Source organism: Chromatiaceae bacterium, from assembly GCA_024235395.1.
Taxonomy (GTDB): domain Bacteria; phylum Pseudomonadota; class Gammaproteobacteria; order Chromatiales; family Chromatiaceae; genus Thiosocius.
In genome coordinates, this window is the sequence record JACKMK010000001.1 from 1,151,070 (window position 1) to 1,208,740 (window position 57,671).

The 57,671-nt window shown below is 65.5% G+C and carries 53 protein-coding genes and 1 tRNA gene (2 of these 54 cut by a window edge); 11 read left to right on the plus strand and 43 right to left on the minus strand.

Annotated features, from left to right (window positions below; all coding sequences use genetic code 11):
- Both H6955_05390 and H6955_05395 read left to right on the plus strand, forming a co-directional pair.
- On the plus strand, positions 1 to 253 hold the end of the coding sequence (locus H6955_05390; GenBank protein ID MCP5312967.1) for a ShlB/FhaC/HecB family hemolysin secretion/activation protein. The gene continues 1,481 nt to the left of window position 1, outside the view; 253 of the gene's 1,734 nt are visible here — the last part of the coding sequence; the start codon falls outside the window, past its left edge; it ends in the stop codon at positions 251 to 253.
- A 270-nt stretch (positions 254 to 523) separates the two neighbouring features.
- Entirely contained in the window at positions 524 to 1,564 is a 1,041-nt protein-coding gene (locus H6955_05395) for a hypothetical protein (protein ID MCP5312968.1), read from the plus strand.
- Between the two features lie 257 nt (positions 1,565 to 1,821).
- Here H6955_05395 and H6955_05400 read toward each other — a convergent pair whose 3' ends face one another.
- Complete coding sequence (locus H6955_05400) at positions 1,822 to 2,454, minus strand: hypothetical protein (GenBank protein ID MCP5312969.1); 633 nt, start codon at positions 2,452 to 2,454, stop codon at positions 1,822 to 1,824.
- 387 nt (positions 2,455 to 2,841) lie between these two features.
- Between H6955_05400 and H6955_05405 the strand changes: the two genes are divergently transcribed.
- A complete protein-coding gene (locus H6955_05405; protein MCP5312970.1) occupies positions 2,842 to 3,438 on the plus strand; it encodes a hypothetical protein in 597 nt (198 codons plus the stop codon).
- 183 nt (positions 3,439 to 3,621) lie between these two features.
- Here the strand turns inward: H6955_05405 and H6955_05410 are convergent, their stop codons facing one another.
- The 14 genes from H6955_05410 to ruvB form a co-directional block, all read right to left on the minus strand.
- Complete coding sequence (locus H6955_05410; protein ID MCP5312971.1) at positions 3,622 to 4,332, minus strand: DUF3011 domain-containing protein; 711 nt, start codon at positions 4,330 to 4,332, stop codon at positions 3,622 to 3,624.
- 48 nt (positions 4,333 to 4,380) lie between these two features.
- A complete protein-coding gene (locus tag H6955_05415) occupies positions 4,381 to 5,289 on the minus strand; it encodes a transporter substrate-binding domain-containing protein (protein MCP5312972.1) in 909 nt (302 codons plus the stop codon).
- Between the two features lie 24 nt (positions 5,290 to 5,313).
- On the minus strand, positions 5,314 to 5,994 hold the full coding sequence (locus tag H6955_05420) for a DUF3011 domain-containing protein (GenBank protein MCP5312973.1): 681 nt from the start codon (positions 5,992 to 5,994) through the stop codon (positions 5,314 to 5,316).
- Between the two features lie 601 nt (positions 5,995 to 6,595).
- Positions 6,596 to 6,671: transfer RNA gene (locus H6955_05425), tRNA-Lys, on the minus strand.
- Positions 6,672 to 6,809: 138 nt separating this feature from the next.
- A complete protein-coding gene (queC, locus tag H6955_05430) occupies positions 6,810 to 7,493 on the minus strand; it encodes a 7-cyano-7-deazaguanine synthase QueC (GenBank protein ID MCP5312974.1) in 684 nt (227 codons plus the stop codon).
- On the minus strand, positions 7,490 to 8,131 hold the full coding sequence (gene queE, locus H6955_05435; GenBank protein MCP5312975.1) for a 7-carboxy-7-deazaguanine synthase QueE: 642 nt from the start codon (positions 8,129 to 8,131) through the stop codon (positions 7,490 to 7,492). Before queE ends, queC begins: the two co-directional genes overlap by 4 nt.
- A gap of 28 nt (positions 8,132 to 8,159) precedes the next feature.
- Complete coding sequence (gene ybgF / locus H6955_05440; GenBank protein MCP5312976.1) at positions 8,160 to 8,915, minus strand: tol-pal system protein YbgF; 756 nt, start codon at positions 8,913 to 8,915, stop codon at positions 8,160 to 8,162.
- 15 nt (positions 8,916 to 8,930) lie between these two features.
- The gene (pal, locus tag H6955_05445; GenBank protein MCP5312977.1) at positions 8,931 to 9,446 is read right to left on the minus strand and encodes a peptidoglycan-associated lipoprotein Pal; all 516 of its coding nucleotides are present in this window, start codon (positions 9,444 to 9,446) and stop codon (positions 8,931 to 8,933) included.
- Positions 9,447 to 10,769 (minus strand): Tol-Pal system beta propeller repeat protein TolB, encoded by a 1,323-nt coding sequence (gene tolB, locus H6955_05450; protein ID MCP5312978.1) that lies wholly within the window; start codon positions 10,767 to 10,769, stop codon positions 9,447 to 9,449.
- Positions 10,770 to 10,781: 12 nt separating this feature from the next.
- Complete coding sequence (gene tolA, locus H6955_05455; protein MCP5312979.1) at positions 10,782 to 11,804, minus strand: cell envelope integrity protein TolA; 1,023 nt, start codon at positions 11,802 to 11,804, stop codon at positions 10,782 to 10,784.
- Positions 11,801 to 12,241, minus strand: a complete 441-nt coding sequence (gene tolR / locus H6955_05460; GenBank protein ID MCP5312980.1) for a protein TolR — start codon at positions 12,239 to 12,241, stop codon at positions 11,801 to 11,803. The genes tolA and tolR overlap by 4 nt, the downstream gene beginning before the upstream one ends.
- 29 nt (positions 12,242 to 12,270) lie before the next feature.
- Positions 12,271 to 12,963 (minus strand): protein TolQ, encoded by a 693-nt coding sequence (gene tolQ, locus H6955_05465; protein MCP5312981.1) that lies wholly within the window; start codon positions 12,961 to 12,963, stop codon positions 12,271 to 12,273.
- Complete coding sequence (ybgC, locus tag H6955_05470; protein ID MCP5312982.1) at positions 12,950 to 13,360, minus strand: tol-pal system-associated acyl-CoA thioesterase; 411 nt, start codon at positions 13,358 to 13,360, stop codon at positions 12,950 to 12,952. Before ybgC ends, tolQ begins: the two co-directional genes overlap by 14 nt.
- A gap of 38 nt (positions 13,361 to 13,398) precedes the next feature.
- Positions 13,399 to 14,445: a Holliday junction branch migration DNA helicase RuvB gene (gene ruvB, locus H6955_05475; protein ID MCP5312983.1), complete on the minus strand. Its 1,047-nt coding sequence runs from the start codon at positions 14,443 to 14,445 to the stop codon at positions 13,399 to 13,401.
- Positions 14,446 to 14,678: 233 nt separating this feature from the next.
- On the opposite strand from ruvB, the gene H6955_05480 reads away from it, so the two are divergent.
- The gene (locus H6955_05480; GenBank protein ID MCP5312984.1) at positions 14,679 to 15,875 is read left to right on the plus strand and encodes a hypothetical protein; all 1,197 of its coding nucleotides are present in this window, start codon (positions 14,679 to 14,681) and stop codon (positions 15,873 to 15,875) included.
- Here H6955_05480 and ruvA read toward each other — a convergent pair.
- From ruvA to H6955_05495, 3 genes are all read right to left on the minus strand, one after another.
- Positions 15,841 to 16,440: a Holliday junction branch migration protein RuvA gene (gene ruvA, locus H6955_05485; protein ID MCP5312985.1), complete on the minus strand. Its 600-nt coding sequence runs from the start codon at positions 16,438 to 16,440 to the stop codon at positions 15,841 to 15,843. The two genes, H6955_05480 and ruvA, sit on opposite strands and share 35 nt — an antisense overlap.
- On the minus strand, positions 16,437 to 16,931 hold the full coding sequence (gene ruvC / locus H6955_05490) for a crossover junction endodeoxyribonuclease RuvC (protein MCP5312986.1): 495 nt from the start codon (positions 16,929 to 16,931) through the stop codon (positions 16,437 to 16,439). The genes ruvA and ruvC overlap by 4 nt, the downstream gene beginning before the upstream one ends.
- An 86-nt stretch (positions 16,932 to 17,017) precedes the next feature.
- Positions 17,018 to 17,767 carry a YebC/PmpR family DNA-binding transcriptional regulator gene (locus H6955_05495; protein MCP5312987.1) on the minus strand — a complete coding sequence of 250 codons (750 nt, stop codon included), beginning with the start codon at positions 17,765 to 17,767 and terminating at the stop codon, positions 17,018 to 17,020.
- A 140-nt stretch (positions 17,768 to 17,907) separates the two neighbouring features.
- Here H6955_05495 and H6955_05500 point away from each other — a divergent pair, with 140 nt between their 5' ends.
- Together H6955_05500 and H6955_05505 are read left to right on the plus strand one after the other, a co-directional pair.
- A complete protein-coding gene (locus tag H6955_05500; GenBank protein ID MCP5312988.1) occupies positions 17,908 to 19,356 on the plus strand; it encodes an HDOD domain-containing protein in 1,449 nt (482 codons plus the stop codon).
- Between the two features lie 75 nt (positions 19,357 to 19,431).
- Positions 19,432 to 20,115: a DUF971 domain-containing protein gene (locus H6955_05505; GenBank protein MCP5312989.1), complete on the plus strand. Its 684-nt coding sequence runs from the start codon at positions 19,432 to 19,434 to the stop codon at positions 20,113 to 20,115.
- Positions 20,116 to 20,636: 521 nt separating this feature from the next.
- On the opposite strand, the gene nudB is transcribed toward H6955_05505, so the two are convergent.
- The 7 genes from nudB to pomA all read right to left on the minus strand — a co-directional run bounded on the left by nudB (position 20,637) and on the right by pomA (position 26,047).
- Positions 20,637 to 21,092 (minus strand): dihydroneopterin triphosphate diphosphatase, encoded by a 456-nt coding sequence (gene nudB, locus H6955_05510; GenBank protein MCP5312990.1) that lies wholly within the window; start codon positions 21,090 to 21,092, stop codon positions 20,637 to 20,639.
- An 82-nt stretch (positions 21,093 to 21,174) separates the two neighbouring features.
- Positions 21,175 to 22,965: an aspartate--tRNA ligase gene (gene aspS / locus H6955_05515; GenBank protein MCP5312991.1), complete on the minus strand. Its 1,791-nt coding sequence runs from the start codon at positions 22,963 to 22,965 to the stop codon at positions 21,175 to 21,177.
- Positions 22,966 to 23,040: 75 nt separating this feature from the next.
- Positions 23,041 to 23,295 carry a zinc ribbon domain-containing protein gene (locus tag H6955_05520; protein ID MCP5312992.1) on the minus strand — a complete coding sequence of 85 codons (255 nt, stop codon included), beginning with the start codon at positions 23,293 to 23,295 and terminating at the stop codon, positions 23,041 to 23,043.
- A gap of 118 nt (positions 23,296 to 23,413) precedes the next feature.
- Positions 23,414 to 23,698 (minus strand): hypothetical protein, encoded by a 285-nt coding sequence (locus tag H6955_05525; protein MCP5312993.1) that lies wholly within the window; start codon positions 23,696 to 23,698, stop codon positions 23,414 to 23,416.
- Entirely contained in the window at positions 23,695 to 24,306 is a 612-nt protein-coding gene (locus H6955_05530) for a PilZ domain-containing protein (protein ID MCP5312994.1), read from the minus strand. The genes H6955_05525 and H6955_05530 overlap by 4 nt, the downstream gene beginning before the upstream one ends.
- Before the next feature lie 15 nt (positions 24,307 to 24,321).
- Positions 24,322 to 25,281 (minus strand): OmpA family protein, encoded by a 960-nt coding sequence (locus H6955_05535; GenBank protein ID MCP5312995.1) that lies wholly within the window; start codon positions 25,279 to 25,281, stop codon positions 24,322 to 24,324.
- A gap of 10 nt (positions 25,282 to 25,291) precedes the next feature.
- Positions 25,292 to 26,047 (minus strand): flagellar motor protein PomA, encoded by a 756-nt coding sequence (gene pomA, locus H6955_05540; GenBank protein MCP5312996.1) that lies wholly within the window; start codon positions 26,045 to 26,047, stop codon positions 25,292 to 25,294.
- 117 nt (positions 26,048 to 26,164) lie between these two features.
- Between pomA and H6955_05545 the strand changes: the two genes are divergently transcribed.
- Positions 26,165 to 27,010 (plus strand): SDR family oxidoreductase, encoded by an 846-nt coding sequence (locus H6955_05545; protein ID MCP5312997.1) that lies wholly within the window; start codon positions 26,165 to 26,167, stop codon positions 27,008 to 27,010.
- 5 nt (positions 27,011 to 27,015) lie between these two features.
- Here the strand turns inward: H6955_05545 and H6955_05550 are convergent, their stop codons facing one another.
- Positions 27,016 to 28,266 carry a diguanylate cyclase gene (locus tag H6955_05550; protein MCP5312998.1) on the minus strand — a complete coding sequence of 417 codons (1,251 nt, stop codon included), beginning with the start codon at positions 28,264 to 28,266 and terminating at the stop codon, positions 27,016 to 27,018.
- Positions 28,267 to 28,340: 74 nt separating this feature from the next.
- Positions 28,341 to 29,915: a glutamate--cysteine ligase gene (locus H6955_05555; protein ID MCP5312999.1), complete on the minus strand. Its 1,575-nt coding sequence runs from the start codon at positions 29,913 to 29,915 to the stop codon at positions 28,341 to 28,343.
- Between the two features lie 106 nt (positions 29,916 to 30,021).
- On the opposite strand from H6955_05555, the gene pbpG reads away from it, so the two are divergent.
- The gene (pbpG, locus tag H6955_05560) at positions 30,022 to 30,945 is read left to right on the plus strand and encodes a D-alanyl-D-alanine endopeptidase (protein MCP5313000.1); all 924 of its coding nucleotides are present in this window, start codon (positions 30,022 to 30,024) and stop codon (positions 30,943 to 30,945) included.
- A 72-nt stretch (positions 30,946 to 31,017) separates the two neighbouring features.
- On the opposite strand, the gene H6955_05565 is transcribed toward pbpG, so the two are convergent.
- The 10 genes from H6955_05565 to H6955_05610 form a co-directional block, all read right to left on the minus strand.
- Positions 31,018 to 33,105 (minus strand): carboxy terminal-processing peptidase, encoded by a 2,088-nt coding sequence (locus H6955_05565; protein ID MCP5313001.1) that lies wholly within the window; start codon positions 33,103 to 33,105, stop codon positions 31,018 to 31,020.
- A 99-nt stretch (positions 33,106 to 33,204) separates the two neighbouring features.
- Positions 33,205 to 34,092, minus strand: a complete 888-nt coding sequence (locus tag H6955_05570; protein ID MCP5313002.1) for a DUF4743 domain-containing protein — start codon at positions 34,090 to 34,092, stop codon at positions 33,205 to 33,207.
- A complete protein-coding gene (locus H6955_05575) occupies positions 34,089 to 35,654 on the minus strand; it encodes a M48 family metalloprotease (GenBank protein MCP5313003.1) in 1,566 nt (521 codons plus the stop codon). The genes H6955_05570 and H6955_05575 overlap by 4 nt, the downstream gene beginning before the upstream one ends.
- Positions 35,655 to 35,735: 81 nt before the next feature.
- Positions 35,736 to 36,533: a nucleoside triphosphate pyrophosphohydrolase gene (gene mazG, locus H6955_05580; GenBank protein ID MCP5313004.1), complete on the minus strand. Its 798-nt coding sequence runs from the start codon at positions 36,531 to 36,533 to the stop codon at positions 35,736 to 35,738.
- Positions 36,533 to 37,210, minus strand: a complete 678-nt coding sequence (locus H6955_05585) for an SOS response-associated peptidase (GenBank protein MCP5313005.1) — start codon at positions 37,208 to 37,210, stop codon at positions 36,533 to 36,535. The genes mazG and H6955_05585 overlap by 1 nt, the downstream gene beginning before the upstream one ends.
- A 1-nt stretch (position 37,211) precedes the next feature.
- Positions 37,212 to 38,570 (minus strand): dNTP triphosphohydrolase, encoded by a 1,359-nt coding sequence (gene dgt, locus H6955_05590; protein ID MCP5313006.1) that lies wholly within the window; start codon positions 38,568 to 38,570, stop codon positions 37,212 to 37,214.
- 130 nt (positions 38,571 to 38,700) lie between these two features.
- The gene (locus H6955_05595) at positions 38,701 to 39,219 is read right to left on the minus strand and encodes a hypothetical protein (protein ID MCP5313007.1); all 519 of its coding nucleotides are present in this window, start codon (positions 39,217 to 39,219) and stop codon (positions 38,701 to 38,703) included.
- Positions 39,220 to 39,337: 118 nt separating this feature from the next.
- The gene (locus H6955_05600) at positions 39,338 to 42,640 is read right to left on the minus strand and encodes an efflux RND transporter permease subunit (protein MCP5313008.1); all 3,303 of its coding nucleotides are present in this window, start codon (positions 42,638 to 42,640) and stop codon (positions 39,338 to 39,340) included.
- Positions 42,641 to 42,748: 108 nt separating this feature from the next.
- On the minus strand, positions 42,749 to 43,921 hold the full coding sequence (locus tag H6955_05605; protein MCP5313009.1) for an efflux RND transporter periplasmic adaptor subunit: 1,173 nt from the start codon (positions 43,919 to 43,921) through the stop codon (positions 42,749 to 42,751).
- Positions 43,922 to 44,250: 329 nt separating this feature from the next.
- Positions 44,251 to 45,153 (minus strand): hypothetical protein, encoded by a 903-nt coding sequence (locus H6955_05610; GenBank protein ID MCP5313010.1) that lies wholly within the window; start codon positions 45,151 to 45,153, stop codon positions 44,251 to 44,253.
- Between the two features lie 216 nt (positions 45,154 to 45,369).
- Here H6955_05610 and H6955_05615 point away from each other — a divergent pair, with 216 nt between their 5' ends.
- Entirely contained in the window at positions 45,370 to 45,846 is a 477-nt protein-coding gene (locus H6955_05615) for a DsrE family protein (protein ID MCP5313011.1), read from the plus strand.
- A gap of 44 nt (positions 45,847 to 45,890) precedes the next feature.
- Here H6955_05615 and H6955_05620 read toward each other — a convergent pair whose 3' ends face one another.
- From H6955_05620 to H6955_05640, 5 genes are all read right to left on the minus strand, one after another.
- A complete protein-coding gene (locus H6955_05620) occupies positions 45,891 to 46,397 on the minus strand; it encodes a TlpA family protein disulfide reductase (protein MCP5313012.1) in 507 nt (168 codons plus the stop codon).
- Between the two features lie 106 nt (positions 46,398 to 46,503).
- On the minus strand, positions 46,504 to 49,746 hold the full coding sequence (locus H6955_05625; GenBank protein ID MCP5313013.1) for an error-prone DNA polymerase: 3,243 nt from the start codon (positions 49,744 to 49,746) through the stop codon (positions 46,504 to 46,506).
- Positions 49,730 to 51,160 carry a DNA polymerase Y family protein gene (locus tag H6955_05630; GenBank protein MCP5313014.1) on the minus strand — a complete coding sequence of 477 codons (1,431 nt, stop codon included), beginning with the start codon at positions 51,158 to 51,160 and terminating at the stop codon, positions 49,730 to 49,732. Before H6955_05630 ends, H6955_05625 begins: the two co-directional genes overlap by 17 nt.
- Before the next feature lie 6 nt (positions 51,161 to 51,166).
- On the minus strand, positions 51,167 to 51,817 hold the full coding sequence (imuA, locus tag H6955_05635; protein ID MCP5313015.1) for a translesion DNA synthesis-associated protein ImuA: 651 nt from the start codon (positions 51,815 to 51,817) through the stop codon (positions 51,167 to 51,169).
- 197 nt (positions 51,818 to 52,014) lie between these two features.
- On the minus strand, positions 52,015 to 52,656 hold the full coding sequence (locus H6955_05640) for an intradiol ring-cleavage dioxygenase (protein ID MCP5313016.1): 642 nt from the start codon (positions 52,654 to 52,656) through the stop codon (positions 52,015 to 52,017).
- Positions 52,657 to 52,867: 211 nt separating this feature from the next.
- Here H6955_05640 and H6955_05645 point away from each other — a divergent pair, with 211 nt between their 5' ends.
- Positions 52,868 to 53,224, plus strand: coding sequence for a hypothetical protein (locus tag H6955_05645; protein MCP5313017.1), 357 nt, complete (start codon positions 52,868 to 52,870; stop codon positions 53,222 to 53,224).
- Between the two features lie 161 nt (positions 53,225 to 53,385).
- Here the strand turns inward: H6955_05645 and H6955_05650 are convergent, their stop codons facing one another.
- The gene (locus tag H6955_05650) at positions 53,386 to 56,352 is read right to left on the minus strand and encodes a PKD domain-containing protein (protein MCP5313018.1); all 2,967 of its coding nucleotides are present in this window, start codon (positions 56,350 to 56,352) and stop codon (positions 53,386 to 53,388) included.
- Positions 56,353 to 56,640: 288 nt separating this feature from the next.
- Here H6955_05650 and mgtE point away from each other — a divergent pair, with 288 nt between their 5' ends.
- Positions 56,641 to 57,671: the 5' portion of a magnesium transporter gene (gene mgtE / locus H6955_05655; protein ID MCP5313019.1), read on the plus strand. It continues 409 nt past the right edge of the window; only the first 1,031 of its 1,440 coding nucleotides appear in the window; its start codon is at positions 56,641 to 56,643; its stop codon lies beyond the right edge, outside the window.

The window sequence follows — 57,671 nt, forward strand, 5'->3', positions numbered from 1 at the left end:
GACCGGCCAGGTGCGGCTGAACGAAGACCCCTGGGAAGGCTGGCAGGGCGGCAACCCGATCATCGAGAACGAGATCCACCTCTCGTCCTGGGGATTGGCGGCCAGCCAGACCTGGGAAGAGGGTGTCGTGCTGCGGGCATCCATCGGACGCCAGATCGGGAGCAACGACGGCCGCAACCCGGTGACCGGCGACGACAGCGACGGTTCCGACAGTGACGTCCGCGCCTGGTTCCAGGCCATCTACTATTTCTAGGAGTCCATGATGCGCGCAATATCCAGCCTCGTGGCCGTCTGTTCGCTCTTTGCCGGTACCGCCTGGTCCGCGGCGAATTGCCTGCACTCTAATTCGTGGCAGTGCAGCGGAACAGTCTCATGGTCGGGACAGAGCTCGCAGACCGGTGGGGGTATCGCGACCACGGGTCAGTCGCCCGGGCCCGCTACGACAAAGCCGCCGCTCGGCGGCGGCGGCACGTCCGGTACACACCCCGTCATCATCGCGCCACCGCTGCCGCCGGAGCCGAAGGTGCCGCAGCCGATGCCGGTCGTCGAGCCGCCGAAGCTGCCGAACAAGACACCCTACCTGGTGCCGCCTCAGCCGGTGGTCAAGGTCCCGCAGCCGATGCCGGTCGTCGAGCCGCCGAAGCTGCCCAACAAGACACCCTACCTGGTGCCGCCTCAGCCGGTGGTCAAGGTGCCGCAGCCGATGCCGGTCGTCGCGCCGCCGAAGCTGCCGAACAAGACACCCTACCTGGTGCCACCTCAACCGGTGGTCCAGGTGCCGCAGCCGATGCCGGTCGTCGAGCCGCCCAAGCTGCCCAACAAGACCCCCTACCTGGTGCCACCTCAACCGGTGGTCCAGGTGCCGCAGCCGATGCCGGTCGTCGCGCCGCCGAAGCTGCCCAACAAGACCCCCTACCTGGTGCCGCCTCAGCCGGTGGTCCAGGTGCCGCAGCCGATGCCGGTCGTCGCGCCGCCGAAGCTGCCGAACAAGACACCCTACCTGGTGCCGCCTCAACCGGTGGTCCAGGTGCCGCAGCCGATGCCGGTCGTCGCACCACCGAAGCTGCCGAACCAGACTCCACCGCTCAAGCCCCTGGTCCTCACACGGCCACCGGTGGCGCACCCACACCCCGACCTGGTGCACAACCCGGGCGGATCATCGTCGGTGCCGAAAGGACCGGCCAAAGTCCCGCAAGGACCGATCGGCGGTACGGGTGTCGTAACGTTGCCGCACCTGCCCGGGACCGGTCGGCAGCCAGGACCACAGGTCGTCGCCACGACCGGTGTACCGACCCCGGTGATTACCGGGCCCAAGGGTCCAGAGGGTGCGACGCATCACCTGTACCCTGTGCTCGATCCGGGCCACGCGGTGCCGCCCGGCCTGCACGGCCACTACTGGACACGCGAGGTCATCGAGCCCGGCATCCAGAACGAGCGCGTCACGCTGTATCGCAGCAACGATGTGCGCGAGGCGCAGTACAAGGACGTGATCCCGATGGACAAGGCGGGTTTCCACCTGTCGGTCATCGGCACCCGCAGACCGAACTACTTCGAGGCGCCTTGATGCGCAGGGTCTGACATCGACGCCGTCGCGCGGGAATCCACCACCGCCGCGGCGCCGATGCCGGCATTGCCGATCTCGCGCTTCGGCGTCGCACCGGGCCGGGTCGTACATCTGTCGCGGGGCGGGGTTGACGGGTAGCCGGCACGCGATGGCTCGTGCCAACGGCAACGATGAACAACCGTCACCACGTCAACGGTAGCGATTGCCTGGATCCCCCGGCCTGATGAGGCCGAAGCTCGCAGCTGAGCGACCTGTCGTCATCCCCCCTCGATCGCGGCGAGCGGGACCTCGTAGATCTCCTTGTCGTCGATCGTCACGGTCCAGGTATCGCCTTCCAGTTTCGCCTCCGCCTTGCGGTTGGTGGCGTTGACATAGCCGGTCATGAAATTGATCGTGAACTGTTCGCCGGCCGGGTTCTGTACCACGATCGAGGCCTGCCGGTCCTCCATGCGCAGGATGCCGGCCGGGCACTGGCCGAAACCGGCATCCGCGACACCGCGACAGCGCAGCAGGGTCGTGGCATCGTAATCCCTGGTACTGAACGGCGCGGTCGGGTTATCGCCCGTGTCCGGCTCCAGGCCCGCCGTGCTCCAGTACACGAACACGCTCTCGTCCGGAAACCGGAAGATCAACCCCTGATCGCCAAGGCCGCTCTGGCGATACACGGTGCGGCCCTGCTGGTCACGGAAATTACCGACCGCATCCCCCGTGGGGCTCAGGTCGTGGGTCACGCCATCCTCACGGGTGATGGTCACATAACCCTGGCGCTGCGCGAAGGTGCAAGGGATCATCTTGTCCGTATGATCCGATCCCTTCGGATAGACATCGCAACGGGCCTGCGTCGAGTCGGCTGCCGCCGAACCCATCCATACCACGGCGACAACGACCATCCAGCATCCAACCGTCTTCATGCCCGTTTACCTCCGCAGGTGATGCACTCTTTTTATTTTCGCACGTTCGCGAGCGCCTTGGCCTGCACAGACCCTGAACCTCGCATACGTCAACCGACACGCGGCGACCATCGATACCGTTGCGTTCTCAAGTCAAAGGCTTTCCGGTTCGTGCGCGGCCAACCGCCAGACCGTGCACAAGTTCCGCATACCGTGTTGTCGTGATATTTGCCGACCAGGAAAGCACCGGCAAAACCCGGATCGATGCGACCAAATTGCGCCTGCTGACACCGATCAACGATGCCCCGGTTTGCAGGGTTCGCCAGGTCTCGACAGCCGTATGCTGGAAATGACGGAGCATCGTCGATTCGCAAAGGGAGGTGTGTCATGAGATCGACGCGAAGACACATGATCGTGAACCTGCCGGCCGCCGTACTGGCAGCATTGAGCGCGATGGCCAGCGTTCCCGCCTCTGCCATCGAGTCCGAGATCCAGGACGTGGTCATAACCCTGCAGCAAGATCCTTTCGAAAATCTGGAAGCGTCGTGCGTGGCGATCCAGATCGGGATGTCACAGCTGGCGATGGGCTCGAACGTGACGCTCTTTCCGACCTTGGCGGGCGTGGGCGTGGTCAACAACGAAGTGTTGGAGACCCTGTACCCCGACGACGACGCGGGACGCCCGGGTAAGACCCAGGGACATGCGTACGGCCATCGAAACACCAAATGGGCGGAACCCGAACACTGTGTCGTCGGCAAGCCGGATGGGAGCATCGTCATGATGCCATTGCGGGACCTGCTGGACGGTTTCGTGAATGCGGGCGGTCAGATCCTGGTTTGCCCGCTGTGCTGGTATTCCCGTTATCCGGAGACCATGGAGCATCCAGAGCTACTGTCCGAACTGCTCTACGAGCCGGCCGTGATGGGTGGTCCATCCACCATTCCGTTCCTGTTCAATGACGCGAACAAGGTCATCGACTATTGATGGTGAACGACGAAGGGGTACCGCATCCAGCGTGGCGCCCCTTCGGTTCCACGGTCAGATATCCGAGGATGGAGAGTCCCCGACGTGATCGTGAAACCGGCGGGGCGCCGGCGCGCTGCCGTGAGGGAAGCGTCGTTGTCCACGGACGGCGCGTGGATGCCGCCGGGATCCCGAACGCCCACACTAGCGCCTATGCAGTTTCTCGAAATAGGTCACGCGCCCGTTGTCTTCCACATTGCACACGTAATTGCCGTCGTCGTAGTCCAGGATGATCTCCCAGGCACCCGCCTTCAGCGGCGTGGAACTGACCACTTTCCCATAGCGGTCGTCAACGGCATTGCAGGCCCGCACTGCAGAGGAAGGAGGCCCACTCCGCTCATGCGCACCACCACCCTGCAGCTCGAACTTTGCGCGGCAACCGCCATCCACCCAGATCGAATGCTTGGACAGACCCCAGTTCTCACCCTCGACGCACTTGGTCTTGCTCAGTTGCTTGACGACCCGCACGTCACCGCGGGTGTCCATGGCACATTCCTTACGCCGCTCATTCTCGGATTCGCAGGTCACGCCTGTCGGGAGATCTCTGTATGCATCGTCACCTCCGCCCACGTAGCCTGACGACTTGTGGCCGCCGTCGGAATGTTGACCGCTCGATTCGAACTCTGCACGACAACCGTCACTCACCCAGACGGAGTGCTTGAAAAGCCCCCAGTTCTTGCCCTCGACACACTTGGTCTTGCTCAGCTGCTTGACGATTCGCACCTCGCCCCGTGTATCCATCTCGCATTCCTTTTGTCGCTCGTTCTCCGATTCACAGGTCACCTTGTCTGCCAACACAGACGAAGGCGCCAGCAATGCCAGTACAAATACGCCAGAAAAGTACTTCGCCATCATCTCGTAGTCCCCCGCTCGTGCTTGTTTGAATCCCTGATTGCAGTCGGTTTACTCGAGCCAGCTTGTCGTCGTGGACCAGTGATGTATCCGCTCGGCCAGCCAACCTTCGGCCTTGTGGAAGGCCAGCCAGGTGTTGAGGTAATTCAGGAAGTCGGGGTCTCCCTTGCGCACGCCCATCGCGGTGAAGGTGGCCGACAGCGGCTGTGCCAACGGCAACGTCAAGGTGTCGGGCGCCAGTCGAACCACGAGCTGCGGTGCAAAGGTCGGCACCAGGGCGGCATGCGCCCTGCCCTCCAGCACCGGGGTCATCTGCAGGTCGTCACCCTCGACCCGGACCAGCGTCGCCTGCGGGAAATGCGTCTTCACGAGTCGCTCCTGCACCGAACCGGCATACGCGGCGATCCTGACGTCCGGCCGGTTGAAATCCTGCTCGGTGGTCATGCCGGCCGCGAGCTTGCTGTTTGCGACCAGATGGACGCCTTCGGTCGCCGTGGCCTCCGAGTAATTCACCAACAGCGCCCTTCCCGGCGTGGCCCACAGGCCCGCGACGATCACGTCGAAGCGGCGGTCGAGCAGGTCGGGAATGATCTGTGACCACGAGGTCGGCACGAACTCCAGGTCCACCCCGAGATCGTCGGCCAACTGGCGCGCCAGATCGACGCTGTAGCCGATCAGCTCCCCGTTCGCGTCGTGCATCACCATCGGATCCGACAGGGCGACGCCCACCAGCAGGGTGCCGCGCTTGCGGATCGTCGCCAGGGTATCGACGCTCGGGCCACGGTAAACGGGCTCGATGTCCACCATCGGCGGCCGCGCGGGAATGGCCTCCGGATCGAAGAATCCGCTGTCCGGCGGCATCGCCGGCGCGGACTCCTCGGCCGCGCTGACCGTCAAAGATGAAAGGATCGCAGCGCACAGCGCAGCAAAGATTAGGTTGCATACACGTTTGATGATCATGTGTCTCTCCGAGGCCGCTGCCGGTCAATAACCCGCGCCGGAGCGACGGAACATCACACGGTGCCTGGAATCGGATTCGTCGGTTGCGAGAAACCCGTTGCCGGAGCGCTCGATCGTGAAGCGGTGCCGCCCTGTTTCAAGACGACGGCCGTCCAGGTTCCCCGAGAACCTGATCCGGTCTGCGTATCCCGTCACCGACCCGCCCGGATGAATCGTCAGCTCGAGGTCTTTGCGCTCGACATCGTCGTAGCCTTCGAACTTGCCGATTGCCCAGGACGCGACATCGTCCTGGCTGTGATCGGAACCGGACGCGAGCGCCGCAATGATCGCGACACCGGCGATGGCCGCGCCAGCCGCGAGTGCCTTTTTGCCGTCATCATCGTCGTGCCGGTCCCGGTCGCGGCGATGGCTGTCGTGACGGTCGTCGTACCGGTAGTCATCTCCGCCAACCACAAACTCGGCATCGCAACCACGGTCGACCCAGACGCCGTGACGGTCGAAACCCCAGTTGTCGCCCTTGCGGCAACGCGTCTTCGAATGCTGTTCGACCAGGCGTACATGGTTGTGCGTCTTGGCCCTGCAGTACTGGTAGTGAAAATCCCGGCTCTTGCATCGGATCGTCTGATCAGCGACTGCCGCGCCACACGGCAACAACGCGGCCGCGATCAGAAAGATCCAAGTGCGTCTATGGTCAATCAATTGCATATTGCCTCCGAGCTATGCGTGCACCTGACTGCTCAGCCCTACAAGATTGAATGCGCCCTCGAACCGGCCATCCAGAACGGGACACCGCCGAGGCGCGGCACAATTCCCGCAACGTATCCGATCACCCAAACGCCGAAGTCGTTATCGCTGGACGCTGCGACCTGAACCTTGATCAGGACCTCTGCGCACATCAAGGTCCCGCTGCGCTCGACCGCCTTCCGCAAATGCTCACTGCGGATGGAACGCGCGAGTGGACCTGGCCGAATGCCTTGCGCACCTGCTATTGGTCGCCTTTGATGCCGGCCCACCTCCAGTCCACGACCCATCTTCGTAAACAGTTAGCGTAGCAGCAATGCACCGGCATTCCTCGATGCTGCTCGATGTACCCGGGTCGGTGATGCCAAGCACGCTCGTTTGCCGCCAACGGACGTGACGCGACTACCCGGGCTCTGTTGAATCCAGGCCCGTGCTGACCTCGGCAGGCATCGCCTTCGAGTACACGGGGACCCGCTTTGGAAGGTTACCGCGATACCGAAACGCCGAGAGCCCGATCGTCTGACAACAAAAAAGGCTCACGATCGCTCGTAAGCCTTTGATTGGGTGGTGGGTCGTGCAGGATTCGAACCTGCGACCAATTGATTAAAAGTCAACTGCTCTACCGACTGAGCTAACGACCCATAAACTGGTTTTAGCTGGCGAGTCGCCAGGAAAGAGGGCGCATTATACAGGACGTGCGGACCCGCTCAAGCCCGCCGCGTCGCTGGCAACGCAGATGCGGAGTGACGCCGCGCCCGAGCCCATCGGCAGGACCTGTATCAGGCCCGGTATCGGGTCGGATCGGGCACCCCGGCATCGTGGAATCCCGCCGCGCGCAGCCGGCACGAGTCGCACACGCCGCAGGCCACGCCGTCGGCGTCCGCCTGGTAGCACGACACGGTCAGCGCGTAGTCGACCCCGAGTCCGCTGCCGGTACGGATGATCTCGGCCTTGCTCATCTCGATCAGTGGTGCATGCACCTTGAACACGCTGCCCTCGACACCGGCCTTGGTCGCGAGGTTCGCGAGGCGTTCGAACGCCTCGATGAACGCCGGGCGACAGTCCGGATAACCCGAGTAGTCGACCGCGTTCACGCCGACGAACAGGTCGGTGGAACCGAGCACCTCTGCCCAGCCCAGCGCGAGCGCCAGAAACACCGTGTTGCGCGCCGGGACATAGGTGACCGGGATGCCGCTGCCCGGCTGTTCGGGCACCGCGATCGCGCGGTCGGTGAGCGCCGATCCGCCGATCGCATCGAGCGACAGCGGCAGTACCTTGTGTTCAACCGCATCCAGCGCCGCGGCGACGCGCGTGGCGGCGTTCAGCTCGGCATGGTGGCGCTGGCCATAGTCGAGGCTCAGCGCATGACAGGCGAAGCCCTGTTCGCGCGCGATCGCCAGCACGGTCGCGGAATCGAGTCCGCCGGACAGCAGCACGACGGCCCTGCGCGTCGGCGTCGTCATCGGCCCGGCTCGTTGCCCCACAGCAACTTGTGCAGCTGCAGCTGGAAGCGCACATCGAGGCGGTCGCGCAGTATCCATTCGGCAAGATCGGTCGGCGCGATGACGCCGAACACCGGCGAGAACAGCACGCTGCAGCGTGCCGGCAGGTCCCAGCGTTCGAGCTGCTCGCGGCTCCAGGCATAGTCGTCGGCATCGGCGATCACGAACTTCACCTGGTCGGTCGGCTTGAGCAGCTCGATATTCGCATAGCGGTTGCGCGCGCATTCGCCCGAGGCGGGCGTCTTCAGATCCATCACCACGACGACGCGCGGATCGACCGCGGCGATATCCAGCGCACCGCTGGTCTCGAGCGAGACGTGATAGCCGACATCGCACAGTGCGCTCAGCAATGACAGGCACTCGGGCTGGGCGAGCGGCTCGCCGCCAGTGACCGTGACGTGCCGGGCCTGGAAGCTCGCGACCTGTTCGAGGATCGCGTCCAGCTCCCACCACTCGCCGCCCTTGAACGCATAGCTGGTGTCGCAATAGCCACAGCGCAACGGGCAACCGGTCAGGCGCACGAATACGGTCCGCCAGCCGACGCTGGCGGCCTCGCCCTGCAACGAATGGAAGATTTCGGTGATGCGCAGTCGCGCCATCGGAATGCAGGCCCGCCGATCGGGCCTGTTACCTGCCGAGCTGGTCGAGCTGCTGCCGCGCGAGCCCGGCGGCCGATGCGTTCGGGTAGTCGCTCACCACCCGCTCGTAGCTTGCACGGGCCGCCGCCTTGTCGCCGGAGGCCTGTTGCAGACGCCCGATCTTGTACAGGGCACCGGCCATCTTGTTGCTGTCCGCCGGTCCGCTGAGCACCGCCTGGAAGGCCGCGAGCGCCTCGGGATTCTGCTGCGAGACGTAGAAGGCCTCGCCGAGCCAGTACTGTGCGTTCGGCGCGAGCTCGTCGTTCGGGTAATTCTTCAGGAACGCCTGAAAGGCCTTCGCGGCCTCGTCATAGCGACGCTGTTGCGGATCGAGCAGCGCCAGCGCCGCCTCGTACTCGGCCTTGACCTGCTTACGATCGACATTCGCCGAGGACACCGGCGACCCGGTTGGCGCGGCATCCGCCGGCGGCGGGGTCGCCGCCGCCGCGGGAGCCGCGTCCGGCGCGGCGCCACCGGGCTGCAGTGCGCTCAACCGCTGATCGATGTCCAGGTAGATGTCGCGCTGTTTGCGCTTGAGCTGCTCGATCTCGTAGTCGAGGCGCTCGATCTCACCACGCAGCTTGCGGTTCTCGGCCTGCACCTGGTCGAGTTGCAGCGTGAGATCGGTGACCCGGCTGACGCGGCGCTCCAGCAGGTCGAGGCGCTCGACGACAGGATCGGCTGCCGCCGCACATATCGGCAGCAGCAGCGCGGACACCCACAGGCTGGCGCGCAGGTACTTCATGCGCTGCGCATCGCGTCAGTAGACGAGTACGCCACGACGGTTCTCGCTCCACGACACGTCGTCGTGTCCGAGTGCCGCAGGCCGCTCTTCGCCGTAGCTGATGGTGTTGATCTGCGCGGCAGACACACCCTCGGCCTCGAGGAAGTTGCGGATCGCGTTCGCGCGCCGCTCACCCAGGCCGATGTTGTATTCGCGCGAGCCGCGCTCATCGCCGTGCCCCTCGATCAGCACGTTGGTGCCACGGTTGCCGTTCAGGTACTCGGCATGTGCGCGCAGCACATCGATGAAGTCGCTGCGGATCGAACTCTGATCGAAATCGAAGTAGATGGTCTTGGTGTACAGCGGGCTGTTCGGATTGTCGAGTGGGTTGCCGGTCCAGGCACCACCCTGCATCGCACCGGAGGTCTGTGCACCGCCGGCATGGTCTTCGACCGATGCGCCGGGGTCATCTTTGGTGCCTGTGCTGGAACAGCCGGCGAACAGCAAAGCCGCGCCGACGATGGCCAACCAGGCCGAAAACGTGGACTTCATCTAGCGATTCCTCTCAGTTTGAACGTAGGGTGACCAGACAGGTTCGCGCACATCACCCTCTTGCAGGCGAAGGCGCTGCTGCACGCGCCCATCGGTGGAGACAGCGGCGAGCACGCCCTTGCTGCCGACGCGCGTCGCGTAAATTAGCATGGCGCCATTGGGCGCGAAACTGGGCGACTCATCAAGTCGACCAGTGCTCAGAACGCGAAAATCGCGTGTTGCGGGATCCAGCGTCGCGATCCGGTACTGGCCGTCGACGCGCGTGACCATGCCGATCAGGCGCCCGTTCGGCGCATACGAGGCGCGCGCGTTGTATCCGCCCTCGAAGGTCACCCGGCTCGCCTCGCCACCACCGGCCGACACGCGGTACACCTGCGGCGCGCCGCCGCGGTCGGAGGTGAACAACAGCGTCTTGCCGTCCGGCGACCAGGCCGGTTCGGTGTCGATCGCCGGATGCCGGGTGATCGCGCGCAGGCTGCGCCGCGCGATATCCATCACGAAGATGTCCGGGTTGCCGTCCTTGGACAGGGTCAGCGCCAGGTAACGGCCGTCCGGCGACCAGGCCGGCGCACCGTTGATACCCTTGAACGAGGTCAGTTTCTCGCGCTGACCGGTGAACACCTCCTGCACCCAGATCGACGGCTGGGCATTCTCGAACGATACATAGGCGAGGCGCCGTCCGTCCGGCGACCAGGCCGGCGACATGATCGGTTCCTGCGACGACACGATGGTCTGCGGCCCGTAGCCATCGGCATCCGCGATGCGCAGCTCGACGCGCTCCTTGGCGTCCTTGCCGCTGCCGCTGCGCACCGAGGTCACGTAGGCGATGCGTGTCGCGAAGGCGCCGGGCTGGCCGGTCAGGGTCTCGTAGATGATGTCGGCGATATGGTGCGCGGTCGCGCGCAGGTCGCGCGCCGTGGTCGGAATGCTGTAGCCGGTTATCTGCTCGCCGCGGAACACGTCGTACAGGTAGAAGCGCACCAGGTAGCCGCCCGGACCGTTCGGGCTGACATCGCCGATCACCAGGTTGTCGACATTGAGCGCGCGCCAGTCGCGGAAATCGACCTCTTCGCCGCGCGACGGTCGCGCCAGCATTTCCTTGGTCGGCAGCGGCTTGAAACGCCCGCTGCGGCCCAGGTCCGCGGCGACCACCTCGCCAACCTCGTGCGGCGGTGGCGTGCCGGCGTTACCGCGCCAGGCAAACGGCACCACCGCGATAGGCAGCGCACCCTCCGCGCCCTGGGTGATCTCGATAGTCAGAGGCGCGGCCAGCGCCGGCAGCGCGGCGGCGATCGACAACAACAAGACAAACAATCTCTTCATGACAACCACGGCTTAATTGCTCGGTTCAAAGACAAAATCGATCTCGCGGAACTTTGCTAGCAGGCGCTCTGACCGCGGCATGGGCAAAGGATCGGCCTTGCGCACCGCGGCTTCCACCGAGCGGTCGAAGGCCCCGTTGCCGCTCGACTTTACCACGCTGACCAGCAGCACCGAGCCGCTCGACCCAAGGCGTACCCGCACGGTGCAGCGCAGCCCCTGCTCTCCGGTGCCCGGCGGCCGCAGCCAGTTGCGTTCCACTCGGCTGCGGATCGCACCCATCACCTGCGACAACTCGTTCGCATCCATCTGTGCCGCCAGCTCGGCCTCGCGGTTGGCGCGCTCGCGGTCGGCCCGTTCCTTTTCGGCCTTCTCCTTCGCCAGACGCTCTTTCTCCGCCTTTTCCTTTGCCAGGCGCTCCTTCTCGGCCTTCTCCTTGGCGAGTCGCTCCTCCTCGGCCTTCTTGCGCGCCGCTTCCTCGGCTTGCTCCTTGGCCTCGCGTTCGGCCTTCTCGCGCGCGGCCTGTTCCTGCTGGCGTTTCTGTTCCTCGGCCTTGCGCTTCTTCTCGAGATCGGCGATGCGCTTCTTCTCTGCCTCCTGCTGTTTGCGCAACTCCTCCTGCTTGCGCTCGATCTCGGCCGCACGCGCCTGCTCTTCGGCGGCCCGTTGCTTTTCCTCGGCCGCCTTGCGCGCCTCATCCTGTTGACGCTGCTTGCGCTGCTTTTCCAGCTCGGCGAGTTTGCGTTTCTCTTCGTCGCGGCGTTTCTGCAATGCCTCGAGCTCGGCCTGCTCGGCACGCTTGGCTGCGGCCGCCTCTTCGACCTTCTTCTGCTCTTCGCGCTTGAGTTTCTCGACCTCGGCGTCGAGCTTCTGCTGATCGATCAGTTCGGCCTGGACCACGACCACGTCGGCGCCGATCGGCTTGACCTCGTCGCGCCAGTCGATCTCGAAGATCAGGAATACCGCAAGCGCCAGGTGCAGCAGGACCGCAAGGCCCAACGCGACCGGATTACGGCGGAGTACGGCCAGTACGCTCAACGACCGGCGCCCCCGTGTTCCGGCGGCTGGGTGATCAGTCCGACGCTCGGTGCACCGGCCTGCTGCAGCACGACCATCGCCTCCACGACACGCTCGTAGGCCACTGTGCGGTCACCCTTGATCAATACCGGGATACCGGGATTGTTCTTGATGATCGCGGCGGTCTTGAACAGCAGTTCATCGGCGTCGACGCGCTGGGTGCGGTCGTCGTCGTAGGTGATCGACCAGTTGCCGTCGGCCTCGACGCTGACCACGAGTGGGCGCTTGGCGTCCTCTTCGATCGGTTTCGCATCCGCCTCCACCAGATCGACCTTGACCCCCTGGGTGAGCAACGGCGCGGTGATCATGAAGATCACCAGCAACACCAGCATCACGTCGATATACGGAACGACGTTGATCTCGGCCATCGGTCGGCGGGTCTTCTGTCGCTGTGCCATACGCGCTACCTATGCGAAACCAAGCTGTCTCAGTGCCCGCGTGTGCGCGTGTGCGCCTGGCGCTGCAGGATGTTCGAAAACTCCTCGACGAAGTCGTCGTAGCGGTTTTCGAGTCGCTGCACCGAGTTGGCGTACTTGTTGTACGCGACCACCGCCGGAATCGCCGCGAACAGGCCCATCGCGGTCGCGATCAACGCCTCCGCGATCCCCGGCGCGACCAGGTTCAGGGTCGCCTGCTTGACGTTACCGAGCGCATGAAACGCGTTCATGATCCCCCAGACAGTGCCGAACAGGCCGACATAGGGGCTGGTCGAACCGACCGTGGCGAGAAACGCGAGGTGGTTCTCCAGCGTATCGATCTCGCGGCTCATCGCGACGCGCATCGCACGGCGTGCGCCCTCGACGAGTGCCATCGGCTCGACGCCCGGACTCTCGCGCAGGCGCGCGAATTCGCGGAAGCCGGCATGAAACACCGCCCCGCTGCCGCGCAGGCTGTCGCGATCGCGGTCGATCGATCGATACAGATCACCGAGATCGCCGCCCGACCAGAAGCGCTCCTCGAAATCCTCGACCTCCTGCAATGCACGTTTCAACACCCGCGAACGGTCGAAGATGATGGTCCACGACAGCACCGAGGCGAGCACCAGCAGTGCCATCACCAGCTGGACGATCAGGCTGGCGTTGAGGATCAGGCTGACGAACGACAGGTCAGTGCTGTGCATGGCTTATTTTCTCGTGGATGTCAGTCGGTATCGCGGTGGGACGGAATCTGTCCTTGTCCAAACAGACCACGGTGACCGTGGCGGTGCTGAGCAGCGTATCCGGCGCGCGCACGATGCGCTGACGGAAGGTGAAGCTGGCCCGGCCGAGTTCGGCGATCGCAGCCTCGACCACCAGGGCGTCGTCGAACCGGGCCGGCAGAAGGTAATCGATTTCCACGCGACGAACCGCGAACAGGATCCCGGCGTCGCGCATCAGCCGCTCCTGCTCGAAGCCGAGGTCACGCAACCATTCGGTGCGCGCGCGCTCGAGAAATTTGAGGTAGTTCGCGTAATACACCACGCCGCCCGCGTCGGTGTCTTCGTAGTACACCCGCACCGGCCATTCGAATCCGCTCAACGCATTGCCCTGCTGTGATCGATCGATTGCAAGAAAGTTCAGTCGTCCTCGAGGTCGGTGAACAGATCGCGCGCGTCGCTGCTGCGTGGCGGGTTGAGGCCGAAGTGGATGTACGCGGCGCGCGTCGCCATACGACCGCGCGGTGTGCGCATCAAAAAGCCCTGCTGAATCAGATAGGGTTCGAGCACGTCTTCGATGGTGCCACGCTCCTCGCCGATCGCGGCCGCCAGGTTGTCGATCCCGACAGGGCCGCCGTCGAACTTCTCGAGCACCGCCTGCAACAGGCGGCGGTCCATATGATCGAACCCGTTCGGATCGACCTTGAGCATCTGCAACGCCGCATCCGCGATCTCGGCCGTGACCTCGCCGTGCGATTTCACCTGGGCAAAGTCGCGCACGCGGCGCAGCAGCCTGTTGGCGATACGCGGCGTACCGCGCGAACGACGCGCGATCTCGGCCGCACCCTCGGCGGTCACCGTCACGCCGAGGATCGATGCCGAGCGCGCGACGATCCGCGCCAGTTCGCCCTCGGAGTAGAACTCGAGGCGCTGCACGATGCCGAAGCGGTCACGCAGGGGCGAGGTCAACAGCCCTGCGCGGGTGGTCGCACCGACCAGCGTGAACGCCGGCAGGTCGACCTTGATCGAGCGTGCCGCCGGTCCCTCGCCGATCACGATATCCAGCTGATAGTCCTCCATCGCCGGGTACAGCACCTCCTCGACCACGGGGCTGAGGCGATGGATCTCGTCGATGAACAGGACGTCGTGGGGTTCGAGGTTGGTCAGCAGCGCGGCCAGGTCACCCGGCCGTTCGAGCACCGGTCCGGAAGTCTGGCGCAGGTTCACGCCCATCTCGTTGGCGATGATGTGCGACAGCGTGGTCTTGCCCAGGCCCGGCGGTCCAAAGATCAGCACGTGATCGAGCGCCTCGCCGCGGCTACGCGCCGCCGGAATGAAGATCTCCATCTGCTCGCGCACCGCCGGCTGACCGACATAATCGGCCAGCGTCCGTGGGCGGATCGCACGATCGATCGCGACATCGTCGGCGACCGATTGCGCACTGATCAGGCGATCGGCGTCTTGCATTGGGCGATTATGGAGCAACCGCAGCGCCGGTTCGAGTGGGGAAATCGGGCTAAACGCGGGCAATCCCGGAACCAACCGGCGTACACGGACGGAAAGTCGATTGAGTGGTCGGTGGGGGCGCTTGGGGTGACCAGACGCGCACCCTTTCACCATTCCCCACCATCGGGCGCAATTTTGGCACAATCGAACTCCAGAACCGGGAAATGGTTCGCTACGCACTCAAGGATGAGGTCATGCAGATTGGTACGCTGTTCGAAACGGAACAACTCCCCGCCGAAGGTCCCGGCGACCACCTCGACGAGCACGCCAGGCTCCAGCAACTTCTCGGGCCGCGCGACCGGGCGCCTGTGAAACGCTGGCGCTCACCCGACGGATCCATCATCGCTTACGTGATCCGGCAGTATCATTTCCGTGAGGAACAGGGCGCCAGTTACGCGCTGTTCGTCGAAGAACACCTGGTACAGTTCGAAGATTCGGTGAACGCACTCCCGGGAGGTAGGTTTGCGAGGGACATCGGCGGCATCAGGATCGCCGAGGCACTGGATGGTCGCCGCTCCCTGGTAGCACGACTGATGAACGATTTCGTCGCCTTCGCGATCCTCGACGGCGGCGTGTCTCCTGCGCGCAACGTCACGGTCAGGCTCGGTTCTCTCAAGTGGACGGTCGTGCCCGACGATCCTGCGCCGACGCCAAAGCCGGCAGCGCGCCGACGTACCCGGACTGCGCCGGGAGGCCCGGAGTCGTCCGGAACCTTGTTGATCAAGAGCCCATTGGCCGCGGCCGTGCTTTTCGTCGGGGCGATCGTGCTCACCCGCAGTCAGCTGCTCACTGTCACAAGCTCGTCTTTGGCCATGGCGTTCAGTGGTTACTGGTTGTTCAACAGACTTGGCACCTTTGACGCCAGCAAGAAACTGGTCCCCTGGATTGTCGGCAAGCGGGTCTCGAAGAACATATTGCGGGACGTGGCCCTGCTGTTGAAACCGATATTCGACGAAGCCAACCAGCGCGCTGTCGTAACCGACAGGATACGGCTTACGGTACGCCCGCTGGACGCTCTGGGCGAAAGATATGAGATCCGCGTGCGCAACGCGACCGGGCGGGCAATCCAGTCCCTGAGGATCCAGGACATCGACGATTTTCTCGCACCCGGGCTGAGCGAGTTGAGCGAGGAGGAACGCAACATCGTGCTGGACTGGCACACCATCGATGAGTATTTCCCCCCGATCGAATTCGACGGTCTACAGCGTGATCAGGAAACCGCCGTGACACGGCGGGGCGCGCCTGGCTTCGCCCCCATCGCCGCGCAGGCGACGTTGCTCGTGCGCTTTGTCGACAACCCCGGGGAGATCGCAGAGAAACTCGCGGCCCCTGTAGGGATCGCGGAGCCGCCGCCGGCTATTTCGCCAGACCCTTCAATGCCGCGCGGATGATCGCCTCGGTGTCCATGTCCGCCTGGAATACCTGGCTGACCATGCGGCTGGCCTCCGGCGCCTTGTAGCCGAGCGCGATCAATGCGCTGACCGCGTCCTGGTCGGCGCCCGCAGGCGCACCGCCGGGTGCAGGGGCCGTGCCGGCGGGCGCCGCCGGGGCCACCTTGTCGAGCTTGTCGCGCATCTCGACCACCAGGCGTTCCGCGGTCTTCTTGCCGACCCCCGGCAGCCGGGTCAACGCGGCGATATCGCCACCCTGCACCGCGTGCGCGAACTCGTCCGCTGTCATCCCGGACAGGATACCGAGTGCCATCTTGCCGCCGACCCCGGTCACCTTCAGCAATGCGCGGAACAATCCGCGCTCGGCCTCGCGCGCGAAACCGTACAGCACGTGCGCATCCTCGCGCACCGCCAGATGGGTGTGCAGCGTGATCTCCTCGTCGCCGGCCGGCAGGACGTAGAAGGTCGACATCGGCGCCTCGATCTCGTAGCCGACACCGTGCACGTCGAGCACCAGGAACGGCGGGTGGCGAGCGACGATGCGTCCGCGCAGGCGACCGATCACTGTGCGGCCTCGATCTGGCGACGGGTGGACGCGCTGTGGGCATGGCACAACGCGATCGCGAGGGCGTCGGACGCATCGAGCGCGAGCCGTCCCTGCAGGCCGAGAATCACCCGCACCATGTGCTGCACCTGCTCCTTCTCGGCGCGGCCGTTACCGACCAGGCCCTGCTTGACCGCCGCCGGCGTGTACTCGAATACCGGCAGTTCGAGCATCACGACCGCGCTGATCGCCGCGCCGCGCGCCTGGCCGAGTTTCAGTGCCGATGCGGCGTTACGCGACACGAACACCTGCTCGACCGCAACCTCTTGCGGGCGCCACTCGAGCAACACCTCGTGGACGCCGGCGAAGATCTCGCCGAGGCGCTGCGGGAAGCCGCCCGCCGCGCTGCGGATGCAGCCGGAGGCAAGGTGTCGACTGCGCACCCCGTCGGTCTCGATCACGCCGTAACCGGTCGTGCGCGAACCGGGGTCGATGCCGAGCACCCGGGTCACCGGCAGGCCGCCGTCGCGTCTCGCAGGCAGCGGGAGGGATCGCGTGGCGATGTGGAGATGGCAGCGATAACGGGGTCCTCCACCGGTCAGCCGGCCAACGCCTCCATGACCTCGGGCGCAATATCGGCGTTCGTGTAGACCTCCTGCACGTCATCGAGGTCTTCAAGGAAATCGACCAGCCGCAACAACTTTTCGGCGGTCTCGGCATCCAGTTCGGACGGCGTGTCGGCCTCGAACGTGACCTCTGCATTGGCCGGTTCATGGCCGGCCGCCTGCATCGCCGCGAGCACGTCCGAGTAGTCGTCCGGATTGGTATAGACATCGATCGAACCGTCATCGTTGGTGACGACGTCGTCTGCGCCGGCCTCGAGCGCGGCCTCCATGATCGCGTCTTCGTCTGCCCCGGGCAGGTAACTCAGGATGCCCTTTTTGCTGAACATGTAGGCGACCGAACCGTCGGTGCCGAGGTTGCCGCCGTGCTTGGTGAATGCGTGGCGCACCTCTGAGGCGGTGCGGTTGCGATTGTCGGTCATGCAATCGACGATGATCGCCGTGCCTCCCGGACCGTAGCCCTCGTAGCGGATCTCGTCGTAGTCGGCATCGTCTTCGCCGCCGGCGCCGCGCTTGACCGCGCGCTCCACGGTGTCATTCGGCATATTGGCGGCACGCGCCTTGTCGATCGCCAGGCGCAACCGGGGATTGGTGGCCAGATCGCCCCCTCCGTGTTTCGCCGCAACCGTCACCTCGCGAATCAGCTTCGACCACAGTTTGCCGCGCGCCTTGTCGTTCGCGGCCTTCTTGTGCTTGATGTTGGCCCATTTACTGTGACCTGCCATGCCCTACCTCGTAACCCTTGTGTCCGCACCGCGCACGTCGCGCTTACCGGCGGATTTTATCACGCCGCCAGCCGGTGGACGCTGTTCAAGTTGGGCCGCGGACAGCCGCCAAACCCAGCATCCCGGTTTCGCGCGACGCCATGAAAACACCCCTGCTGCGCCTCGATCAGATCCAGCCGCCGGTGATGCCGGCGACGCGTGTCCGGCTGCAGGCGCTGCTCGATCAGGCGACCACCCGTACACCCCACCTCCAGGACGTGCTGCTCGGTGACCCGGGCGCGGTGCTGGCGGTGTTTCGCGAGCTGGAAAGGGTACGCCCCGGGGCCGGCGAACAGGCGACCGACGTCGCCCACGCCGTGTCGCTGATCGGCATGGACCGCTTCCGGCGACTGCTCGGTTCGCTGTCGGACCTCGGCGCCGCACAGCCGGCGCCGGCTGCCGGTACCGGACTGACCGCGGCGTACGGCCAGGCGGCGCATGCGGCCTGCTACGCGGCCGCACTGGCCGGGCGCCAGGGTGCCACACGACCGACCGAACTCGTGACCGCGGCCGTGCTGCACCAACCCGCGGTCCTGGCGCTGTGGCTGCTCGACCCGGATGCCGCACAACGCGCGAGCTACGCCACGCACGACGGCGTCGCGCTGGAGACCGCTTTCTCGGCCGAACTCGGAGAGCCGCTGGCCAAGGCCAACCGGCGTCTCGCAGAGCGCTGGGCCCTGCCGTCACTGGCCCGCCAGGCGATGGACGGACACGGCGACCACGATCCGCGCCGCCAGGCCGTGCGGTTGGCCGAACGGATCGCCGCGGCTACCGCGGTCGGCTGGTACGGCGAACAGACGCTGCAGGTCAACGCGCAGTTGGCGGATTTCCTCGGGATCGACGACGACCGCGCCTGCTCCTGGATGCATTGCGCCGCGGTCGACGCGGCACGCGAACTGGCCGGTATCGGCTACCCGCTGACCGGTTTCACGTTGCTGCAGCCACCGGGCGATGTCGAGGAAGAGGACGACGAGGACATCCCGCTGATGGGTCAGGTCCGTCGCCGCCCGCCCGCAGGGCCCGCAACCGGCGCGCCCGAGGCACCGACGCCACCCGCGTCGTCCGCCGCCGCGGACCTCAACGGTCGTATGGCGGGACTGATGCGACGCATACGCCACGAGGCCGGTGCGGCACGCGTGGTGTTCGCGATGCTGAACCGCGAGCGCAGCCGACTGCGCACACGTCTGGCGCTCGGCGGCGCCGCGGACGACCGGCTGCGCCATCTGGACCTCGACCTCGCGCAACAGAACCTGTTCTCGCTGCTGATGCAGAAACCGCAGAGCGTCTGGCTGAATGCGGACAACGCTGCGCGCTATCAACGCTACCTGCCGGGCGGATTGCGCAATGCCGTCGCACCCGGCGGGGCCTTCCTGATGTCGCTGTTCGTCGGCGACCGGCCACTCGGGCTGATCTATGGCGACGGCGGGCACCTCGACGATCAGGGCTATCGGCAGTTTCGGACGCTGTGCAAGGAGGCGGTCGATGCCTTGACCGCCGGCAGCGCCAGCGCGCCGAAGGCCGCACCAATTCCGCAGACCCTACCCAGTTGAAGCCCCACGCCGGGCGTGAAAACATGCGCCCCGAATCCGGCAGCCACCCTGCCGGTGCCCTGCGGAGAAGCGCGCGTGACAGACGAACACAAGGGTCCGGTGCCCACAGAGATCAGCCTGCACCGCAAATCGCGGCTGTTGAACATCCGGTTTTCCGATGGCCAGGCGTTCGCCCTGCCCTGCGAGTACCTGCGGGTACACTCGCACGCGGCCGAGGTCACCAGCCGCAAGGTACCCGAGTCCGGCAAGGAGTCGGTCAACATCGACCGTATCGAGCCGCAGGGCAGCTACGCGATCCGCATCGCGTTCGACGACGGCCACGACACCGGGATCTACTCCTGGGAGACGCTGTACGACCTCGGCGTGAACCAGGAACGCTACTGGCAGGCCTACCTCGAACGCCTCGCCGCCGCGGGCATCGATCGCGACGGCCAGCGTCTCGCCGGCCGGCCCGATGCCGAACGCAAGATCAAGCTGCTGTATTTCAACTACCTCGCCAACAAGATGCGCAAGGAGGCGGAAGAGGTCACGCCACCGGACACGGTCGAGACGGTCGAGCAGCTGCTCGCATGGTTGCGCCGCGTGAAAGGCGACCGCGGCTACCTGTTCACTGACGACAGCGTACGGGTGACGGTGAACAAGCAGTTCGCCGAGCCCTTCACCCGGCTCGATCCGGGCGACGAGATCGCGATCGTACCGAATTCTCCGCACCCGCCTGCCCCGCCCCCGCCGCCCAAACGGCGCAGCGACGACTGGTAGGCAAAAAAAACCCCGCCGCGCGGGCGGGGGGTCTCTGGAGTCGTCTCGACGAGCAGAGAATCATCGAGCGACCTTAATGCGCGACTCTGCGGCAGTCTCGGCAACCCCGGTCCGGGCGGTCATCGGAACCCGGGGCCGGGCGCCTGCCGGCACAGCTTCGGCCGTCCTTCGCAACGCGGCCTGCACGCGGGCGCTGGCCACGACCACCGATCTCAACCGCTTGCGCGCCCTATTACCGACCGGAATACCGACGCCGCAGCGGCGAGATGCGATGTGATGCGTTCGTTTGGTTTGCCCTTCCCTGTCCGCATCGTCCCTCTTTACCGAAGGTTTGCCTTTCGGGAGTTAACCCAGCATGAAACGCGCCAACATTTTTAGCGCTTTATAATCAAGGCGTTACATCGACAAGTAACGAGTTTCTTCAACAACTGTAAAAATCCGTGTGCCAGCCTGGGAGTTAAACGACTGAAAGGGCTCGCGGACGCCGACGGAGGAACCGTCGAGCGGCGGACATGGATGGCCTAGCGCCGCCGGTGAAGACCGGCGAACCACTCGAGGATCAGCTTGCGGTTGGTCCAGGAAGAGGCGCGGCGCGCCGCCTGATCGGCATTGAGCCATCGCGACTGACGGTGTTCCGCGGAATTCAGCCGGATCGTGCGTCGCGCCGGCAGTTCACAGACGAACCAGTGCTCGCGGTTGAAGCGCACCTCGGGGGCGTAACGCGCGCGCCACGGCGGGATGATCGGGAAACGCTCGCCGCAGTGCAGGTCGTGCAGGCGGGCGCCGGGCAGCAGCCCGGTCTCCTCGTGCAGTTCGCGGACCGCGGCTGAGGCGGCACTCTCGCCCCAGCGCAGCGAACCGGTGACGGACTGCCAGAAGCCGTGCGGCCGGGTGCGTTCCATCAGCAGCACCTCGCGATCGCGGGTACAGACCAGCACCAGGACCGACTCGGGACGCTTCCAGGGGCCGCCGTTCATCGCAAGGTCGCCACCGGGCCTCTCCGGACGCCCGGGCGGAGTCGTCGCCTGCCGCGGTTCGGTCCGCACCGGGTGCGGGCCGTCAGCCTTCCGCCGCAGGGTCGACCTGCGGTACGCGCACCCGCAGGTGCAGTTCGCGCAGCTGGCCCTGGGTGACCTCGGACGGCGCCTGGGTCAGCAGGCAGCTCGCGCTCTGGGTCTTCGGGAATGCCATCACGTCGCGGATCGAACTGGCCCCGCTCATCAGCATCACCAGCCGGTCGAGGCCGAACGCCAGACCGCCATGCGGCGGACAGCCGTATTTCAGCGCGGTGAGCAGGAAGCCGAATTTCTCCTCGGCCTCCTGTTCCTCGATGCCCAGCAGATGGAACACCTGCTGCTGCACCTCCGGCCGATGGATACGAATCGAGCCACCGCCGACCTCGGTGCCGTTCAACACCATGTCGTATGCGCGCGACAGGCAGTCGCCCGGCGCGCTGTTGAGCCGCTCGAGGTGTTCCGCCTTGGGTGCCGTGAACGGGTGATGCAGCGCCTGCCAGCGGCCCTCGCCCTCGTCCCACTCGAACATCGGGAAGTCGACCACCCACAGCGGTTTCCAGTCGCTCGACATCAGACCCAGGTCATGGCCGAGCTTGACGCGCAACGCGCCGATCGCCTCGTTGACGACCGTCGCCCTGTCCGCGCCGAAGAAGATCAGATCGCCGTTCTGCGCACCGGTACGCGTGACGATCCCGTCGACCGCGCTGTCAGGGAGAAACTTCAGGATCGGCGACTGCAGGCCTTCGCGTCCCTGACCGAGATCGTTGACCTTGACGTACGCCAGCCCCTTGGCACCGTAGATACCGACAAACTTGGTGTATTCATCGATGTCCTTGCGGCTCAGCTCGTTACCGTTCGGCACGCGCATCGCGACCACCCGGCCCTTGGGGTCCTTGGCCGGCCCGGCGAACACCTTGAACTCGACGTCGTCCATCAGGTCGGCGACATCGATCAGTTCGAGCGGACAGCGCAGATCGGGTCGGTCGGAACCGAAGCGCCGCACCGCCTCCTGGTAGGTCATGCGCGGAAACGGATCGGGCAGGCGGATCGCCAGCGTGGTATCGAACAGCTCACGGATCATGCCCTCCATCAGGGTCATGATCTGGTCCTCGTCCATGAAGGACATCTCGAGGTCGAGCTGGGTGAACTCGGGTTGGCGATCGGCGCGCAGGTCTTCGTCACGGAAGCAACGCACGATCTGGTAGTAGCGATCCATACCCGACATCATCAGCAGCTGCTTGAACAGCTGAGGCGATTGCGGCAGCGCGAAGAACTTGCCCGCGTGCACCCGGCTCGGCACCAGGTAGTCGCGCGCACCCTCGGGGGTCGCCTTGGTGAGCATCGGCGTCTCGATGTCGAGGAAACCGCGCTCGTCGAGATAACGGCGCAGCGCACGCGTCGCATGCGCACGCAGCATGATGCGCTGCTGCATCACCGGCCGACGCAGATCGACATACCGGTAACGCAGGCGCAGCTCTTCCGAGGTGTCGTCGTCGTCGAGCTGGAACGGTGGCGTCTCGGCACGGTTGAGGATCTCCAGCTCCTCGCCCAGGACCTCGACCTCGCCGGTCGCCAGCTCGCGGTTCACGGTGCCTTCCGGGCGCGCACGCACCCGCCCCTTGACCCGTACCACGTACTCGTTGCGCACCTGCTCGGCGGTCGAGAACACCCCGGGGAGATCCGGATCGTAGACCACCTGAACCAGGCCGCTACGGTCGCGCAGGTCGATGAAGATGACCCCGCCGTGGTCGCGCCGGCGATTCACCCAACCGCTGAACTCGACAGTCTGATCGATGTTGGCGGTGTTGACTTCACCGCAGTAGTGGCTGCGCATGCTGCATTCCCGGGTTACAAAAGACGCGGCGCCCCGACGGGGCGCCACGATTGTCGACTATCGGACGTCTTGGACTCAGCTGCAGGAGGGACAGGACCCCGTTCCGCAGCTGTGGCCGGCGGTGGACTCGCTCGCGGGCTTTTTTGCACCGCCTTTGAAATCGGTCTCGTACCAGCCGCCGCCCTTGAGACGGAAACCGGCCGCGGAGACCAGCTTGACCAACTCCGGCTTGGCACACGCCGGGCAATCGGTGAGCGGCGCGGCGCTCATCTTCTGCATCGCCTCCAACTCATGGCCGCAAGACCCGCAGCGGTATTCGTAGAATGGCATGCCTACCCCCAAATGGATGTTGAACCGGGAAATATTAGCACGGCGGCATATGCAGCGAGAAGCCGCCAGACGGGTCGCAAATGGGGGCCGGGCGAGCCGTTTTCAAGGGTGGCCCGGACTACAGCGGCAGCGGACTGTCGGTCGTGCCGCGGTCGTCGGCGTTCCATTCGCTGGCGCGCAGACGCTCGACCAGCAGGCGCATCTCCGCCAGTTCGTGTTCCGGAAGGCCGAACCGCAGATAACGGTCGGTGGCATGCAACAGATCTTCGAGGCCGTGGCAGCGCCGGTGGTAGTAGTCCAGCCATTTCGCGACGTGGTGCGGATCGTCGGCCTCCTCACGCATCCGCGCGGCCGCCGACAGGGCCTCCTTCAGATCATCCGGTTCGGGCGGGTGAAGGCTCATTCGGTCTCCTCGCCCTGCTGGCTGCGCAGCTGCGCGCTCTGGCGACGCAGCAGGTGGCGGATCAACAGCTCGCGGTCGTGCTCGCGGATATGCGTGAATTCGATCCGCGCGAGGTGCTGGTACTCCTCGGACGCCGACTCCGGGCTACTCTCGACCACGGTGCCGTAGATCATCAGGCCGGTGAAAGACGGGAACAGCAACATCCGGATCTCCAGCGCGGTACCCGGCGCGAACGCCTCGTCGACACCCACGCTCATGCCACCGGCGCTGAGGTTTACCGGCACTGCCTTTTCCGCGGTCAATTCCGGTTCCTGGGCGAGGAAGGCGCGGCCGATCACCTCGATCTTCTGGTCGATCGCGCGCAGGTAGGCGGCCAGGTCGGGATCGCGGTTTTCGATCCGGCGCAGCCCGACGCTCATCTGCGCGGTGATCGCGGCCAGGCTGGACATCACCGTGAAATTGCCGGCCAGGTCGAGTTCCAGACGCCGCAGGCGTTCGTCCAACTCGTCCGCCGGTATGCGGCGCAGACTCATGCGCACCGTATCGTCGATACGGAAGAAGTTGCGCCGCTCAGCGGCGTTCGCAGATCCCGGTTCTGATCTCGTCATGCTCGGTCCACCATGTCATTGCGCCTGCAGGTCGTTCAGACCCTGCACATCGTCGAAGTTGTCTTCCAGGCCGCGGATCAGGATCAGTTCGACCCGACGGTTCTTCGCGCGGTTCTGCGGCGTGTCGTTCGGTTCCATCGGCTGGGTGTCGGCGAATCCCTGTACCACCACGCGGTTTTCGGCGATGTCCTTGTTGCGCAGCAGCGAATGCAGCACGGTCACCGCGCGCGCAGAAGACAGTTCCCAGTTCGAGCGGAAGCGGCCTGTACTGATCGGGATGTTGTCGGTGTGGCCGGCGACCAGGATGCGTCCCGGCTTCGGCGCGAGCACACCGCTGATGCGTCCCATGACCTCGTGGAATTCGGGATCGAGACGCGCGCTACCGGAGGCGAACGAGCCCTTTTCGTGGATCCTGATGATGATATTGCTCTCCTTGCGCTCGAGGCTGACGATGCCCTGCTCGATCTCCCCCTGCAGCGCCTTCTGCAATTCGGCGAGTTGCTCCATCAGGTCCTCGTCCAACGCCTCTTTGGCGGCCTGCAGTGCCGCCGCTTCGTCGATCTCGGCCTGTTGCTCGGCGCTCGCCGACCGCTCGTCGGTGGCCGGCGTCTGCGGGGCCTCGGGCGGGGCCGAGGTGGCGGCGCTCTCTCCCTGCCCCTGGTCGAGCTTCAGGTGCTCCCGCTGTTCATCGGTGGTTTCCTGACGAATCTCGGTGATCACGGCCTGTTCGGCGACGGTCGGGCTCCACTCCTGTTTGATGACGCTGACACCCATCACGATCTCCGGGGCCGGAACCTCGCGCTGCACACCAAACGCATCCTTCATCGATTCGGCCATCTTCTTGAAACGCACCGCGTCCACGGTGGCGAACGACAACAGCAGGACGAAGAAACACATCAGCAGGGACATCAGGTCGGCGAAGGTCGCCAGCCAACCGGGCAGACCCTCTTCACACTTCGGGCAATCATCCGCCATGTGAGACCTCTCAGCCCTGCTCCGCGCGCTTCTTCGGCGGCAGGTAGGTACTGAGCATCTGCTCCAACACCTTGGGGTTCATGCCCTCCTGGATGCCGGAGATGGTCTCCAGTATCAGCGATTTGTTGGTCTGTTCCAGTTGGCTTGCGCGCGCCAGCTTGTCGGCCACCGGTTGCGCGAAGGCATTGGCGATGACCGCACCATACAGCGTGGTCAGCAGCGCGACCGCCATCGCCGGACCGATCGCCGCCGGATCGGACATGTTGGCGAGCATCTGCACCAGGCCGATCAGGGTACCGATCATGCCCATCGCCGGGGCCATCACCGCCATGTTCTTGAACATCCGCTGCCCGGTGTCGTGGCGCTTGATCGTCAGGTCGATATCGGTGCTGAGCATCTTCTGCACCAGCCCCGGGTCGTGACCGTCGACGCACAGGCCGATGCCCTTTTTCATGAACTCGTTGCTGATCTCCTGGCCTTCGAGTGCCAGCAGGCCGTTCTTGCGCGCGATATCGGCGAGGGTGACGGCCTCCTCGATCAGCTTCTTCGGGTCGTCGACCTTGTAGAGAAAGGCCTTGAGACCAATCGCGAACGAACCGAGGAAGTCCGACAGCGATACCTGCATCAAGGTCACCATGAAGGTGCCACCGACCACGATCAGGATCGAGGGTACGTTGACGAACAACATGACGTCGCCGCCGGTGGCGATTGCGCCGATAATGATGCCGAAGCCGCCGAGCAGGCCGACGAGCGTAGCGATATCCACGGATTGACCTCCTTGCACCACGGCCGTACGACGAATTTCGGCCATGGCGTTGTTTGCTGGATAGCGGATATCGAAGTGAAAACTTTAGTTCTGCCGATGGCACGGATTGGGTGATTGATGGGCGAATCGAGCGTTCTGGTGACCGGGTGTTCGAGCGGGATCGGGCGCTGTGTGGCGCTCGGCCTGCACGCGCGTGGCTACCGGGTGATCGCAACGGCGCGCAAGGCCGACGATCTCCGGGCACTGCGCGATGCCGGCCTGCACGCACTCGAATTGCATCTCGACGATCCGCACTCGGTCGCGGCAGCGGCGCAGGCCGCATTGGACATCGGCGGCGGCCATGTCTACGGCCTGTTCAACAATGGTGCCTACGGCCAACCGGGTGCGGTCGAGGACCTGCGCTGGGAGGTACTCGAGGCGCAGCTGCGCACCAACCTGCTCGGCTGGCACGAACTGACCCGGCGATTGATCCCGGCGATGCGTGCGCATGGTGCCGGACGGATCATCCAGAACAGTTCGGTGCTCGGTCTGGTCGCGATGCCCTACCGCGGCGCCTACAACTGCTCCAAGTTCGCTCTCGAGGGACTGACCGACACCCTGCGTCTGGAACTGCATGGCAGCGGCGTACATGTCAGCCTGGTCGAACCGGGACCGATCGTCAGCCGGTTCCGAGAAAACGCCTTCGCGAAATTTCGCGAGCACATCGACGCCCAGGGCAGCGTGCATCGCGACAACTACCAGGCCATGATCGCGCGCCTGGCGCACGAGGGACCGACGACCCGGTTCACGCTACCGCCCGAGGCGGTGTTGAAGCGGGTGATCCATGCCCTGGAGAGCCGAAGGCCGCGTGCACGCTATGCGGTCACCACCCCGACCTATGTATTCGCTTTCCTGCGCCGACTGTTGAGCACGCGGCAACTCGACGCCCTGCTGCGCAGGGCCTCGGGCGGCGGCAGCCGCTGAGCAGGTTAGCAATCGCCAGCGATCACAGTCTGCAGTTGCGAAGACAGCGCCACGTCGGCCAGTTGACCGGTGCCCGGTTGCAGACCGACCAGCAGCCAGCACACACCGTCCGCGTGTTTGACCCGATACATCGTTTGATCCGCCAGATGGACCAGCTGTTCGGCACTCACGTCGCTGTCGCAGACATGCACGGCACCGACGCTCAGACCGACCGTGACCGGCTCTCCGGCGACGTCGAACGGCTCACGCATCGCTCCGACCAGCCCTTCGAGCACCGGTTTGACCTGCTCCGGGGCGGCCACCTGGTGCAGCAACACGACGAACTCGTCGCCGCCGATCCGGCCGATCAGATCGGTGTGCCGCAGACGGCCGCGCAAGCGCCCGGTCACCTGACGCAACACCTCGTCGCCGGCGGCATGCCCGTGGCGGTCATTGACCTGTTTGAATCCATCGAGATCCAGAAAGCCGACCACCAGGCCACCCCGTTCACTACAGGGTTGCGAGAGTTCGCTCTGCAGCATCTCCAGCAGGCCCACCCGATTGGGCAGACCGGTCAAGGCGTCACGTCGAACGATGCGCTGCATCTGGTCATGGCGCCAACGCAGACCGCGCATTCGCCGCCACACCGCGTGCAGCATTACCGTGAAGTTGAGCAACGCCAGGACAAAGGCCAGCACCTGCAATCGCCGCAGCTTGTCGGTCTTGCCGCGCGAAGCATCCTCCACCCGACTGGTCAGACGGTTCGCCAGGTCGAGCAGGACGAGGTTGGTGCGTTGTGCGTCCCCGACCAGGCCGGCCAGGACCTCCGTGGAGACACCTCCCGGCCTGCCCAGCGCGCGCAATGCCCGGCCATAGGGTTCCCAGACGCGCAGCGTCTCGAGCACCAGATCCGCACCCTGCTCGCTCGTCACCGCGGCCTGGTACATCGGCTGCCCGTCTCCGGCGATGGCGTTACCCCCGTGCGCGAATGCCGCGAGCGTCGTGTCGAACAGTTCCACCGATTCGCGCAGCTCGCGCAAGGCCGCATTTCCGACCCGACCCTCGCGGCGGGCGATGTCGAACTGCAGCAGCGCCTTGACCATGCGCTGCGACAGCATGCGTTGGCGGCCGGCCAGGTTGATCGTCACCGCGTCGTCCGCGATCTGCCTGGCCATCCAGTAGCCGATGCCCAGCACGGTGGCGTCAAACACCAGGAACAGCACGGCACTGATCGCCACCACGCGGTTGCCGGTCGAATTCGGATTGCTGACGATCATCGGCAGGTCATGTCGTTGTCTTGCCCGCCGCGGTGGCGGACAGAGCGGTCCTCCCTCGTCGCCACATCCGGCGCTCAGGTACTTGCAAAGTAATCGGCCAGGAAGCGATCGAATTCAACCTGTGGCTCGGCTTCGAGACGTGCCTGTTCGTCGAGCGACCGCTGGACCTGCGCGTCCAGCGCAGCCAGCTTGTCCGCGGCCAGTTGGCGCGCCAGGAAATATCGACGGTGCTGGCTCGAAAGTCGACGCGCGAACTGGTAGAAGCTCTCGCCCTTGTCACGCATCTCCTCGAGCATCTTCGCCGAAGGCGTCAGATCGGGCAGGCGGACCTTGGCGATCTGGTCGTCCAGGGCATCCTCGAACCACGCGCCGCCTTCGATATCGTCCAGCACCTCGCAGACAGGCAGCATCGATTCGAGGATCTCTAGCGCCCAGGCGCGCATCGGCAGCTGTACGCCACGGTGCTGCAGCTTGAGCCGCGGCGCGCGGCCACGGTGTGCAACATCGAGCAGGTTACGGTCGATCTCGCGGCGTTCCTCTGGATCGATCAGTGGGCTGTCGGCCAGCATGCAGAACAGCAGGAATACTTCGAGGAACCGTCCCTGCGTCTCGTCGAGGCCGAGGGGATGATAGGCGTTGACGTCCAGCGAGCGCAGCTCGATATAGCGGACGCCGCGCCGTTTCAGCGCCAGACTCGGCTTTTCCATCCATTCCAGCGTCTGCTTGGGACGGACCGTGCTGTAGTACTCGTTCTCGATCTGCAGGATGTTGGCACTCAGCTGCCGGTAATCGTCGCCGACCTGCACCCCGATGGCCTTCCACGCGTCCGCAGGCGTCATCGTGGCCTTCAGCAGGCTGTCGGCGTACGACGTCACATCGTCGTAGCACGCCTTGATGCCGAGCCCTTCCTCGCGGCTGTTCTGGTAACCGATATCGCCCATGCGCAGGGAGGTGGCGTGCGGCGCGTAGTACGTCGACTCGTCGAACGACGGCAGGTTGGTGGTCTTGCCGACGAAAAACGACTTGCACACGGCCGGTGATGCACCGAACAGATAGGGGATCAGCCAGCCGAAACGCTGCAGGTTGCGAATCTGCGCCATGTACTGCTGGTCGCGGAAGTCGCGCAGGTTGCACAGTCGCCCCTCGACGCGGCGGAAGCTCGGCCACAGATCCTCGGCGAACGACCAGTTGAAATGGACACCGGCAATGACCTGCATGACCCGGCCGTAACGGTAACCGAGGCCGACGCGGTACACGTGCTTCATGCGCCCAGCGTTCGACGCACCGTACTGCGCCACCGGGATGTTCTGGTCACCCGCCAACACGCACGGCATGCTGGTGGCCCACAACATCTCGTCTTCCAGGTGACGGTAGACGTAGGTCTGCACGTCGGCCAGGTATTCGAGCGCATCGCCCACCGTTGCCAGAGGCGGCGTGATGAACTCCATCAAAGCTTCCGAGTAATCGGTCGTTATATCCGGATGGGTGAGTGCGGATCCGAGCGTGCGCGGATGGGGTGTAAGCGCGATGCCGCCGGTGGAAGCGACCCGCAGGCTTTCCTTCTCGAGGCCGAACCGACCTTGGTGCAACAGGCGGATATCGGCTTCGCCGGCCAGCCGGGTGAGCCGGCTGTGGACAGAGTTGAGCAAGGGTGTCACCAGAATGAATCCGAAGGCGCGCGATTATAACCTTTCGCTGTTGTGCAACCCAGCCGACGCTTTACGCGACCCCGCGGCTAGGCGATCATTGCGGGCCATGCATACCCGCACCCCGCTAGTCTCGATACTGCTCCTGTTCCTGATTGCCAACTTCCCGGCCATTGCCCCGGCGGAAACCGCGCCAGCGGCGCGCGCCCATCGACTCTGGGAACAACTCGACACACGCAAACTCAAGCTGAAGTCGAAAGCGGCCCTGGTCGTCGACCGGTTCGGCAACACGCTCTACCAAAGCAACGCCGACGAGGTCATGCCGATCGCGTCGGTGACCAAGCTGATGACCGCGATGGTGGTACTCGATGCCAAGCTCCCGATGGACGAAAAGATCGAGATCACCAATGCCGATCGCGACATGATCCGGTTGACCGGGTCGCGACTGCGCGTCGGTGCCCGTCTGACCCGCCAGGCGTTGCTCGATCTGGCGCTGATGGCGTCGGAGAACCGTGCGGCCGCGGCCCTGGGTCGGGCCTTCCCCGGCGGTCGCGAGGCATTCGTGCGCGCGATGAACGCCAAGGCCCGCGAACTCGGCATGCACCACAGCCGGTTCGCAGATCCGGCGGGGCTCGACGCTGCCAATGTGTCGACCGCCAGCGAGCTTTCACGCATGGTGTTCGCGGCGATGCACTACCGCGAGATCCGCGAAGCCACCACGCGCACCCAGCACGAGGTGCGGCCGTTCAAGGGTCGGGGTCCGCTGCGTTACGTCAACACAAATCGCCTGTTGCGCAATGACAACTGGGATATCCAGATCAGCAAGACCGGCTATATCAACGAGGCCGGCCGCTGCCTGGTGATGCACACCGAGTTCAACGGCACGCCGACGGTGGTCGTACTGCTGAACTCCTTCGGCAAGCTGACGCCGTTCGGCGACGCGAACCGGGTACGCAAGTGGATCGAGAAGGGCGTCGCGGGCGGACGCCAGCAGAATGCATTGAAGGCGAAGCGCACCGCGGCCGCCGGCTGACACCGGCCACTGCGCGACGGCCGGGGGTGAAAGGGGACCGCCTCCCCGGGCGGCCCGTCAGCCGGTGCCTGATCAGTTCAACAGCGCGGTGCGTGGACGCGATGCGCGGATATGATCGGCCAGGATCTTGGCCGACTCCTCGAGCATGATGCGCTTGATCCCTTCGTCGTCCTTTTCGTCGGCATCCGCGTGTTTCTTGTCTTCTTCGTCGTCCAGCGTGGCCAACGGCGGCAGACCGCGGAATGCACGCAGACGGTTACGCCGGTCCAGCCTGTCCTGCTCCCGCTGTTCCCATTCCGCGCGACGCACCGATTCGCGCAGCGACACCGTGGTCTTTTTTTCCATTTCGATCAGGTCGTCTTCTTCGGCCAGCAGGAACTGGAAGCCGGGGTTGCTGGCGATGCGCCGCTCAGCCGCCTCACGCAACATCGTGAGCGAGGTAAAGTCGGCCTGATTGTGTGCTGCCGGCTTGATCGCCGCCCACGGCAGCGCGTTGTCCAGCGAACGCTCGCCGTGCTCGCTGGCGCCTTTCGCGGTCGGAAACAGGATATCGGGGGTCACGCCGCGGTGCTGGGTACTGCCACCCTCGACCCTGAAGAACTGGGCCATGGTCAGTCGCAGGCGGCCGATGTCGTCGCGTGAACGCAGGAAACGCCCGAGGTCGACCAGGGTCTGGACGGTGCCCTTGCCGAACGTCGGCTCACCCAGGATCAGGCCACGCCCGTAGTCCTGGATCGCACCGGCGAAGATCTCCGATGCCGAGGCGCTGTTGCGGTCGACCAGTACCGCGAGCGGGCCTGCGTACACCTGCTCCGGATCCGGGTCACGTTCGACCTCGATCCGGCCCGAGGCATCACGCACCTGGACCACCGGGCCTTTTTCGATGAACAGGCCGGTGAGTTCGGTGGCCTCGGACAGGGAACCGCCGCCGTTGCGTCGCAGATCGATGATGATGCCATCGACCCGCTTGGCCTGCAGTTCATCGAGCAGTTTGCGCACATCTCGCGTGGTGCTGCGAAAATCGGCCTCGCCGGCGGCTTGCGCGGCGAAATCGCGATAGAACGCGGGGATCTCGATGGCCCCGAGTTTGACGCCGCCATCCAGTTCGATCACTTCGCTCTTCGCCGCCTTGTCCTCGAGCTTGATCTCGTCGCGCACCAGCAGCACCTCATGGCTGCGGCCGCCCACTCCCTGGCTCTGCGGCAGCACGCTGAGGCGTACGACGCTATCCTTGGGACCACGGATCAGGTCGACGACGTCCTGCAGCCGCCAACCGATCACGTCTTCCATCTCGCCGTCCTTGCCCTGCGCGACACCGACGATGCGGTCGCCGCCATTGATCTGGCCGCTGCGCTCAGCAGGACCACCAGGTACCGTGCTCTGTACCTCGGTGAACTCGTTTTCGTTGCGCAGCACCGCGCCGATCCCCTGCAGCGACAGCCGCATGCCGATATCGAAGTTCTCGGCGATACGCGGCGACATATAACTGGTATGCGGTTCGACGCTCAACGTGAAGGCGTTGACGAACGCCTGAAACACGTCCTCGGCCTCCATCTGGTTGACCCGCCGCGCGATGCCTTCGTAGCGTTTGCTCAGCGTCTGTGAGATCTCGCCTTCCGCCTTGCCCGAGAGACGCAGTGAAAGGATGTCGTTCTTGATGCGCTTGCGCCACAGATCGTCGAGCGCCGCACTGTCTGGCAGCCAGGGTGCCTCCGAGCGATCGAACTGGTAGTCCTCGTCGCGATCGAAGTCGAAGTGGCCGGCCTGCAGCAGCTGCTTGGCAAATGCCACGCGCTGATCGACCAAGGTGCGGAAATGGCGGAAGATCAGGAAAGCCGGTTCGATCTTTCCGGTGCGCAGACCGTCGTCGAGGCGCTCACGGTAGCGTTCGAACTGGGCGATGTCCTGCTGGCTGAAAAAGCTCCGGTTCGGATCGAGCGTGTCGAGGTAGCGATCAAAGATCGCGTTCGACATGCGATCGTCCACCTTGGGCTTGCGATAGTGAAACTTCTCCATCACCTGCGTGATGATGAGTGCCGTCTGCCGATGCTGCTCGTCGGCCCGCAGGTCGTCGATCGACACCTCGGTGGGCTTGGCCAACACCACCGTGGCGAACAACGCAGCACCCAGCGGTAACAGTCTGATCATGCGCAGCTTCATGTCGCGTACCTCGTCGTACGGATTGCGGAAACCCGTGACCCGGCCGGGTCGTCGGTCCCTGTCGGCACCATGCCGTATCGTGACAGTTCCGGCAAGCGGCTAATCCCCGATTTTCAAAGCGTTATCGGCTGCGTCCAACGGTTGCCTTAGACCCACGACCAACGCCAAATACTCCGCAGAATGTGGTTCCAGCCAGCCATGGCGGATCAGGAAGTCGATCACGACCAGGTTGCAGTTGAGCTTGAACTCGTCCGTTTCGCGGACGATCGCGGCCACTTCCGGCAACGGCAGGCACAAAAACTCGGCCACTTCCCCGTCTGCGTTGTGCGGGACGAAGTCGTCCGGCAGCACCAGGTCATAGCAGTAGAGCACGTCGCGGCGCAGCCCCCGCTGTGCGACCCGGTTGTACGACACGATCCCGACGGGAACAGCTTTCCTGGCAAGGTCCGGCGCGACGCCAGCCTCCTCGGCACATTCCTTGACCAGGTTCTCCTCGAGACTCAGCGCGTGCGGCAGCCCCCCGGCGACCATGTTGTCCAGGGCCCCTGGAAACACCAGGCGATCGTCGGCGCGACGTCCGATCCACATATGGATGCCGTCGGCGCGACGCACGTAGCCGTTCAGGTGCTGGCCGAAGGTACGCACGCCGAAATACGGCGCCGCCGCCCGGTCGACCACGCACAGCGCGGATTCGCGTCCGGCGGGCGTGACCGCGTACGGCTCGGACATGTGCGGCGCGGTCACCTCCCTGTCCGCCAGTTCACGCGCGACCTCGTCGAGCACCGCGCTGCGCCGCGCAAACCCCTGCACCGCCGGGTGCAGGTGCACCCCGCCGTCGTCGGCCTGGAACACCCCGGGAAACTGCCGCAGTTCGCGCGCGAATGCCGGGCGCAGCCAACCGACCACACGCCCGTCGATCCGCCAAGGCAGAAACGGCTCGGCGATTGGCGGGTTGCAGGCCTCGATATGTCGGAAGTAACTGCTCATTCGGCGAGCCGCGCGTCGCTGACCAGCGCCGTGTAACGCCGGGCCTGTTCGGCTTTCATCGGCCCCAGGTCGGTCTTGATCTGCAGCGTCTGGCCGGCGGGCAGCGCGCGGTCCACCCGGAAACTCGCCTCCTCGCGCACTGTGGAGCCGATCCGCGGACCGACCGTGACGCGCAGATCGCGTACCGCGAGCGGCGCCTCGTTACGCACCCTGACCACCAGGAAGCCATCCGCAGACAGCCCGAGTGCCGTCTCGATGTAACGCGACGGGTTGTCCTTGAGGTCGAGCCGGGCCAACTGCTTGCCGGCCTGTTGCCCGGCGTCGGAACGCGACGCCGCCGCCTTGCGGAAGTGCTCGACCGCCTGCTCGCGTCGGCCACTCTGTTCCGCAAGCCGACCCAGACCGTAGTACCCCTCCGCGGTCGGCAACAACGCGAGGCTGCGTTCGAAGTCGCTGGTCGCCCCACGACTGTCGCCGGCGACGCGGCGTGCCATGCCGCGCGCGAGATAGGGTCGGAAGTAGTCCGGATTCAGCGACACCGCACGATCGAGGTCTGCGCGCGCCTCGCCAGGGTGTTCCTGCGCGAGCTTGATTTCGCCGCGCAGCCCGTAGAACGACGCCTCTTTCGGTTCGATGCGGATCGCCTCCTCGACCTTGTTCAGTGCGGTCCGCAGATCGTCTTTCTTGAACGCGGCCAATGCCGCATCGTAGGCCTCGTAGGCCGGCCGGTTGCGCTTCAGCCGGGCGATCGCGCGTTGGTAATCCGCCTGGCCGATCTCGCCTCCGGGATTACCCAGTTCGGCCACCAGCGCGCGGTTCGCGGCAACCCGCTCGCGCGACGGCGGATGGCTGGCAAACAGGCCCTCGAGCCAATTGCTCTGCTTACCCTCGGCGAGGCGCACGAAGGTCTCCTGCAGGCCGACCGCAGCCGCCGGGTCGTAGCCGGCACGCACCATGTAGCGCATGCCGTACAGATCCGCCTCGGACTCGTCGTCGCGACCGTACTTCTGATTGGTCAACTGCGCGCCGAGGCCGGCGCCAAGCATGCCCACGTCGCGGTACTGCGAATCACCCAATGCCACCCCGGCCGCCACCAGCGCACCTTGCAGGAACACGCCGCGCTCGATCGACTGCGCACTGTGCCGCGCAGCGGCATGCACGATCTCGTGTGCGAGCACCGCCGCCAACTCGGCCTCGCTGCGCAGTTCGACCAACAACCCGCGGTTGATCGAGATCTTGCCGCCAGGAAGGGCCCAGGCATTCGGCGTCGAATCGTTGAGGACGCTGAACTCGTATGGCAGCTTGCGATCGCTGACCGCGGCCAGCCGCTGCCCGACCCTGCGCACATAGGCCGTGAGTTCGGGTTCGATCACATAGTCGCCACCCTGCGCCTGGCGGTACGGCGAATAGTTCTTCTGACCGATCGCCAGCTCCTGCGACTCCGGTACGAACGCAATCTCGCTCTTGCCGGTCACGGGGTTGACCGCGCAACCGCCGAACAACGCAGCGACGGCGAGGATCGGCAGTCCGCGTGACATCAATACTCGAAACATATCCTGCATCTCTCTCCACGACGCGGCGATACCGACCAACGGCCGATGCCGCGCATCACGTCACTCGATCCTGCGACCCGGCCAAGCGGCTCAGGTTCCACGCTCGGTATCTTTGACCGCCTCCCAGGCCGCGTCGAGTTCGCCGAGCGACAGCGCGGCGAGATCGTCGTGACCGGCCGCATGCAGCGCCGTCTCCATCGCACGAAAGCGCCGCTCGAACTTCTCGTTTGCACGACTCAGGGTCTGCTCGGCGTCCATGCCAATCAGGCGCACGACGTTGACCATCGCAAACAGCAGGTCGCCGAGTTCGTCCTGCAACCGCTCTGGGGCGCCGTCGGCAAATTCGGCTTCGATCTCCGCCAGTTCCTCGTGCACCTTGTCGAACGCACCGCGCGCATCCGGCCAGTCGAAACCGACCCGTGCCGCGCGCCTCTGCAGCTTCTCGGCGCGGATCAGTGCCGGCAGCGCGCGTGCGACGCCGTCCAGATGACTTTGCCGCTGCGATACATCGCGCGTCGCGCGCTCTTCCGCCTTGGCGTGTTCCCAGGCCTCGCGCAGCTCGGCATCGTCGCGATACTCGGCATCTGCAAACACATGCGGATGACGACGGATCATCTTCTCGCAGATCCCGCGTGCAACCTGGTCGAAATCGAATGCGCCCTGCTCGTCCGCGATCTGGCTGTAGAACACGATCTGGAACAGCAGGTCGCCGAGTTCGTCGCGCAGCTCTTGCAGATCGCCGCGTTGGATCGCGTCGGCCACCTCATAGGCCTCCTCGAGCGTGTAGGGGACGATCGTCGCGTAGGTCTGGCGCTGGTCCCAGGGGCAGCCGTGCTGCGGGTCACGCAGCCGCGCCATGATCTCGAGCAGGCGCCGCATCGCGTCCATCAGCCAACCTCCGGGATCGGATCGAGCAACGCCGGTGCATCGTTGCGCGGGTTGTTCACGGCGCGTCCGACCGGGTAGATATCGAGTTCCGGCGGCTGTTGCGCAGCCAACAGGGTCTCGATCGGCTGCGGTTTCTGGCTCTTGCTGTCGAGCCACAGCCCGAATGCCTGCGGCGCGATGATCACCGGCATGCGATCGTGGATGGTGCCCACCTGGCGATCGGCGGCCCGGACCAGGATGGTGCAGGATTCCAGCTCGCTGCCACCGTCGTCCTGCCAGTGTTCCCAGAGTCCCGCAAACGCTAGCGGCCGGGCATCACGCGGTCTCAGCACATAGGGTTGTTTGGCCCCGTCCTGCGCACGCCACTCGTAGAAGCCGTCGGCGGGGATCAGGCAACGCCGGTAACGCAGCGCGCTGCGGTAGGCCGGCTTTTCCGCGACCGTCTCGACACGCGCATTGATCATGCTGAAGCGCGTATCCGGACCTTTCGACCAGCCGGGGATCAGGCCCCAGCGCACCAGCACCATCTCGCGCCGGCCGGCGGCGTTCTCGCGTACGATGGGTACCGGCTGGGTGGGAGCGATGTTGTAGCGGGGTTGCAGCAGCGGCATCGGCATCTCGCCGAACAGCGCGGTGAGCTTGTCGGCGGTGGAATGCAGGAAGTAACGGCCGCACACATCAACCCCCCGGCAACGAGATTCCGGTGACCTTTTTGTACAGACTGACCGCGTAGGAGTCGGTCATGCCGGACACGAAATCGGTCAACATCAGCAGTCGCTGGTAGGCATCCGAGGCCGGCACGCGTTGCGGCCCGATGAACTGGTCCGGCACCAGGCGGATCAGCATCTGGCTGTGTGGCGACGCACGTTCGGCGTGCTCGGCGACATCGTCGACCACCCGGGTGAAGCGTTCGAGCAGGTCGCTGACGACCTGGAAACCGGCTGCCTGGATCCCGACCACCTCGGGCGCGCAGTAGATCCGCTGGCGGGCATTTTCGATCAGCGCGTCGAGCTCCGCGTGCAACGGCAGTTCCTGCAGCAAGGGCACATCGAAGGTACCGTCGAGAATTGCCGCTTCGTTGTCCATGAAACACTCGACGACCTGGCGGATCACCTCGTTGATCACCTTCGCACGCAGGAACTCGACCCGGTTTTTAAGATCGCGGATGTGTTCGAGGCGCGGGCGCTGATTGACCTGGTCGGCGATCAACGGCCAGAACAGGTCGAGCACCTCCTGATAGGTGAAATGGCCGAGGCGAAAACCGTCTTCGATATCGATGACCCGATAGCTGATGTCATCGGCGGCCTCGACCAGGAACGCCAGAGGATGCCGGCACCACATCGCGTACTGACTGTCACGGGGGATCAGTCCGACGGTCTCGGCGACCGTCTCGAACGCGGCGCGATCGGCCGCGGTGAACCCCTGCTTCTTCGCACTGACGCCATCGAAGGTGCTGCCGCCCAGCCACGATTCGCGCGGGTACTTGGTGAATGCCGCCAGCGTTGCGCAGGTCAACTGCAGGCCGCCCGGATTGTCCGGATTCTGCAGCCGGGTCAGGATACGGAATCCCTGGGCATTGCCCTCGAACGACAGGAAATCCTCGCGCTCGCTGCCGGTCAGCAACGCGACGCGGCGCGCACCGTATTCCGCGGAATGTGCCCAGTGACGCAGCGCGTCTTCGCCTGAATGGCCGAATGGCGGGTTGCCGATGTCATGCGCCAGACAGGCCGCGGCGACGATACTGCCGAAATCCGCGGATTCGAAGCCACCCAGGGCATGCCGCGCGATCACCTGTTCGCCGACCAGTGTGCCCAGTGAACGCCCGATGCTTGAGGCCTCCAGACTGTGCGTCAAACGGGTGCGCACATAGTCCACCTTGGACAGCGGAAAGACCTGGGTCTTGTCCTGCATCCGGCGAAATGCGGAACAGAACACGACGCGGTCGAAGTCGCGCTGAAAGTCGGTTCTGGTCGAGGTGGCGCGCGACGACTCGGACGAGCCCAGGCGAGTGCGCGCGAGCAGTTGCTGCCACTGCATCAGGGTGTGCAATTCCGGATAGCTGTGATGTCCACGAGCGGATACGCTCGAATGTACCACCGGCGGCTCGGCGCTGGCCAATGCACTACAGAATGCGCTGGTGCGTCAATCACGCCGGGATGACCCGCACTCAACACTCGTCGCGGCAGGCCTCCGGCTTCGAATAGCGTTCCTTCACCCGCTGGATCTGTTCGTCGACCATGCGCAACGCCGCGTCGTTGCCCTGGCGGGCCTTGTACAGCGCATCCAGTTGATCGCCAACGCTCGGGTAGGTCGCCCGGCGCATCTCGCGGTAATTGCTCTCCTGGATCATCTGCCGGTACTGGCCTATCGCTTCCTCGATGTGATCCGGATGCGGGATCGGATGTTCCAGCAACCACTCCTTGATGTAGGGGCCGTCGCCGTCATCGGCCAGCTGGTAGTCGATACCGTGCAACGCATGCGGATAGATACTGCGAATCGCGCAACACATCTCACGCGACGCGTGGCTCGGCAACAGCGCTTCACGCTCCATCTTGTCGATCTGGTCACGCAGGCGCGCGACCTCAGCAACGGTCTCCTTGTTGCTGCTGCGGATCGTCAGCACGATCGCGACGATCACCAGGATGCCGATCAGGATAGCGCTGATGGCGAACGTATCGATAATCATGGGCATCACCACAGTATGCGATGGGTCAAGGGGTGTCTCGACATTCTAAGCCACAACGACGCCGCCGGCATGCGCCTGCCGGCGGCCTCGAACCCTTGCCCCGCGCGGTACCCCGGTATCAGGTCCCTGCGTCCTCGGGCTGGGTCGTGATGGCGTCGTCGGCGCAGGCATCGCGATCGGTGACGCCGGCGCAGCGGAAGATGCGTTCGCCGAGGCTCACGCAGCCCAGCGGAATCACGATGAGTGTCAGCAGGGTGGAGACGAATACGCCGAACAGCAGCGAGATCGCCATCCCCTGGAAGGTCGGGTCGGTGAGGATGACCGCCGATCCGAGCACCAGTGCCAATGCCGTGATCATGATCGGGCGGGTACGTGCCTTGGCCGCGGCGATCACCGCCTCGCGCAATTCCATGCCGGTGCGAACCTGATTGATCGTGAAGTCGATCAACAGGATCGAGTTTCGGACGATGATACCGGCCAGTGCGATCCAGCCGATCATCGAGGTGGCGGTGAATTCGGCGCCTAGCAGCCAATGTCCGGGGATGATCCCGAGCATGGTCAACGGGATCGGCGCCATGATCACCGCCGGAATCGAAAAGTTGCCGAACTGCCAGACCACGAGCATGTAGATGGCGACCAGCGCGACGCCAAACGCGATACCCATGTCGCGGAAGGTCTCGTAGGTCACGGTCCACTCGCCCGACCACTCGAACCCGGAGACATCGTCGTGCTCGGGTGCGTCGATCATGGTGCCGGACATGATCACGCCGTCCGGTGTCGGGTGATCCTGCAGACGCTCGTCGATGTCGCTCATCGCGTAGATCGGCGCCGGCAGTCGGCCGACCGCGTCGCCGACCACGAACTCGACCGGTCGCAGATCCTTGTGGAAGATCATCGGGTCGTGCTTGTCTTTCACGAAGGTCCCGATCTCACCCAACGGCACGGTACGTCCGTCTTCCGTCATGATCGGCATATCGGCCATCAGATCGAGCTGCGAGCGTTTCGACAGCGGCACCTGGACCAGGATGTAGGTCGGCTCGTAGACCAACGGCTCCTTGATATCGCCGACCTTGAACATGCCCATCGCCATCGCGAGATGCTGGTTGATGGTCTCCAGGGTCACGCCCTGGTTGGCGGCCTTGTCGAGGTCGATATCGAAGCGCCAGATCTCCTGATCTTCGCGCATGAAGTTGTCGACGTCGTCGATCAGCGGCGATTCGCGGAACAATTCGGTCAACATCGTGGCGACGGTCGCGCGGGTCTCCGCGTCCGGTCCGTGTACCTCCGCGACCACGGTCTGCAGCACCGGCGGACCCGGCGGCATCTCGACCACCGTGATCACCGCTTTCGATGCGGCACCGATCGGTCTCAGCAGTTCGCGCGCCTCCTGTGCGATCTGATGGCTGCTGCGCTTCCGTTCGGACTTGTGCAGCAGTTGTACCTGAACCTCGGCCTGCCACGGGAACTGGCGCAGGTAGTAGTGCCTGACCAGACCGTTGAAATCGAAGGGTCGCGCGGTTCCGGCGTAGGTCTGCAGCGCGGTCACCTCGGGGATCGTGCGCAACTGGTCGACCACCTCGTTGGTCACGTTGATGGTATCCGGCAGTGCGGTCCCATCCGGCATATCGATCACCAGCGCGAATTCCGACTTGTTGTCGTAAGGCAGCATCTTCACCCGCACCGCGTAGTCGGTGATGCTGAGGAACATCGAGATCGTGATCGCAAACGCAACGACCAGTCCGACCAGGAAGCCCCAGCCCCACATCTTGCTGTCGAGCAGCGTGCCGATGACCTTGTGGTAGAAGCCGCCCAGCCATTCGTCGATCTTGTGGTCGCGCGCCTCCATCTTGTGGAGCGTCGCCATCGGCGGAATCATGCGCATCGCCAGCCACGGGGCGAACACCACCGCGGCGATCAGCGAGAAGATCATCGCCACCGACCCGAGCGCCGGGATCGGTTCCATGTACGGCCCCATCATGCCGCGCACGAAGCCCATCGGCAGCAGGGCCGCAATGACCGTGTAGGTTGCGAGGATGGTCGGGTTGCCCACCTCGCGCACCGCGTCGACCGCGACCTCGGTCGAGGGCTCGCCGACCTTCAGCCAGCGCGCGTAGATGTTTTCGACGATGACGATCGCATTGTCGACCAGGAAGCCGATCGAGAAGATCAGTGCGAACAGGCTGACGCGGTCGATCGTGTAGCCCATCAGCATCGCCATGTACACGGTGATGACGAGCACCACCGGTATCGTGAGCAGCACGACGATGGCCGGACGCAGGCCGAGCGAGGCCCATACGAGGAAGGTCACCGCGGCAGTCGCGACCACGAGCTTGAACAGCAGGTCGTTGACCTTCTGGTTGGCGGTCTGGCCGTAGTTTCGGGTGACCTCGACGTGGACATCGTCCGGGATCAGCTGCCCCTTCAGGTGTTCGACCTTGTCGAGGATGCTGTTGACCACGGAGACACCGTTGGCACCCTTCTGCTTGGCGATCGCGATCGTGACCGCCTGCGCGCCATCGATCTGCTCACCCTCGTGTGCCGGGCCGGTGTAATAGGCCACCTGATGGCGCGCTTCTTCGGGTCCCTTGGTGATCTGCGCAACGTCGCGCAGGTACACCGGCAGCCCCTCGTGACTGCCGACGACCAGGCGCTCGAAGTCCTGGGCGGACTGCAGGAACGAGCCGGTCTTCACCCAGAAATACTTGCCGCCCTGCTCGACCGAGCCGACGGTCTGCTTGGTGTTGAAGCCCTGGATGGTCTTCGCGATATGCCCCATCGAGATGCCATAGCCCGACAGGCGCTCCGGTAGCACGTCGACCCGCACCTGCTCGGCGCGGCCGCCCGAGACGAACGCATTGCCGGTCTGTGGCAGCTGCTTGAGTTCCTGCATCAGGCTGACCGCCAGCTTGCGCAGGATCGCATCGTCCATGACCTTCGACCACAGCGTCAGGGTGACGACCGGTACATCGTCGACTTCCTTCGGCTTGATGATCGGCATCTCGACGCCGGGCGGCATCAGGTCGAGGTTCGCCTGCACCTTGTTGTGCGTCAGTACGATGGCGCGTTCGATCTCCTCGCCGACGTGGAACTCGAGGGTGATGATCCCCATGCCCTCATCGCTGACCGAGTAGACATGCTTCACGCCATCGATCTCGCTGACCAGGCGTTCCAGCGGGCTCACGACGAGGCGCGAGATCTCCTGCGACGAGGCACCGGGCATCTGCAGCATGATGTCGATCATCGGCACCGAGATCTGCGGGTCTTCCTGGCGCGGCGTCGCGTACAGCCCGTAGATCCCGACCAGCATCATCGCAATGAACAACAGTGGCGACAGCGGGGAATGGATGAATGAATCGGCTAACCGGCCGGCAAAGCCCAGCTCTTCTTTGGACAGCGTATCTTTCTTGTTGGCTATGGACATGAGCGTTTGGCTCCCGATTGCCCCAGCGGGCTCCAGAAACTGACGAAGTTGACCGCGCCGGGGCGCCCCGCCCAACGGCGCGGCCTCCCCAGGTGCAATTTCTCGGGTCTAGCGGTTCGGCTGGTAGGGACCGGATCGCATCGATGCGTCGGGCACCCTGAGGATCGCGTCACCCTCGTTGAGGCCGGACAACACCGCGACGCGATCGCCGATCACGGAACCCAGACGCAGCGCACGCATCCTCACCTCGGTGCGGTCCGGCGACACCAGGAATACGGCTGGCAGACTGCCACGCCAGGTGACCGACGATTTCGGCACCGTCAGCGGTCCACCCTGGCCGTGATTCGGATCGGGCACCAGCACCTCGGCGTACATGCCGGCGCGCGCACCGCTGTCGTCCGGCAGCGCGATCTTCACGGTCGTCGTGTGTCCACCGGTGTTGGCCATCGGGAAGATGCGTGCCACGCGCGCCCTGACCAACTCGGTGCCGCGGTCGAGCCGGGCTTTGATCTCCTCGCCTTCGCTGAGCGCGGCGACCAGCCGGGTCGGCACCTCGAGCTGGATCTCCATCTGGCTGGTATCGGCAAACACCACCAGCGGCATCCCGGGCTGTACGACGTCACCCACTTCCACCATCTTTTGTACGATCACGCCGTCGAACGGCGCCACGCTGACCGCATTCTCGATGTTCTCGTCCAGTTCCCTGAGGCCCGCCTCGGCCTGGGCGACCGCGTCACGCGCCGTCTGGATCTGCACCCCCTGGCCGTACAGGTTGGAATGCCGCTCGTAGCCGGGACTGCCCTGGCCCATCATCGAGCGCATCGGATCGGAAAATATGCTGACCATGCCGGGCAGCCCGCCCATCATCGCGTTCGACTGCGAATTGGGCGTCAATACCTCGCGCCGGTACTGCACCTCGGCGTTACCTAGCCCGGCACGCGCGCTGTTCAGTCCAGCGAGCGCCGCACGGCGTTTCGCCATCATGCTGGAGACGTCCAGCGTGACCAGTTGAGTCCCGGCACCGAACGCGTCGCCTTCGCGACCCGCGACGAATTCCACCTCGCCGGGAATCTGCGCAAGCAGCTTGACCATCTTGTGCGGAATTACGGTACCACCGAGCACCGCCGCGTTGGTGTCGCGCTCGCGTGTCACGACGTACACATTCTGTTCAGGGATCTTTAGCTGCGCGCCCGGCTGCGTTTCGGGGCTCTCGTCCTGCCCGATTGCAAGCCCCGCCAACAGGGGCACCGACATTGCGATTGCGACAAAAAGTGGTTTCATGGCATTCGAGATCTGGGTTGATTAAACGTTTGTAATGCAGGGCCGCGCCAGAGTTTCAGCGCTCACTGCCCAGTTCGTAATACAAACTTATTATGTCACACATTAGCTATTTTTATCCAGCAGAATTTAATAATATTCCCACGACAATTCAATCACCTCCGCTACTGCGGTGTTCGATCGTAGGCCGCCCGTCGCATCGGATTCGGACGGTGAGTCGGCGAAGCGTAAACCAAAACATAGCCTAAGCGGATCACCCGGACCGGTCGAATCGACGCGGCGCCGCAGGCAGCACCGGCGGGCAGGTTTGCCCACAGCGGCACTGTGGGGATTCACGGGGTTTCGACGTCCTTTGGTGGGCAATCGGCGGCGGCCAGCAGTACCGGCCCGGCGAGGTCTCCCGCGGCGGTGAGCTCGGCGCGCAGCTCCGCCAGACGGTCCAGGGCACGGGCACGCTGGGTCTGGCTGAGGGTGCCGTCCAGGTTGACCAGCAACGCGATCACGCCCTGCCGCACCCGCTGCGACTTGCTGACCAGCGGCGCCTCGCGGCCGGCGAGGTCGACCCACCAGGCGCGCAGGAAATGCCGCAGGGCCTCGCGATCGGCACCGCTGCGCAACAGCTCCAGCAACCGCTGTTGCTGCCGCTGCCGATACCCGAACCAATCGTCGGCGAGGTCAGGCAGGCCCCCGACCATCGCCTCGACCAGGCGCAGCTGTTCGGTCGACAGGTCGCCGGTCCAGCGCTCGATGCGATCCACGTAACGCTCGACGCGCCGCCGCTCGCGCCGCTGCGCGTCGGGATCGAGAAACTCGTCCGCGTACTCGGTGTCACGTTCCTCGAATTGCCGGTCGAGGTAGGCCACCTGATCGGGGGCGAGGCCGGCGAGCACCTCGACCGCCGGGACCCCGGCCCATTCTGCATGCGCCCGGTAGACCCGGTCGGCAGCGGCCAGCCAGCAACTCAGCTGTGGCTCGTCCAGGCGTCGGCGCAACATCTCCTCGAACCCGAGGATCAGCTGCACCAGCGGCCGCAGAAGTTCGCGACGATGCCGATCCATCGCTTCGCGCATCAACGCACGCCATGCGGTCGACTGCCCGTCGCGCGCATCGACCATACCGTCGACCCAGCGATACAGCAGCCAGTCGGCGTTGTCGTATACCAGCTCGGTGGTGCTGCATGCGGCACCGACAAGAACCAGCAGCGCCAGGGCGTAGCTACGCCATGCTCGGATCATGATCCCCCCGGGCCGGCCGGCCCGGCCGCCCTGCTGGACTGTAGACGCCCCGTCCGGGTGCAAGGTTCACCGGCTCCCGAAAGGCACGGAACTGGATCGGATGGCCCGGTTGGCTGTCTAATGCAGATGCATCGATACGCGTACAAGAACAATACAGGATGCCGGATGGGCGCCTCGCAGCGGCGATCCGGATCGCCCCACACAGAGAGGATCACCATGCAGCCGATCAATCAGGCCCGTCGCCGCCTGTTCCAATGGATGACCGCCGCCGGTGGACTGTTCGCGCTGAACCGTGCGCAGGCGCACCACACCGACACCCATTTCGACGACAAGTCCGAGCATCAGATCGTCTATCAATGCAACAAGGCCGACCACGATTACCTGTCGCACATCCTGTTCTCGGTCGGCGAAATGATCCGCCGGCACGGCGACAACGTCGAGGTTGTCGTGAGCTGCTTCGGGCCGGGCATCCACCTGCTCGGCGATCCGCCGGAACGCCCCATCGCCAAGGAGCTGCAGGAACGCGCCTCGTCGCTGAGGGCCTACGGCGTCGCGTTCCACGCCTGCCGCAACACCATGGACAGCCTCGGCTGGACCGAGCAGAACCTGGTCGAGTATGCGCAGATCGTCGATGTCGGCGCCGAAGACATCATGCTGCTCCAGGAGAAGGGCTTCAGCTACATCAGCTGGTAAGGCGATCTTCGCGAGCGCGATGCACGCCGCGCGGGTTCTGCAGGTCAGCGCCGGGCGGCGGCTCCTGTTGCGTGTTTCGCGATGAACGCCTCGATCGAGTCGACCGGCACGGCACCGGCCTGCACGGCCGTCAGCGTGCCGTCGGGCGCATACAGCAGGAAGGTCGGGGTACCGCGAAACGGTTCGCCGGTCAGGGACATGAAATACAGCATCGCGACGGCCGGCTCAGCGATCAGGTTCGGAAACGGCAACCGATGCCGGTCGATGAAATCCGCGGCCTCCGCCTGATGCTCGGGACCGTCGATGCTGACCCCCAGCACGCGGGCATCGCGATCGGCATGTGCCGTGTGAAAACGCGCGTAACTGGTCGCCTCCTGGTTGCAGATATGGCAGTTGTGGGCCCAGAACATCACCAGCAGCCATTGGCCATCGGCGATATGTGACTCGATCGTCTGCGGTTGGCCGTTGAAATCGGTGAACAGGACATCGTCGGTCGCGTGGGCCGTCGCCACACACAACACCCACAGCGATAGTGCGCGCAAGCCGTTCATTGCTGCCTCCATTAAGCGCTGGGCCAGGCGGGCACGATAGGCCCGTTCCCGCGGTATCAGACCCGACGGGCGCCTGCATTGTTGCACCGATGGCTCGACGGGGTGCTCAATGAAAATCGCGCGACACCACGTGCAGCTCACCGAGCAGATCGCTGTGATTCTCGAGCCGCCGACAGACCAGGTGCTGCACACCCTCGGCACGCTGGATCTCGGCGACCACGCCAAGCAGCTGTGAGCCGAGCAATACCCTGCGCTGGCGCTCGGCGAGATCGGCCCAGATCAGCAGGTTCAGCCCACCGTACTCATCCTCCAAGGTGACGAAGATCGCCCGGCCGTTGCCCGGCCGCTGGCGGATCAGCACCAGACCCGCCGCACGCACGATCTCGCCCGGCGCCCGCGCGGCGACCTCCTGGGACGACAACAGGCCACGCGCACGCAGCTGGGCGCGTATCAGGGCCAGCGGATGTTCGCGCAGCGTCAGGCCGGTCTGTGCATAGTCCGCCAGCACCGCCTGGCCGGCGTCCGGTGGACGCAACAGTGGCAACTGCTCGTTGAAATGCGCGAGCCCGGCGATCGGCAATGCCTGCTCGACCCCGGCGACCTGCCAGGCGGCGAGATGCCGATGCCCGGCGAGCCCCTGCAACGCATCGGCGGCGGCCAGCACCCTGAGATCGCCCCGGTGGAGTCCGGCACGCCGGGCCAGGTCGGCGACGTCGCTGAAGGCGCGCTCGGCACGCGCCACGGCGATCCGCTCGGCGGCCGCCTGCGCCAGACCACGGATCATGCGCAGCCCCAGGCGCAGCACCGGCGTTCCGGACGCGACCGGCGCCGCAGCGGCTGCGGCACCGCCGCTCACGGCCGCTGCCTCCAGCGTGCAGTCCCAGTCACTGTGGTTCACGTCCGCCGGGCACACCTCGACATCGTGCGCACGCGCGTCGCGCACCAGCTGGGCCGGTGCGTAGAAGCCCATCGGCAGGCTGTTGATCAACGCGGCACAGAACGCCGCCGGGTGATAACGCTTGAGCCACGCCGAGACGTACACCAACAGCGCGAAGCTCGCCGCATGCGACTCGGGAAAACCGTAGTCGCCGAAACCGAGGATCTGGCGATACACCCGCTCGGCGAACTCACGCCGATAGCCACGCGCCTGCATGCCGTCCATCAGTTTCTTCTGGTACGGCTCGAGACCACCGCGCCGCTTCCACGCCGCCATCGCGCGCCGCAGCTGGTCGGCCTCGCCGGGTGTGAAGCCGGCCGCGACCATCGCCAGCTTGATCACCTGCTCCTGGAAGATCGGCACACCGAGCGTTCGTTCGAGCACACCGCGCACCGCGTCCGACGGATACTCGACCGCCTCCTTGCGCTGCCGGCGGCGCAGATAGGGATGCACCATGTCGCCCTGGATGGGCCCGGGACGCACGATCGCGACCTCGATCACCAGGTCGTAGAAACACGCTGGCCTGAGCCGCGGCAACATCGACATCTGCGCGCGCGACTCGATCTGGAACACACCGATGGTGTCGGCCTGCTGGATCATCGCGTACACCGCCGGATCCTCGGCCGGGACGTCCTGCAGGGTCAGCGGCAGGCGCGGCACCCAGTGCGCCGGATCGGCGCAACGCTCGCGCACGCCCGTCCCGTCCGATGTCGCCGCATCGACCCGGTACCGGGCGGCATAGTCCGCGACCGGCCGCCCCGCCCAGTAATCGTTCACCAGGTCGAGCGCGCGCCGGATCGCGCTCAGCATGCCCAGCGCCAGCACGTCGACCTTCAGCAGGCCGAGCGCCTCGAGGTCGTCCTTCTCCCACTGGATCACGGTGCGTTCGGACATTGCCGCATTCTCGATCGGCACCAGTTCGTCGAGCCGGCCGGCGGCGATCACGAAGCCGCCGACATGCTGCGACAGGTGACGCGGAAAACCGCGCAGCGTGTTGACCAGCACGCGCAGCCGTTCGACGGTCGGGTTCGCCGGATCGAAACCGGCATCGCGCAGGTGCTCATCGCGGATCTCCGCGTGGCGGCGCCAGGCGGCGACCGCCGCGACCAGCGCCTCGATCTGCTCCAGGCCAAACCCGAGCGCCTTGCCGACGTCGCGCAACGCGCTGCGCGTCCGGTAGGTGATCACGGTCGCCGCCAGCGCGGCACGTTCGCGTCCGTACTTCGCATAGATGTACTGGATCACCTCCTCGCGGCGCTGGTGTTCGAAATCGACATCGATGTCCGGCGGCTCGTTGCGTTCACGTGAGATGAAACGCTCGAACAGCAGGTTCATGCGCGCCGGGTCGACCTCGGTGATGCCGAGGCAGTAGCACACCGCGGAGTTGGCCGCCGAGCCGCGCCCCTGGCACAGGATGCCGCGCTCACGCGCATGCCGGACCAGGTCCCAGACCGTGAGGAAATAGGCCTCGTAGCGAAGCTCGGCGATCAGCGCCAGCTCGTGTTCGATCTGCGCGCGCACCCGTGCCGGGCAGCCGTCCGGCCAACGCCGCGCTATGCCCTGCTCGGTCAGCCGGCGCAGCCAGGCATGCGGCGTCAGACCGCGTGGCGTGACATCGTCCGGGTATTCGTAGCGCAGCTCGTCGAGCGAGAAACGGCAATGCGCGGCGACCGCCAGCGTCTCGGCGAGCAGGGCCGGCGGGTAGAGTGCCGCGAGGTCGTCGCGGGCACGCAGGTGGCGCTCGCCGTTGGGCAGGCGCGCGGCACCCAGCCGGGCGACCGGGGTGTTCAGCCGGATCGCGCTCAGCACGTCCTGCAGGGCGCGCCGGCCGCGCACATGCATGTGCACGTCACCACTGGCCAGGCGCGGCAGGCCCCAGGCCCGCGCGATATGCTCGCTGTGTCTCAGGCGCTCGATATCGCGCCCGTCACGCAACAGTTCGAGCGCCAGCCAGCCGCGCCCGGCGAACGTATCCGCGAACCAGCTGCAGGCCGAATCCGTTACCTGCAGGTCCAGCGGTAGCAACGCCAGGCAGTCCGTCAGCGTCGCGACGAGATCGCTGCGCCCGAGCCGGTAGCCCCCTTTCCCGGCCCGCCGTCGGCCATGCGTGATCAACCGGCACAGCTGGCCGTAACCGGCACGGTTGGTCGCCAGCAGGACCAGTCTGGGCCCGTCAGCGAGCACGACCTCGCTGCCGATGATCAGCGGCAGCCCGAGTGCCTTCGCCTTTTGGTGCGCGCGCACCACGCCGGACACCGAGCATTCGTCGGTGATCGCCAGCGCCGTGTAGCCGAGCGCATGCGCACGCTCGACCAGCTCCTCCGGCTGCGAGGCGCCGCGCAGGAAGCTGTAGCTGCTCAGGCAGTGCAGTTCGGCATAGGCGACGCCCGGCGTGTCAGGTGAAGAGTCCATGCAGGTACCAGCCGCCACCGCGCCGGTCGCGGAACACCCACAGGCGCTCGCCGGCCGGGCTGTGGGCGACGAAGTAGTCGCGGGTGATATCGAAGCCGTCCCACCAGCCCGACTCGATGCGTTCGGGCAGTCCCTCCAGGCGCAGCGTGCCGCCATACTGCGGCGTACCCGCGTGCACCGGCAGCGGGCGCGGTTGCAGCAGTAGCCAGGGAGGTTGCGTCAGCCCCCCGGGCAACGGGCTGCCGGCGCCCGCCTCACCCGGCGTGCACAGCTGCCAGGCGCGCTCGGGGCGATAGTCGGCCAGGCAGCGCAGACCGCGTACCTGCTCACCGCCAAGGCGGTTGCTCAGGCGTTCGAGCAATGCCTGGTCGACCTGCCGCGGGCCGTCGAGCAGTCCCACGGTGCGCTCTTCGAAGGCCTGCCAGTCGTCCACCCGCAGACCGATCGCGACCACCGGCGCGAGCAGCTGCAGGCGCTCGATGCGTTCGCGAAACACCTCGAGCATGTGGTCCGGATCGCGGCTCGGATCGAGCAGCCCCTGGCCGAACCGGTTTGCCGGTCGCTCACGATGCCGCAGGGTCCACTGCAGCTGCTGCGCCCCGCCGCCGAGGCCACGCAGGAAACCGCACAGCGCGATCATCAGCCGGCGCGCCGGAAACACCAGCGCGGTCGTCTGGACAATCTCGCCGAGCAGTTCGATGGTCTGTTCGAAAGCCTGCGGCGGCCGCCATTCCACACGCGGATCCGGGGCCTGCCCGAGCAGGCGGTCCAACAACTGCAGCAACACCGGCCCGGTGCGCCGCGCGAGTTCGGCCCGTGGCAGCGCCAGTACCTCGCCGATGCTGTCGAGACCGATATGCCGGATCAGACCGCGCGCCTGCCCGTCGCGGGTCAGTGCGGCCAACGGCAGCCCGGCCACCGCGGTGCGTAACGCGGCCGCGGTCTCCACCCGGCTGCCGGGTCGGCTGCGCGCCAGCAGGCCGGCCGCGGTCGGGGTCGGTGCCACGGCCTCGCACGCGCTGTAACCGAGTTGATCGAGGCCGTGGCGGATCGCGGCCAACAACCGCGGCAGGCCACCGAACAGGCGCCGGCTGGCACCGACCTCGAGCAGCAGCAACGAGGGCTCGAACGCGATCCGCGCACTGAACTGATAGGCCCAGGCGGCGAGTTCCTGCAGGGCCCGCTGCTCGCATACCGGGTCGCGCCGCTGCACCGCCAGCCCGGCGCACAGCGCCAGCGCCGCCGGCAGCGCGAGACCGGGACGCACGCCATAGGTCCCCGCCGCGGCATTACAGCGGCCGACCTGCTCACGCCCGCCGCGCGACTCGACGATCGCCAGCGCACCGGCCTGCTGGCGCCCGCGCACGAACACCTCCAACGGCAACTGCGGAAAATACAGGGCCAGCCAGAGCATGCCGCCTCATGCCTGCAACGGGTCGCCGGCCGACGGAATCGGCACGATGCACGACGTCCCGCCCCAGCCGCCGCGCCGCTTCAATATCTCGACCTCGAGACCGAGCGGTGCCGGGCGCAGACGCAGGCGCAGCGTCGCCGGCGAACCCTGCGCCGCGGCCCGCAGCGGACGAAACAGCACCCCCGGACAATCGCCCTGCTCCGCGGCCAGCTGCAGGCGGCGCAGCTGTGCGGTCTGCAGCGATGCCCCGGGCAGGCTCTCGGGCCACGCCAGCACCAGGCCGCAGGCCCCCGACTTGAGCGCCTGCTCGACCGCCCACAGTGCCTGGGGACTCGCCACGTCACGCACCAGCAACACCCGCTCGACCCGCACACCGCGTGCCGCCAGTGCCGGCGCATACGGCAGATAGGGTGGAGCCACCCAGACCAGCCAGCGCGGATCCGCGCTCAGCCGTGCCAGCAGCGGCAGCCACAGCGCCAGGCCCTGATGGGCCTCGCTCAATACCTCGATCAGCGCGGCACGTGGCCAGCCGCCGCCGAGCAGCTCATCGAGCACCCCCCAGCCGGTCGCCAGCACCCGTTCCGGTGCCAGGGTGCCGCGCTGTCCCTGCCACAGCACGCCCCGGCTTTTCAGTTCTTCGAGATCGATCACCTGCATCACAGCGCACACCCGACCCTGCCCGGTCGGCCGGGCGGGCTCGATTTCAGAAAGGATTGGAGAACAAATATAGAACAAACGACACGGCCGTACGAGCCCATCGGACACATGAAAAACTGGACGGAAACCGGACAAGGCCGGGATACAGCGGCCCATCCGGACCGCCCGTCAGCCGCCTGTCCGGCGGGTGACCGCGATCAGGACACCCCGAGCACGATGTCCCAATTCGCCTGCAGCGCCCCTGCGCCGCCCTGGGCCGGCGTGAAATCGGCGGTCACCAGGGCCCGTTGCTCGGCCGGGATGCGGCGGTAGAGGAAATCCTGGTCATTGCCCGGCTCGCCGGCGACGTACAACTGGGTGACGAACGGCCGTTCGCCCTGCGGAAACACCGCGACGTGGATGTGCGGCGTGCGCCCAGGATAGGGCACCGGCCGGATCGTCAGGAAACGGTAGCGCCCATCGGGGTCGCTCAGCGTGTGGCCGAACCCCTGGAATCCCGGGTCGATCGGCTGCGCCCCGCGGTCGCCCGAATGACGGTAGCGACCGTTCGCATCGCACTGCCAGATCTCGATCCGCAGGTCCCGCAACGGCTGGCCGTTGCGGTCCAAAAGGCGCCCACGCAGATCGGTGAACACACCGGCGGCCGGCGTCTCCCGGCCAGCCACATGCACCAGGTCGTTGTCACGATCGAGCGGCAGTTCCTCCGGGTAGAAGGGGCCGGCCGTCTGGCGCGGCGTCAACAGCGTCGCCCCGGCGGCACCGGGCAAGGCGCCCAGCGTCGCGATGCCGGCGATATTGCGTAACAGGCGACGCCGGGTCGCCGAAATCGTTCGCTGCATGGATCCCATCCCCCTCAGTGCACCGTTACCCTCAGTACAGACCCGCCATTCTCCCCACAGATCCCTACAACCCTGCAATGCGGCCGCGATTGTCCACCTCTTGACGGCGAAGCCCGCTTGCGCCGACGTTTCGGCGCGGACGACCGCAGCGTCCACGATCCGCCGCCAAGCGTCTACACTCATTGGAAAAATCCGGATCGGGAAACCTCGTATGAGATACCTGCGACGACTCCCCGGCACGCACCGCGAACCGGCGGGACTGGAGTGGCAGATCTTCCGGCTGCTGCCGACGGCGCTGATCGCCGGCACCCTGCTGCCGGTGCTGTATTACCTGTACGCCGGGGTGTTTCCATCACCGGCCGCCGGCGAAAGTGTCGAGAAGTACCTCGCCGGCATCGGCATCGCCGCGGTGGCCACCGTCGTGACACTGTGGACCGCGGTGTTCACGGTCGCGATCGGCTGCATCGTGGTATGGGTGATGAAAGGCCCCGCCTACGTCGCCGACGCCTACCCGCTCAGCGATGCCGACGAACCGGCACGCTCACCGCACGCAGGTACGCCGGACTAGCCACCGTTCCCGGGGAGACGACGGCAGGCTCCCGGCAGCCCCGATCCACCCGCCTCGCACAGACACCCGGTGCACCCGGGCGTCGCGTGACGAGCATCCGCTTTCGCGTCCGGCGGTTGGGACAGCCTCCCTGCCGTCCCCGTTGACGCCGCGCGCCTATCTCAGCGGCCAAAACTCTTGCTGACGCTGTGACACAGGCCGCAGCCCACCGGCTCGCCGGCCGCGACGTTGCGATCCCTGCTCTCGACGCGCCAGCTGCGGTCTTCGGCGGCACGCGACAGCACGGTGCCGAGGTGGTCGCTGCCGTGGCAGGCACCGCAGGTGCCACCGCCCGGTCGGCCGTTCTGCGCCTTCGCCGCGTCCTTGTGCGCCTCGCGCCAGAAACGCGAGTCGTTGACGAGATGCATGCCGTGCGGACCGTTCTGGGTATTGCTCGGCAGCTGGCTGGTCACGTGACAGGTATCGCAATCCGTGATCGTGCCGGTATGCCCCTGCAGCTGTCTGGCCGTGACGTTGTCGTTGGCATTCGGGTTGCCGTTCGGCCACTCGGCATGGGTTGCCCCGTGGCAGCCCTCGCACATCACGCCGCCGTGGCCGGTGCTGACCCGGTACAGCTGCGGATTGCCGGCACCCGGGTTGGCGAAGCCGTTGAAGCTGGCCGGGACCGCCGGTTCGGCGAAACGCTTGTTGCCGGGTACGATCGGCGTCGCCTTGCCGTCGCCGGTCTTGAATGCCTGGCGCAGACGGATACCGTCGATGTTGCCGTTGGTATCGGCGGTGTTGACCAGGGTATCGGCCAGGTCGGCGAGGTTGTCGTTCGCATCGCCGGTATGGCACGAACCACAACCGGGTTCGTTCGCCCAGGGCGTACGCGGCTGGCTGCTGGCCGGATCGTAGAAGTTGCCCTGATCCAGCACGAAGGCACCCGGGTTGTCCGGAGAGACGTTGGCGGAGAAGTCGCTACCGACCTGGGCCATGCTGCCATGACAGTCGGAGCACAGCATGCCGCCGTTGAACATCGCGCCGCGCAGGCACTGAGTGTTCTTGCCGGGATGGCACTGATAGCAGCTGTTTTCCAGCGCGCCCAGGCGGACGCCCTGGTTGGTCACGGCGCCACCGGCGTCCTGGTTCGGCGCCGGGATCGCCGGGAACATCGCGATGCCGTTCCGGTCCAGATCGGTGATACCACCGTGGTGGCCGTGCATCACGTTCGAGTTGCTCTTGTGCGACAACTGGTTGCGTCCATTCGCCGAAGAACCCTCCGGACCGGTCATCGGGCCCACATGGGCGAGGTCGAGTGCCGGGGTGTAATGACACACCTGGCAGACGATCGGTTTGCCCTGCACCAGTGCCTTGTTGGTCAGACAACTCGCGGTGCCGTTGCCGGCATTGGCGGTGATGTCGCACGGGTCCGCGATGGTCGTGCCATCGTCGGCCGGTGACGGCTCGACATAGCGGGCGCCATGTTTCAGGTCATGCAGACGCAGCACGTTGATGTCGGCCGCATACTCCAGGCTGACCTTCGGCGGCATGTTGCTGTCCGGATCGTCGATGCTGGTCATCACGGGCAGACCGGCGGTCGCAAGCACGGCCGTCGGGATGTCGGTGCGGTTGTCTTCGCCATGCACACTGCCATAGTCGGCATTGGTGGCGTGGCAGTTCGTGCAACTCGCCTCGCCCGAGATCGGCAGCACCGTATCGACCGTCGAGAGTACCGTGTCGCCGTTGCGCGCCTGCACCCTGACCAGCGGATAGGCGTTTTCGCGACCGTTGTCGTCGAACGCCGCGAGCGGTACGCCCGCGCCTTCGTACCAGTTGACGTCAGCGGCGACGTAACCGAACGGGAAATTCACGAAGAACGGCTTGTCGACGTAATGCTCCTGGGCCTGCTTGGGATCGTTTGCCGTATACGGCGCCGCGATACCGGGCATCGCGTGCTGCACCGCGGACAGGAACTCGTCGCCACTGTTCACCGCACCGTCGGGTCCGATGTACAGGTCTTCGACATTGGGCACCGGAAGGCCGACGTCCGGCGTGACCGCCAGGGCGCCGCTTGCCAACGGCGTGATGCCGAGGCCGCCCGGATAGAACGGGTCATAGGTACCGTTGGCGACGCCGCCCCAGAAGTTGGTCTTGTAGGTGTTGCCGTCGCCGAGGACGCCGTCGAACACGTTGCTGCTCAGGATCGGGTCGTTCGCATTCGCGACTGCCGAGTAGTAGATCGATACGTTGTCGGGGTTGAGCGTCGGGCTGCCACCCTTCTGGATGACCTGCGCCAGGAGCACCTGGAACGGCGGCAGGATGCTGGCGATACGCGTATCCAGGTCGCCGCAGTGCATGCCAAGGTCATTGATCGCCAACACACTGTAGCTGGTGTTCGGCACCTGTGGCTGCTGAGCAACCTCGGTGTCCGGACAACCGTCCTGAGCGGTCGAGTTGATCGACAGGTCCAGGTTGGCCGGCTGCAGGCACGCCACGGCCTCGTTTACGGTGACTGTCACGGTATCCGCGACGCTGCTCGCACCGTCGTCGTCGGTTACCACTAGGCTGAATGTGTAACTGCCGGCCACGAGATCGAGCGTCGGGTTCGCCGTGTCGGCCGGGTCCGGATTGCCCGTCCAGGTGTAGCCGGCAACACTGCCGTCCGGGTCGCTCGAACCGCTGCCGTCCAGGGTCACGGCGGCGCTGGTTTGTCCGCCCGCAAGCGTCAGCGTCTGGTCGGGACCCGCGTCCGCGGTCGGTGCGTGATTCTGACCGCTACCCGGCGCCTTGGGGGCGCAGTTCGACGGCGCATTGTTCACATCGGCTTCGGCGGTCTGTCCGCCGGACTGCGAGACACGCACACGGCAGGGGACCGGTGCCGGACGGCTGGCCGTGATCCGCCAACTGCTGCGTCGCACCTGCGAACCGCCCAATAGCTGTCCGGCGTCGTAGGCATTGGCAAGGGTCACGGTTTGACCGCTCTGGCCGGCGCCCCGCACGCTGAGTCGGTTGCGCCCCGAATCCCAGCTGGCCGAGCTGATCGAGAGATCGGCCGACCAACCCAGGGTCGGCAGCAGTGCGATTGCGACCGCGATAGTCCGGCGATACCGCCGGGCTCCCTGAAGAACGAAACCGATGGAACCCATACTTCCCCCTGGTGGCGTCTTTGACATGACCGGGGAGGATCTACCAGCCCCGGATTTCTAATCTCGATCAAGTTGGCATAGTAACGACCGTTACGGCGAAAACTGAGTGATCGACTGCTCGGTCGCGGAGGTACGGATCTCGGAAACTTGACCGGGTTGGCAAAACGGTCCGATCCCGAAGCACAGCGTGTCGCCCGAAGCGGCAACCGGTGCACCGAACCGGTCTCACCGGGTGGTAACGAGGCCGTGGCTAAAATGCCCGCGTTCCCGGCTTTTCACACGCGAGCTATGCCACATCTGACCACTCACACCCTGAGGCCGGGCGAGGCCCTGGAACACATCCGCACGGTGCTCAAGACCCAGGCGGTCGAACGCGATCTCGCAGATCGCAGTGCCGGTCCACGGCACCAGCTGCAAGGCGACCTGTTGTTGCGTCAGCAGCGCGGGACCCTGTGGCGGGAGATCAATCAGCTGCACCCGGCGGACATCGCGTTCGTACTCGAGAACCTGCCATTCGACCACCGACGCGACGTCTGGCAACAGGTGGACGCAAGCCACAACGGCGCGGTGCTGCTGGAGGTCAGCGACGCCGTGCGCGCGAACCTGCTACAGCAGATGGACAGCACGCGCGTGCTGGACGCGGCCCGTCACCTGGACAGCGATGAGATCGCTGACCTTGTGCCCGCGCTGCCCGACGAGGTGGTGCCCAGTCTGATGGAGCGACTCGAAGCCACTGACCGCGCCCGCGTGCAGTCGGCGCTGGCGTTCCCGCCGGGTTCGGTCGGCAGCCTGATGGAGTTCGACGTCACCGCGGTGCGCGCCGATGTCGGCCTGGATGTCGTGCTGCGTTGGCTGCGCCGCCGCGGCACGCTCCCTCAAGGCACCGACATGCTGCCGGTGGTCGATCGAGGCGGTTACCTGCAGGGTGTGCTACGGCTCGATACCTTGCTTACCCACCCTGGTGACGAACCGGTTTCGCGTGCAATGCGACGCGACGCGCTGGCCTTCCACAGCAACGATTCGGCCGCGGATGCGGCGCACGCGTTCGAACGCTACGACCTGATCGCCGCACCGGTCACGAACCTGCACGGCGAGTTGGTCGGCCTGCTCAAGGTCGAGGCGGTCGTCGACCACATCCGGGCGGTCAGCCAGAGCGAGCTGTTGAGCCAGGCCGGCCTGCGCGACGACGAAGACCTGTTTGCACCGGTCTGGCAGTCGGCGCGCAACCGCGGGCTGTGGCTCGCGCTGAATCTGGTCACGGCATTCGTCGCCTCGCGGGTGATCGGCCATTTCGAACACGCGATCGAGCAGATCGTCGC

Bases quoted from the DNA above. Each gene is read 5' to 3' on its own strand.
- mazG (MCP5313004.1), bottom strand. From the start codon at position 36,533: ATGGACGCGATGCGGCGCCTGCTCGAGATCATGGCGCGGCTGCGTGAC.
- queC (MCP5312974.1), bottom strand. From the start codon at position 7,493: ATGACGACGCCGACGCGCAGGGCCGTCGTGCTGCTGTCCGGCGGACTC.
- H6955_05630 (MCP5313014.1), bottom strand. From the start codon at position 51,160: ATGCTCTGGCTGGCCCTGTATTTTCCGCAGTTGCCGTTGGAGGTGTTC.
- H6955_05605 (MCP5313009.1), bottom strand. From the start codon at position 43,921: ATGAAACCACTTTTTGTCGCAATCGCAATGTCGGTGCCCCTGTTGGCG.
- imuA (MCP5313015.1), bottom strand. From the start codon at position 51,817: ATGCAGGTGATCGATCTCGAAGAACTGAAAAGCCGGGGCGTGCTGTGG.
- H6955_05415 (MCP5312972.1), bottom strand. From the start codon at position 5,289: ATGATCATCAAACGTGTATGCAACCTAATCTTTGCTGCGCTGTGCGCT.
- H6955_05620 (MCP5313012.1), bottom strand. From the start codon at position 46,397: ATGAACGGCTTGCGCGCACTATCGCTGTGGGTGTTGTGTGTGGCGACG.
- H6955_05565 (MCP5313001.1), bottom strand. From the start codon at position 33,105: ATGAAGCTGCGCATGATCAGACTGTTACCGCTGGGTGCTGCGTTGTTC.
- pal (MCP5312977.1), bottom strand. From the start codon at position 9,446: ATGAAGTCCACGTTTTCGGCCTGGTTGGCCATCGTCGGCGCGGCTTTG.
- H6955_05625 (MCP5313013.1), bottom strand. From the start codon at position 49,746: ATGGACTCTTCACCTGACACGCCGGGCGTCGCCTATGCCGAACTGCAC.
- tolQ (MCP5312981.1), bottom strand. From the start codon at position 12,963: ATGCACAGCACTGACCTGTCGTTCGTCAGCCTGATCCTCAACGCCAGC.
- H6955_05550 (MCP5312998.1), bottom strand. From the start codon at position 28,266: ATGATCGTCAGCAATCCGAATTCGACCGGCAACCGCGTGGTGGCGATC.
- ruvB (MCP5312983.1), bottom strand. From the start codon at position 14,445: ATGCAAGACGCCGATCGCCTGATCAGTGCGCAATCGGTCGCCGACGAT.
- tolB (MCP5312978.1), bottom strand. From the start codon at position 10,769: ATGAAGAGATTGTTTGTCTTGTTGTTGTCGATCGCCGCCGCGCTGCCG.
- nudB (MCP5312990.1), bottom strand. From the start codon at position 21,092: ATGAACGGCGGCCCCTGGAAGCGTCCCGAGTCGGTCCTGGTGCTGGTC.
- H6955_05595 (MCP5313007.1), bottom strand. From the start codon at position 39,219: ATGATTATCGATACGTTCGCCATCAGCGCTATCCTGATCGGCATCCTG.
- H6955_05530 (MCP5312994.1), bottom strand. From the start codon at position 24,306: ATGACGAGATCAGAACCGGGATCTGCGAACGCCGCTGAGCGGCGCAAC.
- ybgF (MCP5312976.1), bottom strand. From the start codon at position 8,915: ATGAAGTACCTGCGCGCCAGCCTGTGGGTGTCCGCGCTGCTGCTGCCG.
- dgt (MCP5313006.1), bottom strand. From the start codon at position 38,570: ATGCAGTGGCAGCAACTGCTCGCGCGCACTCGCCTGGGCTCGTCCGAG.
- H6955_05500 (MCP5312988.1), top strand. From the start codon at position 17,908: ATGAAAACACCCCTGCTGCGCCTCGATCAGATCCAGCCGCCGGTGATG.
- H6955_05535 (MCP5312995.1), bottom strand. From the start codon at position 25,281: ATGGCGGATGATTGCCCGAAGTGTGAAGAGGGTCTGCCCGGTTGGCTG.
- aspS (MCP5312991.1), bottom strand. From the start codon at position 22,965: ATGCGCAGCCACTACTGCGGTGAAGTCAACACCGCCAACATCGATCAG.
- H6955_05570 (MCP5313002.1), bottom strand. From the start codon at position 34,092: ATGAGCAGTTACTTCCGACATATCGAGGCCTGCAACCCGCCAATCGCC.
- pbpG (MCP5313000.1), top strand. From the start codon at position 30,022: ATGCATACCCGCACCCCGCTAGTCTCGATACTGCTCCTGTTCCTGATT.
- H6955_05545 (MCP5312997.1), top strand. From the start codon at position 26,165: ATGGGCGAATCGAGCGTTCTGGTGACCGGGTGTTCGAGCGGGATCGGG.
- H6955_05480 (MCP5312984.1), top strand. From the start codon at position 14,679: ATGCAGATTGGTACGCTGTTCGAAACGGAACAACTCCCCGCCGAAGGT.
- H6955_05525 (MCP5312993.1), bottom strand. From the start codon at position 23,698: ATGAGCCTTCACCCGCCCGAACCGGATGATCTGAAGGAGGCCCTGTCG.
- H6955_05410 (MCP5312971.1), bottom strand. From the start codon at position 4,332: ATGATGGCGAAGTACTTTTCTGGCGTATTTGTACTGGCATTGCTGGCG.
- H6955_05600 (MCP5313008.1), bottom strand. From the start codon at position 42,640: ATGTCCATAGCCAACAAGAAAGATACGCTGTCCAAAGAAGAGCTGGGC.
- H6955_05405 (MCP5312970.1), top strand. From the start codon at position 2,842: ATGAGATCGACGCGAAGACACATGATCGTGAACCTGCCGGCCGCCGTA.
- H6955_05645 (MCP5313017.1), top strand. From the start codon at position 52,868: ATGAGATACCTGCGACGACTCCCCGGCACGCACCGCGAACCGGCGGGA.
- H6955_05420 (MCP5312973.1), bottom strand. From the start codon at position 5,994: ATGCAATTGATTGACCATAGACGCACTTGGATCTTTCTGATCGCGGCC.
- H6955_05575 (MCP5313003.1), bottom strand. From the start codon at position 35,654: ATGCAGGATATGTTTCGAGTATTGATGTCACGCGGACTGCCGATCCTC.
- H6955_05400 (MCP5312969.1), bottom strand. From the start codon at position 2,454: ATGGTCGTTGTCGCCGTGGTATGGATGGGTTCGGCGGCAGCCGACTCG.
- H6955_05495 (MCP5312987.1), bottom strand. From the start codon at position 17,767: ATGGCAGGTCACAGTAAATGGGCCAACATCAAGCACAAGAAGGCCGCG.
- H6955_05610 (MCP5313010.1), bottom strand. From the start codon at position 45,153: ATGATCCGAGCATGGCGTAGCTACGCCCTGGCGCTGCTGGTTCTTGTC.
- queE (MCP5312975.1), bottom strand. From the start codon at position 8,131: ATGGCGCGACTGCGCATCACCGAAATCTTCCATTCGTTGCAGGGCGAG.
- H6955_05640 (MCP5313016.1), bottom strand. From the start codon at position 52,656: ATGCAGCGAACGATTTCGGCGACCCGGCGTCGCCTGTTACGCAATATC.
- H6955_05615 (MCP5313011.1), top strand. From the start codon at position 45,370: ATGCAGCCGATCAATCAGGCCCGTCGCCGCCTGTTCCAATGGATGACC.
- tolR (MCP5312980.1), bottom strand. From the start codon at position 12,241: ATGGCACAGCGACAGAAGACCCGCCGACCGATGGCCGAGATCAACGTC.
- H6955_05650 (MCP5313018.1), bottom strand. From the start codon at position 56,352: ATGGGTTCCATCGGTTTCGTTCTTCAGGGAGCCCGGCGGTATCGCCGG.
- H6955_05520 (MCP5312992.1), bottom strand. From the start codon at position 23,295: ATGCCATTCTACGAATACCGCTGCGGGTCTTGCGGCCATGAGTTGGAG.